Origin of the sequence: Deinococcus roseus, assembly GCF_014646895.1 — a bacterium.
Taxonomy (GTDB): Bacteria; Deinococcota; Deinococci; order Deinococcales; family Deinococcaceae; genus Deinococcus_C; species Deinococcus_C roseus.
Genome location: NZ_BMOD01000023.1, coordinates 1 through 57,671 on the forward strand (window position 1 = coordinate 1; position 57,671 = coordinate 57,671).

45 protein-coding genes are annotated in these 57,671 nt (G+C 55.3%); 29 read left to right on the forward strand and 16 right to left on the reverse strand.

Annotated features, from left to right (window positions below):
* The first annotated feature begins 172 nt into the window (after window positions 1–172).
* The 3 genes from IEY52_RS20815 (at window position 173) to IEY52_RS20825 (ending at window position 13,951) form a co-directional block, all read left to right on the forward strand.
* Complete coding sequence (locus IEY52_RS20815) at window positions 173–10,831, forward strand: DUF8616 domain-containing protein (RefSeq protein ID WP_189006360.1); 10,659 nt, start codon at window positions 173–175, stop codon at window positions 10,829–10,831.
* 9 nt (window positions 10,832–10,840) lie between these two features.
* Window positions 10,841–11,221 carry a hypothetical protein gene (locus IEY52_RS20820; RefSeq protein ID WP_189006363.1) on the forward strand — a complete coding sequence of 127 codons (381 nt, stop codon included), beginning with the start codon at window positions 10,841–10,843 and terminating at the stop codon, window positions 11,219–11,221.
* A 453-nt stretch (window positions 11,222–11,674) separates the two neighbouring features.
* The gene (locus IEY52_RS20825) at window positions 11,675–13,951 is read left to right on the forward strand and encodes a sialidase family protein (RefSeq protein ID WP_194510052.1); all 2,277 of its coding nucleotides are present in this window, start codon (window positions 11,675–11,677) and stop codon (window positions 13,949–13,951) included.
* A 53-nt stretch (window positions 13,952–14,004) separates the two neighbouring features.
* Here IEY52_RS20825 and IEY52_RS20830 read toward each other — a convergent pair whose 3' ends face one another.
* The gene (locus tag IEY52_RS20830; RefSeq protein WP_189006369.1) at window positions 14,005–14,946 is read right to left on the reverse strand and encodes a hypothetical protein; all 942 of its coding nucleotides are present in this window, start codon (window positions 14,944–14,946) and stop codon (window positions 14,005–14,007) included.
* A gap of 27 nt (window positions 14,947–14,973) precedes the next feature.
* Window positions 14,974–15,498 (reverse strand): DUF1697 domain-containing protein, encoded by a 525-nt coding sequence (locus IEY52_RS20835; RefSeq protein ID WP_189006372.1) that lies wholly within the window; start codon window positions 15,496–15,498, stop codon window positions 14,974–14,976.
* Window positions 15,499–15,610: 112 nt separating this feature from the next.
* Between IEY52_RS20835 and IEY52_RS20840 the strand changes: the two genes are divergently transcribed.
* On the forward strand, window positions 15,611–16,231 hold the full coding sequence (locus IEY52_RS20840; RefSeq protein ID WP_189006376.1) for a hypothetical protein: 621 nt from the start codon (window positions 15,611–15,613) through the stop codon (window positions 16,229–16,231).
* Window positions 16,232–16,263: 32 nt separating this feature from the next.
* Here IEY52_RS20840 and IEY52_RS20845 read toward each other — a convergent pair whose 3' ends face one another.
* The 6 genes from IEY52_RS20845 to IEY52_RS20870 form a co-directional block, all read right to left on the reverse strand.
* A complete protein-coding gene (locus tag IEY52_RS20845; RefSeq protein WP_189006379.1) occupies window positions 16,264–17,271 on the reverse strand; it encodes an ROK family transcriptional regulator in 1,008 nt (335 codons plus the stop codon).
* 189 nt (window positions 17,272–17,460) lie between these two features.
* Window positions 17,461–19,014, reverse strand: coding sequence for a beta-N-acetylhexosaminidase (locus IEY52_RS20850; protein ID WP_189006382.1), 1,554 nt, complete (start codon window positions 19,012–19,014; stop codon window positions 17,461–17,463).
* Window positions 19,015–19,020: 6 nt separating this feature from the next.
* Window positions 19,021–20,091 (reverse strand): carbohydrate ABC transporter permease, encoded by a 1,071-nt coding sequence (locus tag IEY52_RS20855; RefSeq protein WP_229684897.1) that lies wholly within the window; start codon window positions 20,089–20,091, stop codon window positions 19,021–19,023.
* Complete coding sequence (locus IEY52_RS20860) at window positions 20,091–20,981, reverse strand: carbohydrate ABC transporter permease (protein ID WP_189006385.1); 891 nt, start codon at window positions 20,979–20,981, stop codon at window positions 20,091–20,093. The genes IEY52_RS20855 and IEY52_RS20860 overlap by 1 nt, the downstream gene beginning before the upstream one ends.
* 11 nt (window positions 20,982–20,992) lie before the next feature.
* On the reverse strand, window positions 20,993–22,330 hold the full coding sequence (locus IEY52_RS20865; protein WP_189006388.1) for an ABC transporter substrate-binding protein: 1,338 nt from the start codon (window positions 22,328–22,330) through the stop codon (window positions 20,993–20,995).
* 238 nt (window positions 22,331–22,568) lie between these two features.
* Window positions 22,569–23,486, reverse strand: a complete 918-nt coding sequence (locus tag IEY52_RS20870) for a carbohydrate kinase family protein (protein ID WP_189006391.1) — start codon at window positions 23,484–23,486, stop codon at window positions 22,569–22,571.
* 99 nt (window positions 23,487–23,585) lie between these two features.
* Between IEY52_RS20870 and IEY52_RS20875 the strand changes: the two genes are divergently transcribed.
* Window positions 23,586–25,247 (forward strand): glycoside hydrolase family 9 protein, encoded by a 1,662-nt coding sequence (locus tag IEY52_RS20875; protein ID WP_189006394.1) that lies wholly within the window; start codon window positions 23,586–23,588, stop codon window positions 25,245–25,247.
* 16 nt (window positions 25,248–25,263) lie between these two features.
* Here the strand turns inward: IEY52_RS20875 and IEY52_RS20880 are convergent, their stop codons facing one another.
* Window positions 25,264–26,241: an alpha/beta fold hydrolase gene (locus IEY52_RS20880; RefSeq protein WP_189006398.1), complete on the reverse strand. Its 978-nt coding sequence runs from the start codon at window positions 26,239–26,241 to the stop codon at window positions 25,264–25,266.
* A gap of 131 nt (window positions 26,242–26,372) precedes the next feature.
* Here IEY52_RS20880 and IEY52_RS20885 point away from each other — a divergent pair, with 131 nt between their 5' ends.
* From IEY52_RS20885 to IEY52_RS20935, 11 genes are all read left to right on the forward strand, one after another.
* The gene (locus IEY52_RS20885) at window positions 26,373–27,407 is read left to right on the forward strand and encodes an alpha/beta hydrolase (protein WP_229684898.1); all 1,035 of its coding nucleotides are present in this window, start codon (window positions 26,373–26,375) and stop codon (window positions 27,405–27,407) included.
* The gene (locus IEY52_RS20890) at window positions 27,404–28,567 is read left to right on the forward strand and encodes an amino acid ABC transporter substrate-binding protein (protein WP_189006404.1); all 1,164 of its coding nucleotides are present in this window, start codon (window positions 27,404–27,406) and stop codon (window positions 28,565–28,567) included. Before IEY52_RS20885 ends, IEY52_RS20890 begins: the two co-directional genes overlap by 4 nt.
* Window positions 28,568–28,666: 99 nt before the next feature.
* Complete coding sequence (locus tag IEY52_RS20895) at window positions 28,667–29,527, forward strand: branched-chain amino acid ABC transporter permease (RefSeq protein WP_189006407.1); 861 nt, start codon at window positions 28,667–28,669, stop codon at window positions 29,525–29,527.
* On the forward strand, window positions 29,524–30,453 hold the full coding sequence (locus tag IEY52_RS20900; RefSeq protein WP_189006410.1) for a branched-chain amino acid ABC transporter permease: 930 nt from the start codon (window positions 29,524–29,526) through the stop codon (window positions 30,451–30,453). Before IEY52_RS20895 ends, IEY52_RS20900 begins: the two co-directional genes overlap by 4 nt.
* A complete protein-coding gene (locus IEY52_RS20905; protein WP_189006414.1) occupies window positions 30,450–31,172 on the forward strand; it encodes an ABC transporter ATP-binding protein in 723 nt (240 codons plus the stop codon). The genes IEY52_RS20900 and IEY52_RS20905 overlap by 4 nt, the downstream gene beginning before the upstream one ends.
* Window positions 31,169–31,879 carry an ABC transporter ATP-binding protein gene (locus tag IEY52_RS20910; protein WP_189006417.1) on the forward strand — a complete coding sequence of 237 codons (711 nt, stop codon included), beginning with the start codon at window positions 31,169–31,171 and terminating at the stop codon, window positions 31,877–31,879. Before IEY52_RS20905 ends, IEY52_RS20910 begins: the two co-directional genes overlap by 4 nt.
* A 259-nt stretch (window positions 31,880–32,138) precedes the next feature.
* On the forward strand, window positions 32,139–33,506 hold the full coding sequence (locus IEY52_RS20915; protein ID WP_189006420.1) for an Nramp family divalent metal transporter: 1,368 nt from the start codon (window positions 32,139–32,141) through the stop codon (window positions 33,504–33,506).
* 102 nt (window positions 33,507–33,608) lie between these two features.
* Entirely contained in the window at window positions 33,609–34,859 is a 1,251-nt protein-coding gene (locus IEY52_RS20920) for a hypothetical protein (protein WP_189006423.1), read from the forward strand.
* Window positions 34,860–35,127: 268 nt separating this feature from the next.
* Window positions 35,128–35,565: a response regulator gene (locus IEY52_RS20925; protein WP_189006427.1), complete on the forward strand. Its 438-nt coding sequence runs from the start codon at window positions 35,128–35,130 to the stop codon at window positions 35,563–35,565.
* Between the two features lie 140 nt (window positions 35,566–35,705).
* Window positions 35,706–37,049: a hemolysin family protein gene (locus tag IEY52_RS20930; protein WP_189006429.1), complete on the forward strand. Its 1,344-nt coding sequence runs from the start codon at window positions 35,706–35,708 to the stop codon at window positions 37,047–37,049.
* Window positions 37,049–38,128, forward strand: coding sequence for a hemolysin family protein (locus IEY52_RS20935; RefSeq protein WP_189006432.1), 1,080 nt, complete (start codon window positions 37,049–37,051; stop codon window positions 38,126–38,128). Before IEY52_RS20930 ends, IEY52_RS20935 begins: the two co-directional genes overlap by 1 nt.
* A gap of 173 nt (window positions 38,129–38,301) precedes the next feature.
* Here the strand turns inward: IEY52_RS20935 and IEY52_RS20940 are convergent, their stop codons facing one another.
* Window positions 38,302–39,504, reverse strand: a complete 1,203-nt coding sequence (locus IEY52_RS20940; RefSeq protein ID WP_189006435.1) for an NAD(P)/FAD-dependent oxidoreductase — start codon at window positions 39,502–39,504, stop codon at window positions 38,302–38,304.
* A 197-nt stretch (window positions 39,505–39,701) separates the two neighbouring features.
* Here IEY52_RS20940 and IEY52_RS20945 point away from each other — a divergent pair, with 197 nt between their 5' ends.
* Both IEY52_RS20945 and IEY52_RS20950 read left to right on the forward strand, forming a co-directional pair.
* Entirely contained in the window at window positions 39,702–40,166 is a 465-nt protein-coding gene (locus IEY52_RS20945) for a PA2169 family four-helix-bundle protein (protein ID WP_189006439.1), read from the forward strand.
* A 641-nt stretch (window positions 40,167–40,807) separates the two neighbouring features.
* Entirely contained in the window at window positions 40,808–41,674 is an 867-nt protein-coding gene (locus tag IEY52_RS20950; protein ID WP_189006442.1) for a carbohydrate ABC transporter permease, read from the forward strand.
* Window positions 41,675–41,735: 61 nt separating this feature from the next.
* Here the strand turns inward: IEY52_RS20950 and IEY52_RS20955 are convergent, their stop codons facing one another.
* The gene (locus tag IEY52_RS20955) at window positions 41,736–42,779 is read right to left on the reverse strand and encodes a zinc-binding alcohol dehydrogenase family protein (protein WP_229684899.1); all 1,044 of its coding nucleotides are present in this window, start codon (window positions 42,777–42,779) and stop codon (window positions 41,736–41,738) included.
* Between the two features lie 219 nt (window positions 42,780–42,998).
* Between IEY52_RS20955 and IEY52_RS20960 the strand changes: the two genes are divergently transcribed.
* Together IEY52_RS20960 and IEY52_RS20965 are read left to right on the forward strand one after the other, a co-directional pair.
* Complete coding sequence (locus IEY52_RS20960) at window positions 42,999–43,376, forward strand: winged helix-turn-helix transcriptional regulator (protein WP_189006445.1); 378 nt, start codon at window positions 42,999–43,001, stop codon at window positions 43,374–43,376.
* Between the two features lie 217 nt (window positions 43,377–43,593).
* Window positions 43,594–43,806 carry a hypothetical protein gene (locus tag IEY52_RS20965; protein WP_189006448.1) on the forward strand — a complete coding sequence of 71 codons (213 nt, stop codon included), beginning with the start codon at window positions 43,594–43,596 and terminating at the stop codon, window positions 43,804–43,806.
* 17 nt (window positions 43,807–43,823) lie between these two features.
* On the opposite strand, the gene IEY52_RS20970 is transcribed toward IEY52_RS20965, so the two are convergent.
* The gene (locus IEY52_RS20970; protein ID WP_189006451.1) at window positions 43,824–44,837 is read right to left on the reverse strand and encodes a LacI family DNA-binding transcriptional regulator; all 1,014 of its coding nucleotides are present in this window, start codon (window positions 44,835–44,837) and stop codon (window positions 43,824–43,826) included.
* Window positions 44,838–45,060: 223 nt separating this feature from the next.
* Between IEY52_RS20970 and IEY52_RS20975 the strand changes: the two genes are divergently transcribed.
* From IEY52_RS20975 to IEY52_RS21000, 6 genes are all read left to right on the forward strand, one after another.
* On the forward strand, window positions 45,061–46,395 hold the full coding sequence (locus tag IEY52_RS20975) for an ABC transporter substrate-binding protein (protein WP_189006453.1): 1,335 nt from the start codon (window positions 45,061–45,063) through the stop codon (window positions 46,393–46,395).
* A gap of 207 nt (window positions 46,396–46,602) precedes the next feature.
* Window positions 46,603–47,517 carry a carbohydrate ABC transporter permease gene (locus IEY52_RS20980; RefSeq protein ID WP_189006455.1) on the forward strand — a complete coding sequence of 305 codons (915 nt, stop codon included), beginning with the start codon at window positions 46,603–46,605 and terminating at the stop codon, window positions 47,515–47,517.
* Window positions 47,514–48,377 (forward strand): carbohydrate ABC transporter permease, encoded by an 864-nt coding sequence (locus IEY52_RS20985; RefSeq protein WP_189006457.1) that lies wholly within the window; start codon window positions 47,514–47,516, stop codon window positions 48,375–48,377. Before IEY52_RS20980 ends, IEY52_RS20985 begins: the two co-directional genes overlap by 4 nt.
* The gene (locus tag IEY52_RS20990) at window positions 48,374–49,420 is read left to right on the forward strand and encodes a zinc-dependent alcohol dehydrogenase family protein (protein WP_229684900.1); all 1,047 of its coding nucleotides are present in this window, start codon (window positions 48,374–48,376) and stop codon (window positions 49,418–49,420) included. The genes IEY52_RS20985 and IEY52_RS20990 overlap by 4 nt, the downstream gene beginning before the upstream one ends.
* Window positions 49,417–50,166, forward strand: coding sequence for an SDR family NAD(P)-dependent oxidoreductase (locus tag IEY52_RS20995; protein WP_189006459.1), 750 nt, complete (start codon window positions 49,417–49,419; stop codon window positions 50,164–50,166). The genes IEY52_RS20990 and IEY52_RS20995 overlap by 4 nt, the downstream gene beginning before the upstream one ends.
* Before the next feature lie 75 nt (window positions 50,167–50,241).
* Window positions 50,242–51,744: an FGGY-family carbohydrate kinase gene (locus tag IEY52_RS21000; protein ID WP_189006461.1), complete on the forward strand. Its 1,503-nt coding sequence runs from the start codon at window positions 50,242–50,244 to the stop codon at window positions 51,742–51,744.
* Window positions 51,745–52,008: 264 nt separating this feature from the next.
* Here the strand turns inward: IEY52_RS21000 and IEY52_RS21005 are convergent, their stop codons facing one another.
* Complete coding sequence (locus IEY52_RS21005) at window positions 52,009–52,437, reverse strand: MarR family winged helix-turn-helix transcriptional regulator (protein WP_189006463.1); 429 nt, start codon at window positions 52,435–52,437, stop codon at window positions 52,009–52,011.
* A gap of 109 nt (window positions 52,438–52,546) precedes the next feature.
* Here IEY52_RS21005 and IEY52_RS21010 point away from each other — a divergent pair, with 109 nt between their 5' ends.
* Window positions 52,547–53,350, forward strand: a complete 804-nt coding sequence (locus IEY52_RS21010) for an alpha/beta fold hydrolase (RefSeq protein ID WP_189006467.1) — start codon at window positions 52,547–52,549, stop codon at window positions 53,348–53,350.
* 138 nt (window positions 53,351–53,488) lie between these two features.
* On the opposite strand, the gene IEY52_RS21015 is transcribed toward IEY52_RS21010, so the two are convergent.
* The 3 genes from IEY52_RS21015 to IEY52_RS21025 all read right to left on the reverse strand — a co-directional run bounded on the left by IEY52_RS21015 (window position 53,489) and on the right by IEY52_RS21025 (window position 54,399).
* The gene (locus IEY52_RS21015) at window positions 53,489–53,653 is read right to left on the reverse strand and encodes a hypothetical protein (protein ID WP_189006470.1); all 165 of its coding nucleotides are present in this window, start codon (window positions 53,651–53,653) and stop codon (window positions 53,489–53,491) included.
* Window positions 53,654–53,857: 204 nt separating this feature from the next.
* Window positions 53,858–54,073 (reverse strand): hypothetical protein, encoded by a 216-nt coding sequence (locus tag IEY52_RS21020; RefSeq protein WP_189006474.1) that lies wholly within the window; start codon window positions 54,071–54,073, stop codon window positions 53,858–53,860.
* On the reverse strand, window positions 54,058–54,399 hold the full coding sequence (locus tag IEY52_RS21025; protein ID WP_189006478.1) for a hypothetical protein: 342 nt from the start codon (window positions 54,397–54,399) through the stop codon (window positions 54,058–54,060). The genes IEY52_RS21020 and IEY52_RS21025 overlap by 16 nt, the downstream gene beginning before the upstream one ends.
* A gap of 948 nt (window positions 54,400–55,347) precedes the next feature.
* On the opposite strand from IEY52_RS21025, the gene IEY52_RS26800 reads away from it, so the two are divergent.
* Complete coding sequence (locus IEY52_RS26800; protein WP_229684901.1) at window positions 55,348–56,145, forward strand: roadblock/LC7 domain-containing protein; 798 nt, start codon at window positions 55,348–55,350, stop codon at window positions 56,143–56,145.
* A gap of 156 nt (window positions 56,146–56,301) precedes the next feature.
* Entirely contained in the window at window positions 56,302–57,306 is a 1,005-nt protein-coding gene (locus IEY52_RS21035) for a tyrosine-type recombinase/integrase (RefSeq protein WP_189006481.1), read from the forward strand.
* The last annotated feature ends 365 nt before the right edge of the window (window positions 57,307–57,671 follow it).

Here is a 57,671-nt window from a genome sequence, read left to right on the forward strand (position 1 = left end):
CTTGATGCTGCAGGATCAGCTTTTCACCGACTCAGAACTGCATCCTTTTCCAAGGGCTGGATAGGTGCAAAATCTCAGTTAAGAAAAAGGGCACTCTAGATTGGACGAATTCTAAAAATCTTCTCATGCCTGTGATACCATTGTTCAAATTTTGTATCGAGAGGTTCAATGTATGAATCGATCCGCAGGTAATCGACCAGAAGACATGGGCAGTTACGGACAGTTTCGCAGGAAAATATCCCTGGGACTGGCCACTTTCTATCTTGCCAGCCAGTTTTTGCCGTTTGGGCAGGCCCTGGCTTCCCCGGACCTGATCTCCCGACCAGGAGCAGGTTCTTCGCGCATCCCCTTGCAGGTGATGTCTTTCAATGCACCTGGGTTTGGTGAAGTGGGAGATGCCGTCAACCTTGCCAACGGCAACCTGTTCATTGACACCGGGGAAGTCACCCGCAACACCACCACCACCGAGCAGGATGCCAAAACCGATCCCAGCAGCAAAATGATCGGCAACTGGACCACCAAGAGCCGCCTGAAACTGGTGAACAGCCAGAACACGGCTTTTGACCAGGCGTATGACCTCACCTCCAGTTTTTTTTCCAACCTTTCGGGGCAGAGTTATGAACTGTTCCTGGAAAATGGCGATGCCAGCAAATCCAGATTTGTGCGGGTCAACAAAAGTGAAGTGCCTGCAGATGCTCCAAGCTGGATCAAAGAACGCTACGAAAATTATCCGGGTTCTCAGGTGGCTTTCTATCGGCTGGCACCTGAAGTGGCCCTGCAAACCACCGATGAGTGGATTGTGTTTGTGCGTCCCAGCAGCGGTCAGGGCACCTATGCGCATTACTATGACCACTCGGGCAACCGCAGCACCTTCCACAAAGATGGACCCTACTTTGATTACCTGCAGACCCTGAACCAGCAATACCGGTCTGCCACAGCCAGCCCGGAAGATCCTGAAGGCGACCAGCTTGCGGGCTCTCCCAAAACAGAGATCCTCTACGACACCACCAACAAAGACCTGATCAAAGAAATCAAGGACGAGTGGGGCCGCAAAACCGTTTATTCCTGGAACACCGACAAAACCCTCAAAACTGTAGAGTACAAATACAACGGAACCACCACCAGCAAACAGGTGGACTTCCTTTACACCGATGCCTACGGCGCTGGAAATGTCATTTCCTCCATCACCTACAAAACCTGGAGCGGAAAAGGTGCAGCATTTGCCCTGGATTTCAGCCGCAAATTCACCTTTGCCTATGCCAAACAGGACATCAAAAATTCCAGTGGTGTGGTGGTGGGCAACCAGGCGGTGATCAGCAGCATCACCCACAACCTGCTGAAAACCACCAGCGCTGCAGGTGCAGTTCCGGTCAATGCAGCCATCGACAGCGTGACCTCTTACACCTACTCTTCTTTCAATGGCAATTCGCTGGCGGTCACGGGGGTCACCCAGACCGGCGAAGAAGACACCAGCTACAAATATGAAAATGGCAAGAGTGTGGTGGCAGGCGGAATGCTGGTCACGGTCACCCAGGGCAGCAGCGTCAGTGAATTCCATTATGACAAAGACAGCCGCATCCGCAGGCGGCGCATTCAGGACAACCAGACCAACAGCAACCTGACCCAGCTGACCCCCCAGGTCAACACCAACCGGGAATGGCGCTACGAGTATTACGCTTCTGGCCTGCTGGCCATTGAAGTGGATCCTGCTGGAAAAGTCACCCATTATGCTTACGACTCCCGGGGCAACCTGATCCGCAAGACCCTGCACAAGGACTCCACCAGTTTCGACCTGAATGCCAAACCCATCCAGGTGGACCTGACCTCCAACGCAGGGTCATTTAACACCGGTGCTTACGCGATTTTCAAGGGCACCGTTTCCAATGACACCAGCAATCAGGGTCTCAAGTACGACCTTTCCCTCTCCAAACCCTTGCTGACCATGCCCAGCAAGGAAATCTTTCTGGGGGGCAATTACTGGCGGATGTACACCCCTGCTTCAGGTTCCTCCACAGCAGATTCCTGGCTCAGCTCCACATCCGCTTTGCAAGAGCGTTACCTGTCGGACACCGATGGCCTCCCATACATCCGACTGAACAGCAATGAACAGTTGAAACGCCTCAACTCCTACCTGTCTCCGGGGATGTACAAACTCAGCTTCAAACTGCGTCCTCTGGGATCCAGCACCGACCCGGCAGGCAACCTGACCGTCAAGGTGGACAGCCACACCAAAAATGTTGCCTTCCCCAACACTTCATATGGCAACTGGCTGCCTCAGGAATTTGTTTTTCACAAGAAAGCCTGGAATGGAGAGCTGGCTTTCCTGACCAACCTGAAACTGGACCTCAAAGACATCACCCTCACCCCCATCTTTGACCTGGGCAACCAGGTGACCATCAGCGATGTGGGCCACACCGATGCTTTTGCCTGGTACCCTTACCTGGAGCTGGGAAAAACCTCCAGCACCACCAGCCCCAAAACCTTCCTGAGCAACACCGGGGTGGACCCTTACACCCGTCAGGGCGGAACCATCAATGTAGCTTCTTACGACTCTGGTCTGGCCACCAGCCCTGCTGTTTCTGGTCTGTACTACAACCAGGCTGCACCTTCTGGCAAATACCGCATTTCGTTTGAAGCCCAGCTGGACCCTGCAGATCCCAACCCTGCCACCAGCCTGGATGTGTATTACGGCGTGGGTCTGAAAAGCACCTGGGCCGAATACCAGAAAGCCACCCTGAGCAGCTCCTGGCAGAAGTTCGAGGCGGTGGTGTCCAGCACCTCCAACAGCAGCCCTTTTGGTCTTCTGGAAAACACCACTGGCAACCATGCCTGGCAGGTGCGCAACATCAAAGTGGAGTACCTGGATGGGGTCAACCTGTACTTGCCCTGGGGCACTTCAGGATATGAGGTGGGCGTCAAGGCCACCAGTGTGGCCGATCCCAGTGCCAGCGTGTCGATGAATTACTCGGTGAGCCCCAGGGTCATGTCCATCACCTCTTCGGTGACTGGTAGTGATACCCCATCCACCCTGTCAGCAGCAGCCATTCAATTTGCTCTGCCTGCGGCGGCCAACGGTTACCTGACGGCACCCAAATTCAATTTTCAGGCGGCCTTCTCCAGTACGCTGCCTGCGGGCACCAACAAGGATGTGGTGTGGGTCACCAATGCCACCCAGGATGGTGGGACTGTGGATTCCAGTGGGGTGTTCACTGCACCTGCCTGGACCAAAGAGCGTGCAGGCACCAGCCCCATTTACGATGTCACAGCCATTTCCATCGACAACCCGGATGTGACCTACACCCTGCCCGTGCAGGTCAAGTATTTCAACATCGAATTGATGTCCAACCCGGGAACGGTCCGGGCCAGCCGGATTGACCGCAACTGCAGCTGGTTCTTTGGCAACTGCATTTTCCACGGCTGGGTTGAGTACGAAACTTACTTTTACCAGTTCCGCTCCAAAATTGTGAACCTGCCCCCACCCAAAAATGGGGTGTGGTGGATGCCCACCCTCAACTGGACCTCCAGGCAATACGATGGCAATTCTCAGCCGATCAGCAAGAACGGTTGCTCCAGAATTCCGACCATCAACCAGTACGCCAACGGAGGCGACACAGGGCAATACAGCATTTCCATGGGCTCAGGAACGGGCATTGAGGACACCCGCACCATGTACTACCACCTGGGCAGCGAGTACGCTTACACAGCCTGTGATGCCCCCATGGATACCCCCGGCACCCACTATGGTGTGGAGTACATCGACAACAACGAAGTGATGGCTTCTGGCAAATGGCAATATGTGCTGCGAGACAGAAACACTTCTTACGCCGATTACAATTCTGGTTCTTTGCGCATCAAAAACAATTGTGCCCTGATCACAGATCCATTCGAAAAAATCATCTGTCAGGCGGGGAACAACGATACCAGTCCTCAGCCCTATTCTCAGATCGTTCAGACCAATGTCACTTTCAACATCACCTCCCAGAGCACCCTGGGCACCGATCAGGGCTCCATCCAGTTCTTTGACGATGCCGAGCGAGCAGGCTGGGTCAACAAAGAAGAATACAAATACAACAACGACAACCAGTTGCAACGCACCATTCACCACACCTCCAGTGCAGTGGGCACCGTCAATGGACTGACCCCCACCGCCGAGCAGGGCGTGTACAACGACCAGGTGACGGACCTCTCCTACACCCTGAGGACCCCCAAAGAAACCACCCTGAAGCAAAAATTCACGGATGTCAGCAGCGTTGTTCTGCAACTTTATGATCTGAAAGATGCCACCCTGAGCACGGCGACAACTGCAAGTGTGCGCAGCACCCTCACCACGGCATTTAACGCTCAGGGCCTGCTGGACTCTGAGACCCTGACTGCGGGCAGCACCACCAAAACCACCACCTACCAGTATCCCAGCAGTGCATCAGGCAGCCTGACCTACCGCAATGGCAGCACCCTGAGCCAGACCCGCAGTGTCAGCCAACTGTTTGACCGTCCTCAGAAAATCATTGTGACTTCAGGCAGCGACAGCATCACCAAAACCCTGATTTACGACGAGTTTGGGAATGTGGGCAGTGAACTGACCTGGAGTGGCGTGGTCAACGGCGTGACTGCTGCAGGTTCCATTACCGCCAGCAACCTGGAGAAACGCAGCCTGTACAACGGATTTGGCCAGCAGGTCTGGACCGGATCCCTGATTGCAGGGGCCAGCGATTACACCAGCGAAAGCTACAACAACTTCGACAGCAACGGTCAGATCATCAGTACATGGTCTGGACAGCCCTCCAACCAGACGGTTTACCACTACACCCTCAAAGGTGCACTGGATGCGGTTTCCCGTGGTGTGGCTGCCCCTGACGATTATCTTGCCACCAGCAGCCAGTTTGTGGCCCGTGAAACCACCCTGTACACCCTGGACAAGGTGGATTATGGGCGCGTCATCAAAGAGCGCCGCAACTGGTGGGGCAGCACCGAATTCATCACCCGTGTTTACGACAACCTGGACCGGGTGATCAAAGAAACCCGACCCGATGGCAGCGGATTTGAACGCCAGTACGATGCTTTCGGTACAGCCAGCGAAGTGACGCTGGGTGCTGGAGGCGTGGCCGAAATCAAACACACCTGGTTGCGCAACACCCTGGGTCAGGTCACCAGCGACAAACTGGAAGAACTGACCGGCGACAAACGCAGCAACACCACCTATTACCTGAACGACCTGGAAGGTCGGGTGCTGCAAACCAGCCAGAGCAACTCTCCTTACCACGCCACTGCTGCAGACAGCACCACCTTCACCCTGTACGACGTGTGGGGCAATGTGCTGTGGAGCCTGGGTTCCAAACTGAAAACCACAGGCACCCCACTGGACAGCAGCCGCAGAACCCTCACCACCTTCAAGTACGACAACCTGAACCGCAAAACCGAACAGACCCAGGTGCTGGAAGGCGAGAACCTGGGCAACAGCGGCCTGAATGCTGTGGTGGCCGGACTGGGCGCCGAGAAGAAAGCCACCACCACCTACCTGTACCAGGGGCTGGATCTGGTCAAAGATGTGATTGACCCCCTGGGTTACCACACCATCACCACCTCTGACCGCATGGGGAACGTGTACAAAACCAGCCGTGATTTGTGGCTGAGCACCGACCCTGCAGACCTGCAAGGCAAAACCACCGGAGACACCGTCACCACCATGGCCGCGTTTGATGCCGCTGGCCGTGTCACCATCAAACGTGACCCCAACGGCAAACTGGCCTACACCCGTTTTGACAAACTCGGGAATCCTGTGCTGCAAAGCGATTTCGCTGGAAATGTCATTGACGTGCGCACTTACACTGCAGATGGGCTGCTGAAAAGCGTCAAGGCTCCCAAGATTGGGGTTCTGAACTATCTCATCAGCAACTGGGATGTCACCGACATTCAGCAGATCCAGGCGCGGGACGACAAATTTGTCACCACCGAAGCCTACGAATACAGCGGATACGGCCTGAACCCCAGCAAAGTGGTCAAGGCCAACATGAACAGCCTTCCTGATGCCAGCAGTGGTTCTGCTGTGACAGGCGGGGTGGCCACCACCTACCAGTACAACTTCCAGGGCAAAGCCACCCTCACCACCCTGCCGGACACCCGTACAGCCCAGCAGAAATACGATGAAAACGGCAATGTGACCTATGCCAAATCCCCAGAGGGATTTGAGACCTACTTCAGCTACGATGCTTTCGGAAACCTGATCCGCAAGGAAGAGCGGGCCCGTGTGCTGTACAACACCGACGGCAGCGTCAAACTGGATGCCAGCGGCAAGCCCACTCCCGTCACCTCCACCGTCAAAGTGGACATTGATGCTGGACTGACCGCAGCATTGATCTCCAGCTACAAATACGACCTTGCGGGCAACATCACCCAGAAAACCGAACGTGGCATCACCACCGACTACGAGTACAACACCCTCGGCAAAGTGGTGCGTGAAAGCCGTGGGCACAAATCCAGCATGACCTCTGGATTTGCCTACAAACAGTACCGCTACCGTCTGGACGGCGAGAAGGTGCTGGAAACCAGTTACAGCTATGCCGCCAGCGTGACCCCGGGCTTCAACAACCCTGTGCTGTGCGCTGGCTTCAATGCCGCCAGTGGCAGCAGTGGCAACCAGCATGTCTGGCAGCTTGATGCCCTGGGTCAGGTGGTGCAAGAGTGCTCAAATGGCTGGGATTCTGCCGGGACTCCTTACCCCAGGAAGGAATTCACTGCCAGCTTCACCTACAACGGTGCAGGAGCCAGGGTCAAACGTGTCTTTGACGGTGACTCTGAAATTTACAGCAGTTACGACTTTGACACCACCCTGAACACCCTGATCTCTGCAGACAAGAGCAATGCCCGCAGCAAGTACAACACCTACTGGAAGTACGACAAGCGCGGCCTGCTGCTGGAAAGCTTTGACTACCTGACCGACCTGGAGGTCAACACCTCGCTGGACACCCGCAAGAAGTTCAATGTGTTCGGTTACACCTACAACGACAACGGTCAGGAAACCCTGGCCACCCGCAACGCCCAGGTGATCATCAAGGCTCCCCTGCGCCAGGATCCCAATGCAGCAGACAAGGACCAGTACAAGCCTGCCGCCGCATTGCTGGCTGCCAGTGTGGGCAGCATCGAAACGAAGTACAACGAACGCGGTCTGATTCTGGCCACCACCGTGCTGGACAGAAGCCCCAAAGTGGCCAAAGACAGCGACACCGACAGTGGTCTGGAAGCAGACGCTGTGGCACAAAACAGCGTGTACGACTACTACCAGAGCGGACAGGACTGGAAAGTGACCGTCAAACGCGGCACGCTGGCTGCGAATCAAACCGTTCCCACCTACCCCACTGCTGTGGGCACCAAGGAATACACGGTTTATGACAACCTGGGTCGGGTGACGGAAGCCAAAGACTCCAACGGAGCCAATTATTTCCCCACCGATCCTGACAATCAGGATTACAGGCCCACAAACCGCTTTGCTGGACCTGTGACCATTACCACTGCCTATGCTCCAGAAGGCGGAACCACCACCAAGGTGCAGCCAGGCAACACCTGCTCTTACACCGAAACCACTTCCACCACACTGGGTGGACTGGTCTATCAAACCAAAACTGTTCAGGTGGGTTGCAACGCTGCAGAGAAAAACCCTTCCAAAGATGAAACCAAGGTGGTCACCAACCGCTACAACAGCGAAGGTTTGCCCACCGGCAGTCTGGTGACTGTGAATGGCGCCCAGATCTCCATTTCCAGTTCTACATCCAAATCCACAGAAGCATGTGCAAGCGGAGCAAGTGGTTGCTACCAGACGAGAAGTGAGGCTTCTGTCAGCTGTACAGGGACTTTCTCTGGTTCAAATTGCTCCACCTACACCACCGGATCTGTGAGCAGCTACACAGACAATTACTGCTCGTCTTGCTACAGCCACATCAGCTGGTCACAGAATACCGACGGTTCCCCCACGGGCTCAGGCACCATGTACTCCTATGGTGCTGCATACAAAGTGATGGCACAGCCGCTTCTTGTTACCAACACACAGTCTTATTCCACCCAGATTGACACTGTGCTGGGCTATGACAACTACTTGAATCCCACAACACGCACCGAGAAGGTGACAGAAAGCTCCAGCTGGAATGTGGTGACGGCCAACAACGGAACCAAATACCAGACCACCATCGAAACAGGTCCCATCAATACAGCAGGTGGAGACCTGCAACCCAATGGAAGCCCAACATCGGGTTCCAGTGGCAAGGTGACCACCCGAACCCTCACCAGCGATTACAACACCACCGAAGGTTATCTGAAGGGTGAAAGCGGAACAGAAGTCAAAGACGAAACCGTCAACAACTGGATCACCAAAACCACCACCACCAAGGCCATTGGCAAGTCCTTCGTGCTGGACTCCAGGGGCAACCGCATCAAGTTCAACAGCACCCAGGATCAGGCTTACGAATTCAACAACTACAAGAAGCGTTACGACGCAGATGGCCGCATCAGTTCTTTCTTCCTGCGCAAGGACCTGCAGGATGTGTGGAACAACTTCATCTACGACTCCAAAGGCAACCAGATTCTTTCCAGCACGGGTGGCCTGTTTCAGCGCAAGGTGCCCACAGATCCCACTTTTACCGAAAGTTACGTCAAACGGAACTTCAGCTCCACTTACTTCTCTGGCAACCAGGTGCAGATGATCCGTCACCGCGAAGGGGATTTTGGCTTCAAGTACAACTACGTGAATGCCATCACCTTGCTGTGGTTCACCCTGAGGGCTGGTTACGGTGAGCTGAAGCCCAACAACACCTATGAAAAAGTGACGGATGCCCGTTACCAGCAAATCAAAGACAACACCTTCACGCTGGCAGACGGCATCAATGACCAGGTGGACTGGACCGGTGTGCAGGCAACCCCCTTCAGTGCAGAAGAGGAATCGGAACCCCAGGAACAGGCTGAAGTGCTGCCAGAAGCCATTCTCAATGGGGTCAGCACCCTGGATGTCAAATCTGTGGAACCCATTGCACCTGTGGATTCCCCTCTGGAAGTGAAGCCCGGCGAAAGCGAAAAGTCCCAGCCTGCAGACAAAAAAGCTGCAGACAAAAAAGAAGCTCCTGTCAAACAGAGCATCAGCAAAGAGCAGACGGTTTCCAGCCCTGAAATCACCACCTTCTCTCAGGGCATGGGCACCCAGCCCGTTGCTTCAGGGAAACCTGGACCTTCAGGCAAGGCAGAAGAAAAACAGGTGGGTTCTGCGCCTGCACCTGCCACCAGTGCTCAGAATCAGGCTGTTGTGCTGGTGCATGACACCACCATCAAAGGCCCGGCTCTGGAGGGTGAGGAAGCAGAAGTCATCCCTGAGGTGATTGGAGCATCCAGTTCTGGCATTTACGTGCTGGATGGCCAGATGGTGACCCCCATTCAGCAAATCGATCCTGGTGTGCTGAATGCTGCTGGCCCCATGGTGCCTGACATGGGCACCCAGCCCAGCGATGGACCTTCTAACGTGGTTCCCAGCTGGCAATTTGAACCAGAGGCTCCGGCTGTTCAAAAGACCCCAGGTCTGCAGCAACCCCACAAATCTCAGGTGGAGGATGTCAAGAAAGGGGTGACCACGTTTGAGCTGATTCAGGTGATCACTCAACCCGACCAAAATTATTTGAACTGGCTGGTTTCGGCAGCCAACAGCTTGAACATGGACTTCAGCAAAGAAAGGCTTGAAACGGAGCTCAAAGCCAACAATTTTACTTACTTGAATACCATACTTCTGGAAATCATCAAGGTAAAGATTGACCATGTTTATGGAGATAATTATCCTAAAGAGATGAAGCACCTTGATAATGTATTAAAGAGTGCCGAATATAATAATTCTACCTCTGCTGAGAAATTTCACCTATTATCGAGTATTGCATATGCTGCATTTATGTATCTTGGTGATGGAAGTATTAAACCCGATGAAAAATCTATGGAGAATTTCTCGAAAACAATTAATAATATTGATGATTTTATTAATAATCACGGCTTCACTATTTCTAAATTATTAACCAAACCTGGAACAATGCTAAAGATTGATTCTGTAATGTTGCAAGCTACTGCTGATGCATTGTACTGGTATGTGCATGCTGGAGGTGGTAAAAATGGTTGGGTTGAAGCGAGAGTAAATATTGCAAACAGTTATCCTTATATGGAAGCCATTACTGCAGAAGAATTTATGGATAATATTGATCCAGAGATTGGAATCAATGTATTCCTTGGTGGAGTTGCTCTGGTTGAAGGTGTATGGATGATCGTAGCTATCAGAGAAGGAGTAATGCTCTTGGTCCCTTATACCATGGCTGTTGCCCAGAGGTTTGGACCTGGTGCTCAACAGCGTATTCAGCAATGGATTTCAAGAGCAGCTAATAGCACTCAGCGAGATAACACCAATTCGCTCAACTTGTTTCATCCAGATGAGAATTTAAGAGTTAATTTTGATAAAGTCCCACGTGTTCCCGGAGCTCTAGATGTTGGAGTTCATGGAAGCCCTAATCGTATTAAGCTTGATTTCCCGGAAACAATAAGATTGACTCCAAAAGAACTCGCAAATTATCTTCGTGATAATTATGATCTTTCTCAGTTTTCCTGTATCAGGCTCATGGCTTGTAACACTGGATCATTGCCCAATGGCTTTGCAAGAAATCTTGCTAATGAATTGAAAATGGATGTGTGGGCTCCTGACAAATTGGGTTGGATTGGCAAGAAAGGAGACTTTAGTGTGGCAGGGGCTCTGTATTGGGATGATTACATGATGAAAAATCCCATGGATCCTGGAAGCATGGTTTTGTTTAAATATCCAAAGTAAGGAGGGTACATGTACTTTCATACCTGGAAGGAAAAATGGTTTGGCTTGTTCAAGAAAGATGTCCCTGGTCTTAGACTCACTGATTACATTGATCCTGATTGGGATTTGGAGCTGGTATATAGAGTAAGTGAATACTTAAAAAAAGGAATTATATACATAGAAGCAACTACTGAACAGAGGTTTATTTGTAGTATGTGTAAGAAGGATTTAGGATATAATGGAGTAATGATGACTGATGGTGTATTTGTATGGCCTCATGTTTTGAGTCATTATGTTGAATTTCATAAGGTGAGGATTCCTGATAATTTTTTAAAGCATATTCTTGAAGTGGATTTTAAGATGATAGAAGATTCTGATGATATTGATTTAGATAACTTACCATTTTCTTAAAAGGTGAAGCAGCAGGGCCATCGATATCGATGGCCCTGCTGCTTCACCTTTCTGGATTTTGAAAGATCAAAACTATTTCACTTGAAGTTTTCCCATTGCAATATTAAATTTGTGATCTATCCTCCAAACCCTTGACATTCGAATCGATTCGATATTAAGATGAAACCATCAACACCCCTCACCCTCAGGCAGGCATCCCTCAACCCGATGCCCTGACCTGCGTCTTCTCCCATGCACCAGAACAACAGCAGGGTAGACACTTGTGCCGCAAATACAACCGATTCTGGAGGCCCATTGACCTGATCTTTCCAGCCATATCCTTTTCAATCCAATAACACCCACCATCACCCAGCGGGTGAAGGGTTGTCGTGTTGATTGCTGAAACCTGTTCCCGAACCAGACCCAAAAAGTCCGATGCAGATGCCCTTTCTGTTGCTTTTTAAGGAGGCTTTTATGCTCAAAATGTCCAGAACTTTCAAACCTTCTGTTCTTGCCCTTGGCCTGCTGGTGGGTACCGTCAGTTGCGCCACCCTGCCCATCCCCAGGGTCACCACCCAGGCTTACAGCTGGAAAAACGTTGAGGTTGTGGGTGGAGGCTACGTCCCGGGCATCATTTTCAACCAGAAGGAAAAAGACCTGATTTACGCCCGCACAGACATCGGAGGCGCATACCGCTGGGACAAGACCACAGGCCGCTGGATTCAGCTCCTGAACTGGGTGGGGGCAGACGACTGGGGTTTATCAGGTGTGGACAGCCTTGCCACCGATCCCGTGGACCCCAACCGCGTTTACCTGCTGGCAGGCACCTACACCAACGACTGGGACCCCAACAATGGCGCTATTCTGCGGTCCACGGACAGAGGCAACACCTGGGCCAGAACCGATTTGCCTTTCAAATCTGGAGGCAACATGCCCGGACGTGGCATGGGAGAACGCCTCTCCATTGATCCCAACAAGAACAGCATCCTGTATCTGGGCACCAGAAGCGGCAATGGCCTGTGGAGAAGCACCGATTACGGAGTCAACTGGAGCAAAGTCACCGCCTTCACCAACCCCGGAGATTACGTGCAAACCCCAGGCGATGCCTACGCAGGAGACAAAGTGGGCGTGGTCTGGATCACCTTCGACAAATCCACGGGCACAGCAGGAAACGCCACCCAGACCCTTTATGTGGGCGTGGCAGACAAGGCCCACCCGCTGTATCAGAGCCTGGATGGAGGCACCACCTGGACCGAAGTCCCCGGACAGCCCACCGGATTTTTGCCGCACCATGGGGTGCTGGACGGCAAAGGCAACCTGTACATCACCTACAGCGATGGTGCAGGCCCCTACGATGGTCAGAAAGGGGACGTCTGGAAGTACGACACCATCAAAAAAGAATGGAGCAACATCAGCCCGGTTCCGTCCAGCAGTGGAGATGATTACTTTGGGTATGGTGGGCTGGCCGTGGATGCCCAGAACCCAGATACCCTGATGGTGGCCGCCCTCAACTCCTGGTGGCCGGACACGGTGCTGTTCCGCTCCACAGATGCAGGCAAAAGCTGGACCCGCATCTGGGACTGGGACGCATGGCCCAGCCTGAAAAAACGCTACACCCTGGACAGCAGTGGTGCCCCCTGGCTGAACTTCGGCAACACCACCCCCAGAGACCCTGAACCCCTGGTCAAAGTGGGCTGGATGGTGGATGACCTCGAAATTGACCCCTTCGATTCCAACCGCATGCTGTATGGCACCGGAGCCACGGTGTTTGGGACCAGCAACCTGACCGAATGGGACAGCGACAACAAAATCGATCTGAAGGTGATGGCCCAGGGCATTGAGGAAACCGCCGTTCTGGACCTGATCAGCCCTCCGGTTGGCGCAAATTTGCACAGTGCTCTGGGAGACATTGCGGGTTTCAAGCACACGGACCTCACCAAAGTGCCTGCAAAAATGGCCGCTCAGCCCAATGGAGGCAGCCAGACCAGTCTGGATTACGCTGAACTGAAACCCGAAATCCTGGTGCGGGTGGGCAACGGAGACGCCACCCACAGCTTCGCCCTCAGCACCGATGGGGGAGACACCTGGACCAACGGCACCAGTCCAGCAGGCACCAGTGGTGGAGGCAGTGTCTACATTTCTGCAAAAGGCACCACCATCCTCTGGTCTCCTCAGGGAGCAAAAGTGTCTTTCTCTGCAGATCAGGGCGCAAAATGGACCCCCTCTGCTGGCCTGCCTGAAGGCCCTGCAAAAATTGTGTCTGACCGCGTGAATGACAGCATCTTCTATGCTTTCTCTGGCAATGCCCTGTACGTCAGTCTGGATGGAGGCAAGAATTTTGTTGCCAGACGTGCTGCTGGCCTGCCCGCCGTTGTAGAATCCGCCTGGATTCAGAGCGTTCCTGGCACCGAGGGTGATTTGTGGCTCGCTGCAGGCAAAAGTGGCCTCTACCACTCCACAGATGGAGGCATAAAGTTCCAGAAACTGGATCTGGTGGACACTGCCAATGTGGTGGGTTTTGGGAAAGCTGCTCCTGGCAAGAAATACGTGGCCATTTACATCACCGGAAAAGTGGAAGGCAAACAGGGTTTCTACCGCTCAGACGATGCAGGCCAGACCTGGGTTCGCATCAACGACAATCAGCACCAGTACGGATCCACCAACTCTGCCATCACCGGAGACCCCAGGGTGTACGGACGGGTGTACATCGGGACCAACGGTTATGGAATCGTGTACGGAGACATCAAGTAAGCTGCATTCCAGACGAGAGGGAGGGCATCAAAGCCCTCTCTTTGCTTTGCTGGTTAGTCTGCCTGCAACCCCACCACCCGATCTCCTCCCAGACCGCTGATCAACATGCGTTCCTTGCGGTTGCTGAGGAACTTCTGACTCCAGTTCACCTCGCCCCCATCGGCCAGACAGAGGATTTCCTGGTCTGTGGGCAGAGCATAAAGATGAAAACACAGCCCTGAGTAGTAATTCTGTCCGTGGGTGCGCTCAGGGTCATGCTGACAGTCCAGATCAGGAAATTGTTGTTGCAAGGCCTGAAAAACCCTGTCCTCAATTTGTTGGTTTCGGTTTTTCCCAGGGAAGTCACTGACCGTGAGTTTCAGAGGGATGGCCTGGGTCCAGAAATTCTGCAAAGCAGTCAGCAACGTGTTCAGATGCAGCACCAGACTCTCAAATTCAAAATCTGAATTCCCCTGATCTGCTCCTGCACTGACCATGCAGAACAGATTGAAATGCGGGATCTGGTTGGAGTTCTGGTAAAACTGCGGCCTGAGCATGCGGTGGCTGCAGGCCAGATGCACCCTTTCTCTGGATTTGGGGTTCTGCTTTAAAAGGGTCTTGCGTCTGGAACTGGCTTCCAGGGCCAGCACATTGGTGGCGTCCGAAACCACTTCCAGCCCCCGGACTGCAGCCACAGACCAGTTCTGGTCCACCCCTGCCACCACCGAACAGCTTCCCAGAGGAGCCACCGGAGAGAGCACCAGGGCTTCAATCTGTTCTGGCAGAGCAGACATGACAGCCATTTCCCATTTCAGCATCTCCAGAGGATGAACCCTGGCAGGACGCACAAACCGGCTTTGCTGGTGTTCCTGAAGCACCTGTGCAGGAGTGCGCCGGGCAGCTTTCTGGCGGTAGACTTCCAGCAGCAAAGTGGTCAGGTCAGGCAAAGACAGCTTTTCTGACAGCAAAGACACCTTCAGTTCGCGTTCAATGCGCTGCAGCACAGGATCATTCATTTTCAGAGTTTAAACCCACAGGGTTTTTCAGGCATCCAGCATCTGACCTACTGCCAGCACCGTGCGCCAGTTCCTGACCGTGGCAGAAACCTTCAGCTTTTTCTCTAGCAGCACATGGGTTAGTTTTGCATTGGCTGTGCCCTCTGGGTATTGCAAATAGATGTTCTCTCCTTGAAGCTCCCAGCGGTCTGAACCCACCTCCAATTCTTTCAGGGTGGCCAGATTTCTTTCTTCTGGGACACCTCCCAGAAAAGCCACATGCAGATGGTCGGTCTGGTCTGGGAACGGATTCTGGGCAATCACCTGTTGCCACTCCTGGGCTGTTCGCAAAACCACCGTGACCACAAACCCGAACCTGATCACCAGCAATTGCTGGATGGAATCCAGAAGATCTGGCCTCTGCAGGTCACTTTGCAAGACGACATTGCCGCTCTGGATGTAGGTTTTCACGCCTGTGATACCTGTAGCTTCCAGGGCAGCTTTCAGGTCTTTCATGGGGACTTTGCGGTTTCCGCCCACATTGATTCCTCTGAGCAACACAATCCAGGTCATGAGGGCAGTTTAATGGAAAGCGTGTGGATTACAATGAAATGGTATGTGGGGCTCATGGATCAAATGTTTGTTGATTCAAATCCAGTTGCACGCTTCACCATTCGGGAGGTTTATGTTCACCATTCGAAAAAGCATCGTGTTTTGTTTCATGCTGGCAGGATCTGCTGTTGCGCAATCCATCACCTTTCAGGGCCAGATTGCTCTGTGGCCTGTAGGCAAAACAGGTGTGTTGAAAGTCATGCCTGTTCCAGCGCAGTATGTTCCTTCATTGCTTCCAGACCCCCTTGCATCTGCTCCCATCAATGCCAGAGGGGAATTCAAAGTCACCATCAAAGGTCCTTTTCCTGAGAAATATTTATTGCCTGACCAAAACAGCAATGCGCCCTGCAAGGGAGAAATCAAGCCCAGGAATCCACGCTCAGGTATGCCTTCTTTCTGGGTTTACAACAAACAGGGACAGGCCATCACCATGCTGGATCTGAAAAGCCAGCGGTATGTGGAAAAGGACACCAAGAGCATGATGGTCGTTGGACCAATCTATGTTCCCGTGACAACTTCCTTCAAATTCAAGTGCACTGTTGAAGGAACTTCACTTGACACCAACATGGTTTTACAGCCTGGATGGAACATCATGGAAGCCATTTCCAGTAGGAAGAGCATTCAGATGCGCAAAGTCACAAGTGTGTCCAGCAAAGTGTACTGGTGGCCATGGGCAGATCTGAATGGCCTCTAGAGAGTGAGTGAAGAGGAAAGTTCAATAAGGCATCAGAACTCAGGCAACGCCAGAAGTCGTTCCTGAAACAACTCTGCCCCCTGCACCAGAGCCCCCTGCACCACCGAATTCTGCCCCAGGCTGCTGTGCACGATGCGCAAATCTGGCGTGACCAGACCCTGCAGTTTCTCCATCAGTTTGCCGGGTTCGGGGGCCAGATCCTGGTGCACCACCACAGCACTGAGGTCCAGCGTCAGTGCCAGACCTGCCACCATGTAAGCCAGTGCGGTTTCCTGGGCATTCCCAGTCAATTCCTCGATGGGGATGGCTTTTTTGTTGCTGGGCCAGCGCACCAGGGCCAGTTCTCCGGCCAGTCCACGCTGTCCCCGGTAAGGCTGACCATCCAGATACAACCCCAGACCAATTCCGGTGGGCCGTTCCAGCAGGAAAGCAAAATGCTGCTCGTCTTTGACAGCCCCCAGATGGTGTTCGGCCCTGGCCCCCAGATTTGCGTCGTTGTCCACACGCAGGTCCATGCTGTGTTTTGCACAGAAGGCAGCAATGGCAGGCAAATCCAGTTCTGGCAGGCTGTTGGGAGACCCCATTTCCCCTGCAGCATTGACCGGAGCAGGCACCGCCAGACACAAATGCCGCACAGGGCCACTTTCTGGAGGCGCAGTCACCAGATTCTCCAGCACTTCAAGCATCGCACCCGTGACCTCTGAGGCAGAGGAGACCTCCTGAACCTGATGCACTACCGCATCCCGTCTGGCATTGGTGACCCCATACAGCACGCGGTTTCGCTGCAAATCCATGCCCACAATGCTGCCCCCTCTGGGGTTGAGGTCCACCTTCTGGGCGGGCCTCCCACTGCTCCCCTCGGTGCGGCCCATCTCGCTGAGGATGCCCTCCTCCAGCAGGTCGTTCACGATGTAAGTCACGGTCACGCTGGAAATCTCGGTGCGTTCCGCAAGCTCGCTGCGGGACAGCGCACCTTCACGCAGAATCCGTTTCAGGATCTGGGCCCGGTTGATGGCTCTCAGTGCAGCAGGACGTCCCATGTCACCTCTTTCGGGATTGATTGTATCTCAGGAAAGGAACGCCGAGGGCCGAGAGCACAGGGCCGAGGGCTGTCCAGAAAGCTTTTGCTCGAGCTTTTTTACAGCTTGACAGCCAGCTTTCATTTCCGCATATTATGCTCGGCTCTCGGCTCTCGGCTCTCGGCTCTCGGCCCTGTGCCCTTGGCTTCTTCAATCCCCCACTTCCACCCCAACATCCAGCGGCCTGTACTTCACCCCCAGCACATCCAGGCGTTTCAGGTGGTCTTTGAGCCTGACCATGAAATCATCGAAGTTGTGCAACGCTGGATCGGTCCAGGCCATTTCTGAAAGAGCACACAACCTGGGAAACATCATGTACTGGGCGTGTTCTGGGGTTTTGACGTATTCGGTCCACAGGTTGGCCTGGGTGCCCAGCACAAAGCTGGTTTCTGTTTCGGTCTGGGTCCAGCCAATGGGGTTGTAACGGTAGATTTTTTCCAGGGTATTGCAGCCCCCGATGGCGAGGGGTTCTGCAGATTTGTTTTCGCTCTGGTAATGGTCGAGGTACAAATAAGTTTGCGGAACCATGATCACATCGTGTCCCAGTCGGGCTGCCTGGATGCCGCCTTCTTCACCGCGCCAGGAGAGCACGGTGGCGTGGGGGGCCAGGCCGCCTTCCAGAATTTCATCCCAGCCCAGCAGTTTGCGGCCTTTTTCATGCAAAAAGGTGTCCATGTGCCCGATGATGTGGCTTTGCAGTTCTTCCTCGCTGTTCAGACCGAGGTCCTGCATGCGTTTCTGGGCTGCAGGGCTGTTTTTCCATTCGGTTTTTTCGCATTCATCGCCCCCAATGCAGATGTATTCGGAGGGGAAAAGCCCGATCACTTCGGTCAGCACGTCTTCCAGAAAAGTCAGGGTGGCTTCACTGGGGTTCAGCACGTGTTCGATGATGCCCCAGAAGTTGCACACCTCCAGTTGCTGCCCGGTGTTGCCCAGTTCGGGGTAGGCGGCAATGGCGGCCTGCATGTGTCCGGGCAAATCAATTTCGGGGATGATGGTGATGCCGCGTTTGGTTGCATATTCCACCACCTCTCTGATTTCAGCCTGGGTGTAGAAGCCTCCGTGTGGCACATCGTCAAACACTTTTGGGCTGTCGTGTCCGTGCCCAATCAGGGTGTTTTTGCGCCATGCCCCAACTTCGGTGAGCCTGGGGTATTTCTGGATTTCGATGCGCCAGCCCTGGTCATCGGTGAGGTGCCAGTGGAAGGTGTTGAATTTGTGCAGCAAGAGCAGATCCAGCACTTTTTTGATGAAGCCCACAGGCATGAAGTGCCGGGACACATCCAGCATGAATCCCCTCCACTTAAAACGGGGCCAGTCTTCCGCATGCAGGGCTGGAATTTCCCACACGGCCTCCTGCACTTCGCTGGCAAAAACTTCTGGGGGGAAGAGTTGCAGCAGGCTGACGACAGCGTACAGCAATCCCCGATGGTCGGCGGCTTTCAGGACCATCTGGTTTTCCAGCACGATCAGTTCAAAGCTTTCTGGTGCGAACTGCTCTGAATCGGCCTGCTCAAACAGGATCACCTTGCTCTGGGTGTGTTCGGTGATCGGGAGGGGAAACCCGGTGCTGCCTCGCAGGGTTTCGGCCAGAAAAGTGGCGGCCTGAAGGGAGAAGGGGTCGGCCTGAATGGCGGTGCTGGAATCCAGCGTGAAAGACAGGTCATTGAAGGTGATGCGCTGGGGAAGGGGCAAAAAGGTCATGTGAAATCATTTCTCCAGTGAGGTGACCACCACGCCCCGCATGAACACACGCTGGGCCAGGAAGAAAACCACCAGGGGCAGCACGGTGGCCATGATCGAGGCTGCCTGGGTGAGTTGCGACTGGTTGGGTCCGTGCACTGTACTGAAGCTTGCCAGACCGATGGGAAGCGTTGCAAGGTCAGGTTTGCCGGTGAGGTACAGAAACGGTGCAAAAAAATCATTCCAGGCGTAGAAGAAGTGAAAGAGCGCTGTGGCGGTGAGGGCTGGCCAGGATTGCGGCACGATGATGGACACCAGAATCCTGAAAGGGCTGGCTCCGTCCATCATGGCGGCCTCGTCCACATCGCGGGGGATGCTCATGAAGAACTGTCTGAGCAGGAACACATTGTAGGCATTGGCGAAGAACAGAGGGGCCAGCAGTGGCAGCCACGTTCCCACCCACCCGAGCTTGTAATACACCGTGTAGAGCGGAATCAGGGTCACCTCTCCGGGCAGGATGATGGTGCCCATCAGCACCAGAAACAAAATGGGTTTGCCAGGAATGTCAAACCGCGAGAACCCGTAAGCCACCACCGTGGAGGAAGCCACCGTTGCGATCATCCCGATGAACGCGATCAGGAAGGAATTCAGAAACAGCTTCCCGAAGTGGATGGCCTGCCATGCTGCAGGGTAATTCTGCCACTGGGGGTCAAAGGAGGTGGCACGGGTCAGTTTGCGCCAGTTGCCCTGCCAGCGGATTTTTGTTTCAGGATGCGCCGGGTCAATGAAGGTGCTGAAGGCCCGTCTTTTTTCTGCAAGGGCCAGGGTGCGGGTTTTTCCAGCAATGGGCACCTCGTACAGCTCATAAGTTTCTCCTTGCACGGTCACGCTCTGGGCGGAGGTCGGAACGAACATCGAATCCAGGTTGCTGACCGGGCCTTTTAAAGATGCCGAAAAGCTGTACAGCAGGGGCATCAGGTACACCATCAGCAGGATTGTGGCGAACAGGGTCAGGGTGCCAGCGGCCATCAGTTTGCGCATCTGGCGGGTCAGCAGAGAACCGGAAGTTTGTCTGGGGGTTGCAGCAGATTTCAACATCACTCGCCTCCGGCGTAATACACCCAGCGTTTAGAGGTCCCGAACAGCACGGCGGTCACCACCATGCACAGCACGAACATCCCCCAGGCCAACGTTGAGGCGTACCCCATGTTGAAGAACACGAAGCCCTCTTTGTACAAATTCAGCATGTAGAACAGCGCCGAGTTTTCAGGTCCACCCTGGCCCTCATAAAGCAGGTAGGCGGTGGTGAAGTACTGGAAAGACCCGATCACCGAGAGCACCAGGTTGTAGAAAATCACCGGGGAAATCATGGGCACAGAGATGCGCCAGAAGGAAATCCAGCCGTTGGCCCCGTCAATTGTGGCAGATTCATAGAGTTCTCTGGGCACAGATTGCAGGCCAGAAAGCATCAGGATCATGGTGTTCCCAACCCCTGCAAGGCCCACAATGGTCAAAGCAGGCATCACCAGCCTGCTGTCCGAGAACCAGTCCAGCGTTCCGATCCCGATGCCATTCAGAAAAGCATTGATGGGACCCTGCGGGTTGAACATCGCAGTGTAAATCAGGGCAGCTGCTACCCCAGGGATCATCTGGGGAGCGTAAAACAGCGTTCTGAACAGGGCTTTGCCCATCAGGTGCTCGGAGTGCAGCAGCACCGCCAGACCCAGCGGAAACACCAGACCGATGGGCACCGACCACAGCAGAAACTTCAGGGTCACCAGCAAAGACTGGCCCACCAGCGGATCCGTGAGCATGTGGCCCCAGTTGGCCAGGCCAATGAACTGCACCTGCTCGGGTTTCGCCAGGTTGTAGTCTGTGAGCGAAAACCACAGGGAGGTCACCATCGGGCCAGCGGTGAACAGCAGAAACCCCAGAATCCAGGGGGACAGAAAAAGCAGGCCCCAGAAGCGGTCATGGTTTTTCAGCATGGATGTTCACCTCACTTCTTCTCGTTGAAGATGCCCTGCAGTTGCTTGCGCAGGGTTTCGGCTTCCTGCTTGATGTTGAGGCCTGACTTGGTCATCAGTTTGAGCGTGAAGGCATTCACGGCGTCCAGGGCCTTGTTGTGGTTGGGCAGTCCTGCTTCATGGGAGGGGATGTCCACGTAATTGAGCGAGTCCATGGCCACCTGCCAGTTGATCTTCAGGGGGGTGTACTTGTCCTGCAGGATCTTCAGGAATTTGGGTTGCAGGCGGGTGTCTGCCGGGAAAGCCCCATAGGTTTCCAGCAGTTCAGGCTGTTCCCGCAGGTACAGCATCACCTGAAAGGCCTCCTCTTTGTGTCTGGACCCTTTCATGATGCGGAAGGTGTCGGCGTTTAATTTGGCGGTGTATTTGCCGTTGTAGGCAGGAACCACGGCCAGATCCCAGTTCTTGACCTTGCCGCCATCTTTCGCGGTGTCCAGACAGCAGGTGTACCACAGGTGCGAGTACCCGATGGCCAGCTTTCCAGAGTTGAACACGTTGTCCTTGCCAAAAGCGTCGCTTTTCTGCACGGCATCGGTGGGAATGAAGTGGTCTTTCCACATGCCGTCGTAGAACCACTGCCAGGCCGGAATCCACTGGGGCGGAATCTGGGCGGTTTTGCCCTTCGCAAAAATCCCTGCCCCGAACATCGAACCCAGTGATTGCGGCTCGATGGTGTACTGGGGGAAATACCCGTACTGAACAATGTTTTTGCTGTCAAAGTCTGACATGGAGGCGTCCATGCCCTCCTTATCCACGGTCAGTTGCATGGCGATGTTGCGCAGGGCAGCAAAATCCCAGGCTTTGCTCTGGTACTTCTCGCCGTATTTCTGGGGAGGATAGGGCAGACCAGCCTCGTCAAACAAATCCTTGTTGATGAACAGGAAAGACGGATAGATGGCGTAAGGAATGCCATTGGGATCCTGCGATTTGTAGAAGTCCACCACCTTCTTGTTCACGTGCGAGAGGTCCACTTTGTATTTCTTGATCAGGGGTTGCAAATCCAGCCACTGCTCCTGAAAACTGGCGGCCCCCAGAATCCCCACCGGACCCACCAGATCGGGCACGTTGCCTGCGGCAATGCGGGTGGCAAGCTGGTCCCGTGCGTTGTTGTAATTCACGTACTCGGGAACCAGTTCAATCCTGTTCTGACTCTTGTTGAAACGCTCCACCACCTTCCTGGTGGCGGGTTGCTGCTGGGCATCTGATCCAGTGCCCAGCCCGATGTACCAGTGGATCTGCACTTTCTTCTGGGCAGAGGCACTGGAAAAGAGGGCCAGGGTGAGCAGCAGACCAGCATTCAGGGTTTTCATGTTTTTCCTCCTGCGACAAATTGTTTCTGGGTTTTTGGACAGTGGGTTTTGCGGCAGGAAGAAGGGAAGGGGGGCCGCTTTGGGTTTGAAAGGCCGGGAAGGGATTGCTGAGGGCCAAAGGCAGAAGGCAGAAGGCAGAAGGCAGAAATTCAAATGCTCTGGTTTTGCTGATGGAAGGGGTCTTTCTGCTTGCTGTGAACTGATGACTGTGAACTGAAAACTGTGAACTGTCTACTTCTTAAAGCACCGTTTTCTGCCTCCCCCTGGCCTGATACACCCTTGGGTAAGTGGAGATGGCTGCACTGGCGCATTCCACCCCCTGTTCCAGACAGGAAAGCAGAGGATCACCCTGGCTTCGGGCCAGCAGGTAAGCGGCGTTGAACGTGTCTCCTGCCCCTACGGTGTCAATGACCTGAACCTGGGGGGCTGGAACGGTGTAATCCTGATGGGAGAAACGGGCTTTCACGCCCTGGGAACCGCATTTGACCACCAGGGTGCTGCCTGGAAGTTGTTCCGAGAGCAGACGCATGGCTTCGGGCAGGTTTGGGGTTTCAGCCAGTTGCATGGCTTCAATTTCATTGATCAGGATGTCGTTGCAGAGGGAGAACCACTGCAGGGCCTGCTCCCTCAGAAAAGGGGTGAACCCTTCCGGGGGCCAGCCTGGATCAATGGCGATGTGTGCCCCACGGGCTTTCAGCCACTGGATCAGGTGCAACTGTTCGGCTTGCAGCAGGGGGGTCTGGTAGGCTCCGCTGAGCAGCACTGTGTCTCCGGGAAGCACGCTGTCCAGGCCGTCTAAAGCTTGCTCAAGATTGAAAGTGCCCAGATGACCCAGATGGGAGAAAAAGGTGCGTTCTCCGTCCGGGTGGGTGATGCCCACGGTGAGGGCGGTGGGTGCTGGGCTGCTGGCCCAGGTTCTGGAGAGGAGGCCAAATTCCTGTCTCAGCCACTGGCCCAGTGCGTCCTGGCCGCAACTGGCAACCATCCTGACCGGGGCCTGCAAAGCCTGCAGAGCCAGAGCGGTGTTGCCCGCAGAGCCTCCTGCCCGCATGTCCCGGTGGGACACCTGCACTTCTGTTCCGGGGGTGGGCCAGGGGGCCTGGGGTCCCAGAATCACATCGATGTTGACATTGCCCACCACATGGAGGGTGACCATTCGTGTACCGCCTTTGGAGAATGAGGGAAGATGGAATTGCTGTGCATTTACATTAACAAACTTTATTAATGAATTCAAGAGATGTGCTATATTGAATTCATGAACATCCTGATCAACCACGTGGGCAACGTGCCCGACGGTAAAAAACATTTTCTGGTTCAGGCAGATGCCGCACGGCCTGATGTCCTCTGGACCTTCCAGGTTCTGGACCGAAAACAGCAGGTGGTCCATCAGGGCATCCTGAAACAGGCCGGAACTGTGGCAGGATGGCAGCACCGCCACTTCTGGGAAGGGGACTTCTCTTCGCTGCGAAAAGAAGGGTTTTACCGCATCATTGTGCAGTCAGACCCGCATGCCCTGATCAGCCATGAATTTGAAATTGCCTTCCACCTTTACCAGGACCGCATGCGCTCGGACATCCTGCATTACTTCAAATCCCAGCGCAACACCGGAATTCAGGAAAAACGGGACCGCAACATCCCCATCCATGGCAGCGAAAAAACCATGGACGCATCTGGCGGCTGGTACGACGCTTCGGGAGATGTCAGCAAATACCTCTCCCACCTGAGTTACGCCAATTTTTTAAACCCCCAGCAAACCCCCATGGTGGTCTGGAATTTTCTGGAGGCGTTTGACCGTCTGGGAGATGCACAATCCATTGTTTTCAGGGAACGCCTCACAGACGAGATCTTGCATGGAGCAGACTTTCTGGTGCGCATGCAGTCTGAAGAGGGCTTTTTTTACCAGACCGTCTTTGACCGCTGGTCCAAAAACCCAGAAGAACGCACCGTCTGTGAATACAGCACCCAGCAGGGCATCAAAAGCGACCGGTATCAGGCGGCTTACCGTCAGGGTGGAGGAATGGCGATTGCTGCACTGGCAAGGGCTTCCACCCTCAAACAGGATGGGGCATTTTTTTCACAGCAATACCTTGAAACAGCCATCAGAGGATTTCTGCATCTGCAAGAAAACAACCTGAAATACCTCCCAGATGGTCAGGAAAACATCATCGACGATTACTGCGCCTTGCTGGCTGCCACAGAGCTTTATGCTGCAACAGGCCAGGACCTTTATGCACAGGCAGCCCACAAGCGGGCTGAAAACCTCAGAAACCGCCTGACAGATGCCGGATGGTGGCGTGCAGATGAAAACGGCAAAAGGTCCTTCTGGCACGCTGCAGAGGCAGGCTTGCCCGTGGTGGCCCTGCTCAGGCACCTCACGGTTTTTCCCGATTCAGACGCAAAACAGCAAACACTACAAACTGTACGAGGGTCTCTAGAGCACCAGTTGCAGATCAATCAGAACGTGAACAATCCTTTTCTGTATCCCAGACAGTACATTCTGGGTCCAGAGGTTGATCAGACCCGGTTTTTCATTCCGCACCAGAACGACTCCGGCTACTGGTGGCAGGGTGAAAATGCGCGGCTGGCCTCTCTGGCTGCGGCTGCACGCTGGGCAGCGGAATTCCTGCCAGAGCTGGACCTGCACCCCCTCACCCAGGCACCGCTGGACTGGATTCTGGGCTTCAACCCCTTTGATGCCTGCATGCTGCACGGTTACGGACACAACAATCCCCACTATGAACCCGGTCACGACAATGCTGCTGGAGGCATCTGCAACGGAATCACCTCTGGGCTTCAAGATGAGCAGGACATCGCCTTTCTGCAATCCCCGGATGTTCCCCCAGAGCATTCCTGGCGCTGGGGGGAACAGTGGATCCCCCATGCGGCATGGTTCTTTCTGGCCATCTGCATGAAGTGAGTCCTGTGCTGTCAGGTTATTCCAGCAACTTCTGAATTGCCCCTTCAAACAGCTGTGTTTCAAACACGCACCCCAGGTGTCCCAGTTTGCACTGGATTTCCATGTGGGTGTGCGCAATTCCCGACTGCTGCATCTGGCAGGCAAAATCCTTCATGGGCTGGCTGGGAAAGAACTGGTCTGAGAGGATGTTCACACTGAGGATTTTCAGGCCCGCACGCTGCCAGTTTGCTGTGATCTGCTCCAGGGGGCAATGCCTGAAAATGTCGTGCCTGCTCACGGTTTCACCCACAGAAAGGATGTGTTTCAGGCTGGCAAAATGCCGTCTGCTGCCCAGGTAGGCATCAAAATCCTGATCCTGAAACTGCAGTTCCATCCCATCCGAACCCATCCCGCAAAAGGTGATCAGGCGCAGGGCCTCATGCAGACCGTCTGCGGTCTGTCCCAGGTGTCGCAAAGTTGGGGTGAAAAAGTGCTTCAGGGCCACCGCGGCCTGAGGTGCACCCGCAACCACACCCAGCCTTTGAACGTGACCAGAATAAAGGGCTCCCCACATCAGGGTCTGCATGGCCCCATAACTGGGACCCATCACGGCGTGCCATTTCTGGATGCCCAGTTGCTGCATCAGCTCAAACTGCAAACGGGTGATGTCCTTGAGGTCCACCTCTGGAAAATCAGGAATCGATTCTGGACCAGAAGAAACCATCCGGGGATCTATCACCTGCACATTGGCTGGAGCATTCATGCAGACCACAAAGAACTTCCGGGTGTCGATGGCTTTTCCATCTCCAATCAAATTGTCCCACCACCCCACCAGCCCATCTTCCGGGTAGGTGCCCGCCGCATGCATGGTTCCAGTGTAATAATGGCACACCAGAACGGCATTGCTGCCGTCTGGCTGGAGTTCACCGTACGTCTCGTACCCCAGCTCCAGAGGCAATGTCTGTCCTGCCTCAAAGGTGTGCAGCACCCTGAGGACACCCTGTCCTGTTCGCATGGAATCAGCTTAGGGAGGAGGCATTACAGCGCTGTAACAGCGGTGCGCCCTCGGCACTCGGCAGCTTGCTGTAACACCACCGTGATGCCCACCCCGTATCTTAAAAGCACCAAAAAATGGAAAGGAGCCGTATGCCAGAATTTGCGGTTCAGACTTCAAGACTCCAGCAGTGGGTCAGACAACAAGGAGAGGGAACGCCGGTTTTGTTCATTCACGGCAATGCCAGCGATTCGGTGTACTGGGAGGAGGTCATGGCAGCCCTGCCTGCCGGCTTCCGGGCCATTGCACCAGACCTGAGGGGTTATGGTCAGACCGAGGACCTCCTGATCGATGCCACCAGAGGGGTCATGGACTGGGTGGATGACCTCCTCGCCCTGCTGGAAGCCCTGAACATTGACCGCTACCATGTGGTTGGGCACAGCCTGGGAGGGGCAGTGATCTGGGGCTTGCTGGCGCAAGATGCCCCCAGAATCCTCAGTGTGACGCTGGCTGCTCCGGGTTCTCCTTTTGGTTTCGGAGGCACCCGTGATGCAGAAGGCAACCCCACCACCCCGGACTTTGCAGGTTCAGGGGGAGGCACCGTCAACCCGGACTTTCCTGCTCGCATTGCCCGCCATGACACCAGCGGTGAAGCGGGATCTCCTCGTGACATCATCAACCGCTTTTACTGGCATCCCCCTTTCCGGTCTGACCGCGAAGAGGCTTTGCTGGAAGGTCTGCTCAGGGAAAAAACCGGTCCTGAGCGTTACCCTGGTGATTTTACGGCCTCTGAGCACTGGCCTGGCATGGCTCCGGGGGTGCATGGTCCCATCAATGCCCTCTCGCCAAAATATGTGGGGAACACTGTGGAACGTTTGCTGGCCCAGACCCACAAACCTCCCGTACTGTGGGTGCGTGGAGACAGCGACCAGATTGTCTCCGACCAGAGCCTCTTTGAACTGGGGATGCTGGGGTTGCTGGGAGCCGTTCCCGGTTATCCCGGTCAGGACGCTTATCCTCCCCAGCCGATGGTTTCCCAGACCCGGCATGTGCTGGAAAAATACGGCCCCTACAGAGAAGTGGTTTTTGAAGGTGTGGGGCACACCCCTTACATCGAGAAACCCGAAGCTTTCATGCAGGAATTCACCGCCCACCTTGAACGCGCGACCCAGGAGGTCTCCTTATGAAAAAAACCGCAATGCTCATCCTGCTGGCCCTGATGTCCTCTGCCAGTGCTGTCAAAGTTGGAGCCCTGATTCCCCTCTCTGGCGCTTCCAGTGTGTCCGGTCAGGCCGAGAAGAACGGTCTGCTGCTGGCCGTGGATGAAATCAACAAAAATGGTGGCGTGCTGGGCGAACCTTTAGAGCTCATCATTGAAGACGACCAGAGCAACCCTGCCAAAGCTGTTCCTGCTTTCACCAAGCTGGTGACGGTGGACAAAGTGGACTTCATGGTGGGCGGTCTGGGATCAAGCACCACCCTGGCCATCACCGGGGCCGCCAAACAGTACAACACCTTCATGGCCTGGGCAGGCGCAGCTTCCCCCCTGGTGGAAGATGCCATGAAAGATTACCCCTACTTCTTCCACTACCACCCCTGGGCCTACTACAACTTTGAGGCGATCCTGTCTTTCTTCAAGAACCTCAAAGGCAACAAGAAAGCCAAGAACATCGCCATTGCCTACGAAGACGGTCCTTTCGGGTCTTCTGGCATTCAGGACACCGTGGCTGCATTCAAAAAAGCGGGCTTCAATGTGGTCCTCACCGAAGCTTTCAAGGCCGGAAGTGGCAACTTCGCCCCCATCATCAACAAGGCCAAAACCCAGAAAGTGGACATCTTCTACTGGATCGGCTACGACGTGGATGCCCTGCCCCTGGTGCAGCAGATGAAAGAATCCAACCTGGATGTGGGTCTGGTGTACGGCGCACCCCCAAGCTGGCCCATTGGCTTTGAGAAGAACAAGCTGTCCCAGGGTGTGGCCAGCCTGACCATGTGGACCCCCGAGCTTCCCTCCACCGCATCCAAAAACTTCGTGAAAGCTTACAAGGCCAAATATGGCAACATCACCGACGAATACTTTGCTCCTCTGGCCTACCTGAACCTCAAAACCCTGGCCGAAGCCATCAACAAAGCAGGCAGCACCAACAAAGACAAAGTGGCAGATGTGATGGCAAAAACCACCTTCGACACCCCACTGGGCAAACTGGCTTTCACCCCCAGCCAGAAAATCAAATACCAGGGCTTCAAGGGCTCCAACTGGGTCACCTTCCAGTTCCGGGATGAAAAACGCCTGCCGGTGTTCCCCCTGAAGGTGGCGAAGAAGACCGTGCTGTATCCGATGCCCTGACCTCTCCGCACGCTTCGCGTGGTCCTCTCCTCACAGGAGAGGATTTTCCTTCCAAGGACCACCCACTGAACCTCACTCAATTGACCTGGAGAACCCACCTTGAACCTCTTTCTGGAAACTTTTCTTGCAGGACTGCTGCAAAGCGGAATTTATGCGTTGGTGGCTTCGGGGCTGGCGCTCTCGGTGGGGGTGATTCACATTGTGAATTTTGCCCACGGGGAATTCCTGATGGTGGGGGCTTTCCTGTCCTGGGGGCTTTTTGCCTGGCTGGGCATGGACCCTTTGCTGTCTGCCCTGGTGGCGGCCCTGGCAATGTTTGCGGGAGGTGCCCTGACTTACCGCACCACCATCCGGCATGTGCTGCTGGCCCCGGAACTCAACCAGATGCTGCTGACTTTTGGGATCAGCATCATTTTGCAGAACCTTGCCCTGCTGATTTTTGGCGGCAACACCCGTCTGGTGAACACCCCTTACCAGGGTCAGGCCGTGATGGTGTTTGGCCTGTCTGTGGGCCTGACCAAACTGCTGGCTTTTGGGCTGGCCCTGGTGCTGCTCATCGGGCTCTACCTGATGCTGTACCGTTCCAAACTGGGGCGCAGCATGCGGGCGGTGGCCCAGAACCGACTGGGGGCGCAGATCATCGGGCTGGATGTGCACCGGATTTACCTGATTGCGTTTGGCATTGCCTCTTCTCTGGCAGGTGTGGCCGGGGTGCTGGTCAGTGTGCTGCTGTTTGCCAGTCCCACGGTGGGTCTGGTCTACACCCTCAAGGCGTTTGCCATCATTGTGATGGCGGGTCTGGGGAACATGACCGGGGTGCTGTGGGCCAGTGTGCTGCTGGCGCTCTCGGAGGCGTTTGTGCAGACCTATGTGCCTGGAGGGGGCCGCCTGAGTGAAGCGGTGTTCTTCCTGCTGATTTTTGTCACGTTGGTGTTCAGGGCTTCGCGGGGTGCGAAATGATCCGCCCATCCCCGATCAGCACGGTGCTTTCGGTGGTGCTGGGGGTGCTGGCCCTTACTTTTCCGTTTCTGCCTCTGGGAGACCAGGCCGCGTTCATGCTGCAGATTGCCAATTTCACGGTGATCACGGCGGTGCTTTCACTCAGCTGGGACATCCTGGCCCGCACAGGCCAGCTTTCCCTGGCCCACGCTGCGTTTTATGGGATTGGGGCTTACAGTTACACCATCCTGATGGCCCATGCTGCTCCCTGGTGGCTTGCAGTGTTGCTGTCTGGTCTGATTGCGGGTCTGCTCAGCCTGATTCTGGGTGCGGTGACGCTCCGCTTGCAGGGCATGTATTTTGCCATTGCCACCCTGGCTTTCACGGAGGTGATCAAGACCGTGATCCAGAACCTGCCAGACACGTTTGCAGGGGGGGCCACCGGGATGCTGGTGCCTGCCCTGTTTGGAGGTCAGCCCAACTTGCAGTATTACGCTGCAGTGGTGCTGCTGGCCCTGACTTTGCTGGTGAGCATCTGGGTCAGGAACAGCAAATTGCATTATGCGTTCACAGCCATCCGGCAAGGTGAGCAGGTGGCGAAAGTGCTGGGGGTGTCTGCCAGCAGGTACAAGTTGCTGGCGTTCTTCATCAGCAGTGTGCTGGCCGGGTTTGCGGGGGTGTTGTATGCCAGCAAGACCTTCTTCATCATTCCAGCAGAGACCTTCAGCCTTTCGGTCAGCGTCAGCAGCCTGACCACTGCCATTTTCGGTGGCCTTTACACCACCCTGGGTCCCGTGATTGGCTCAGTGGTTCTGACCGTGCTGGAAGAGTTGTTGCGCCTCAAGATTCCCAATGGTTACCTGGTGGTGTATGGGGTGATGCTGGTCCTGACCATCCTGTACCTGCCCAGAGGCATCATGGGTTTGCTGGAAAGGAAAAAAGCATGATCCTGCAAGTCCAGAACCTGCACAAATCTTTCGGGGGATTGATGGCCGTGAAAGACATGGGTCTGCACCTCGATCAGGGGGAAATCCTGGCGGTGATCGGTCCCAACGGGGCAGGGAAGACCACCTTGCTGAATTTGCTTTCTGGGCTGTTTTTGCCAGACCGGGGCCAGATCCTCCTTTCAGGCCATGACATCACCCGTGCCAGCCCGGAGAAGCGCTGCCATCTGGGGCTGGGAAGGGCTTTTCAGGTGGTGCGTCCTTTCCTGGAAATGACCGTTTTTGAGAACGTGATGGTGGGGGCGATGTTCGGGAAATCCGGGATCTCCCAGAAAGAGGCCCATCGCCATACAGAACAGGTGCTGACCCTGACCGGCCTGGAACCCCATGCCCATAAAAATGCCCACGACCTGACCCTGATGCAGGACAAGCGTCTGGAGGTGGCCAGGGCCCTGGCCACCCGTCCCAGTGTGCTGCTGCTGGATGAGGTGATGGCTGGCCTGAGGCCCAATGAAGCGCAAGATGCTGTGCAGCTGGTCAAAAAGGTCCGGGACAGTGGGGTCAGTGTGCTGTTCATCGAGCACGTGATGCCCGTCGTGCGCGATCTGGCAGACCGGGTGGTGGTGATGGAATACGGATCCAGACTGGCCGAAGGCCCCTACCAGAGTGTGGTGCGGGACCCGAAAGTCATTGCGGCCTATCTGGGGGAGGAGGTCTCATGAAGCTGGAACTCAGATCCCTTCAGGCGGCTTACGGCAAGGTGCAGGTGCTGTGGGATGTCTCCCTGAGCGTGGAGGAGGGGCAATTTGTGGCCCTGATTGGAGCCAATGGTGCAGGCAAAACCACCACCTTGAGGGCGGTCAGTGGCCTGATGCCCCTCAAAGGCGGAAGGATCCTGCTGCAGGGACAGGACATCTCCAGAATGCCCAGTGCCCAGCGGGTGCAGCAGGGTCTGGGGCACGTTCCAGAAGGCCGTCAGCTGTTTCCAGGCATGACCGTGCTGGAAAACCTGGAACTCGGGGCACAGGTGCGTACCGCCTCCTGGCAGGTCAAGGACCAGACCCTGGGGACTGTGTTTGACCTGTTCCCCAGGCTGGCAGAGCGTCAGGGTCAGCTTTCGGGCACCCTCTCGGGTGGAGAGCAGCAGATGGTGGCGATTGGCCGCGCCATGATGGCCCTGCCAAGAGTCCTGCTGGTGGATGAGCCCTCTCTGGGTCTCAGCCCCCTGCTGACGGGTGTGGTGTTCAAAGCCCTCAAGGAAATCAACAAACAGGGGGTGGGGGTGCTGCTGGTAGAACAGAATGTGCGACAGAGTCTGCAACTGGCAGATCAGGCCTATGTGCTGGAAAACGGTCAGGTGGTGCGGGAAGGTTCGGGTCAGGCCCTGCTGGAGGATCCTGAGGTGCAGCGGGCTTACCTGGCCTTCTGAACCAGAAGGGATTTTGGTTTTTCTGAACACTTGACCTTTTGACACGGAAAGCCCTTCCCCAGAAGCCGATAATTGCTTCTCAGCAGGGGCTTTCAGTTTGCCTGCGCATTCTGTTCGCTGGACGAAAACCAGGCGCACCTGTGGCCCTGAGTTTATGGCCTATTGAAATAATTTTAGGTGCGCCTAATAATAGCTTTATGGAATTTTGAACCATGAGAAAGTTTCAAGGGACTTTCCGGTTCAGGAATTGAGGCATCCCATGAGCACCACATCCAACCCCAACCCACAACAGCCAGATTCAGGCTGGAAACAGGAAAACACCACCCAGTCCCTCTCAGAAGTGCACGGCACCATTCCAGTGCACGACAACCGCCCACCCTGGCGCAAATTCCTGGCCTATGTGGGTCCCGGTGCGCTGGTCGCGGTGGGCTACATGGACCCCGGAAACTGGGCCACCAACCTTGCCGGGGGCTCCAAATTTGCCTTTGCCCTGCTCAGTGTGATCCTGATTTCCAACCTGATGGCCATTTTGCTGCAGACCTTATCCGTGCGTCTGGGCATTGCCACCGGAAGGGATCTGGCCCAGGCCTGCCGCGATCACTATTCCAGACCCGTTTCCATTTTCCTGTGGATCCTGGCAGAAATTGCCATTGCTGCCACCGACCTTGCAGAACTGATCGGGGCTGCAGTGGCCCTCAATTTGCTGTTTGGCATTCCCCTGATGTGGGGCCTGATCCTTACCGCCTTCGATGTGCTGCTCTTGCTGGCCCTGCAAAACAAGGGCTTCAGGTGGCTGGAAGCTTTCGTGATCACCCTGATGGTCACCATCTTCCTGTGCTTTGGTGTGGAGATGTTCCTGGCCAAACCCGAATGGGCACAGGTTTTGAAAGGCTACATTCCCACCGCCCAGGTGCTCACCAACCCAGAAATGCTCTACATCGCCATCGGGATTCTGGGGGCCACCGTGATGCCCCACAACCTGTACCTGCATTCCAGTCTGGTGCAAACCCGCGCTTTCAAACGCACCGAGGCAGGCAAGAGAGAAGCCATCAAATATTCCACCCTGGACACCGTGATCTCCCTGATGCTGGCCCTGCTGGTCAACTCCGCCATGCTGATTCTGGCCGCCAGTGTGTTTTACAAGAGCGGTCAAACCGAGGTGGCCGAAATCACCGAAGTCTACAAACTGCTCTCTCCCATGCTGGGCACTGCGCTTGCCAGCACCCTGTTCGGGGTGGCCCTGCTGGCCTGTGGTCAGAATGCCACCATCACGGGCACCTTAAGCGGCCAGATTGTGATGGAAGGCTTCCTGAACTTCAAAATCAAACCCTGGATCAGAAGGCTGATCACCCGCCTGATCGCCGTGATTCCCGCCGTGATCGTGACCTACCTGTATGGGGCCAAAGGCACCACGGATTTGCTGGTGCTCTCCCAGGTGATCCTGAGCCTGCAGCTTTCTTTCGCCGTGTTTCCCCTCCTGATCTTCACCTCAGACAGACGCAAAATGGGCGTTTTCGTGAACCCCACCTGGCTGAAAGTGCTGGGCTGGACCTCTGGAGTGATCATCGCTGGTCTGAACATCTACCTGCTGCTGGTGACTTTTGGACTGGTCAAAAGCGTGGTCTGAGGTTTCTATTCACCTTCAATCCTCCTGTGAGAGCAGGAGGATTTTCATTTGGAGATCTTTTACACTGAAAGCAGCTTTGTTTTTCTTTCAGGAGGATTTGACATGCATAAGGGTATTGTTTCGAGGATTTGCTTTGTGTTGTTCTTTGCTGCTGCAGTTGTGGCCCGAGCACAACCCCTGGAAATGCCAGGAGGGTTTCAATACCTGGTGAAAAACCACCAGCTTTACCTCTGGGACCGGATCAATGCAGAAGCATACCAGTACCACCCAAAAAAGCAAACCGTCGAGGTGATCTCACACAGAGACTGGGACCTGGCGCACTCTGGAGGGAAGCACTTCTTTGAGATGACCGCTCAGGGTTCCAATACCCTGGTGATGCAAAAGAATGCAGCAGGTCAGGTGTTGAACAGCTGGACCCTGCTGAACCTGCCGTGCAACAGGCTGTCCCGAAAACTGGTGTGCTGGAATGGAAGGCAGGGCAAGATTTACGATCTGGACCACAACATGGCTGCAGTTTCCCTGACAGGGAATTTTGAACATGTCACCCGGGTGTTTGAAAACCTGGATGGGGCAACCTTCACCACGCTTTCAGACAGTGGAGCCTGCCCCGGCTGTGACGGCAGGTCCACCCACGACCTGAACACGGGAAAGCTGCTGGCCGCTTACAGGCATGAGGAGGTTTATTTGCAGGGCAACCACTTTGTGCTGACCTCCCAACGGGCCGCCAGCGGCATTCAGGATGGCATGCTGCAGGAAGATGACCTGGACGACCTCAACCAGATTCTGGAACTCAAAGTGCTGGACCGCAAGACCGGAAGAATCCTCAGTGAAGATCATTTTGCAGCCCAGCCTTATGACCGCTGCCGTGAAAAACACCCGGTTTACCAGTTCAGGGATCTGGGACAGAGCTGGATGGTGGAGGTGACGGACCACCTCTGTCCAGAAGTGCACTTCATTGCCACGTTTCAGAAGAACGCCACCCGCTACACCCTCGAGCAGATTCATGCGGATGCAGTGGCAAAACATCTGGACACCCATCCCCTGAACCTCGGACCGGTGGTGATCCACCGTTTTCCATTGAGCAGGCAGGAATGGATGACCCTGTATGGAAAAACCCCACTGGAAGCGGCTTACCTGATCCAGCACCCCGATGCCAATGTGAAACAGCTGGGCCAGCAATGCCTGGCATACTCGGGTCCACAGGCCTCTGGCTTGATCCATCAGGGCAAAATCAAAGTGCTGTTCAGTGGGCAGGGAAAATCTGTCCTGGACCGGGCAGATGGGTTTCTGATTTTTCGGGGGGAACAGTTCAGGGCCTATGAAGTGAATCCTGCCACCTGCCAGACCCTTTAAAGGGCTTCGCAGCTGAATTTCAGCCAGATGGGAGCTGAAGTCAGACTTGTGGAAGATGAAGTACGGTTTTTGTAATCCAGCACAGACTACACTGAAAAAACATCGACAAATTGCAGGTTTTTCCTCTCTCTGCTCCTTGCGCTGTCTGTTGTGGTCTGGATGGTCTTGTTTTTTCTCATCTGGGCTGCAGGTTTCTGTGAAGTGGTTTTTGTCCGGGCGTCACCTGTTTGCAGCCCTCACCTGAAAAGATGAAACCAAGGAGCCCGCCATGACAGCCATGAAGAGCAATTCACAACTTGATTCACACCTTGATTCACACCGGGATGCCCAGCGCATCCTGATGTTTCAGCATGAAGCCATTCAGGCCATGATGCTCAGGCGTTTTGTGAACCAGCTGGGCTATCTGGTGCATGAAGTTCGGGATGCTGCTGAAATCCAGACGGTGCTGGAACAGGAAGGCACCTTCGATGTGATCCTGTTGGATGTGGGCACCTCTCTGCAGCAGGCTTTTGAAGTGCTCAGTGCTTGCCGTGAGCGCCATCCTGCCACCCCGGTGATTGTGGTCTCGGGCATTGGTGAAGAAGAACTTCAGGAGTGGATCCACCGGTATGAAGTGCAGGATGTGATCCAGCGTCCCCGTTCATTGCGTGAACTGCTGGTGCGTGTGGAATCCGACCTGGAGAAATACGCCCCCATCGCTTCCTGAGGGGTGTGGGTGCTGGATTGCAGCCCGCAGGCGAATTCCCTATACTTGTTGATCATGCGAAGCTGGCCTGAGCGGACAGATGAGAACCCCTGGTGTTCTGATCTGCCTTTTGTCATGAACGTTGTCATGCAGGCTGGAACATGGAAGGGGTGGTCTGCATAAACACCCTGCTGGTGTTGCTGGTGGTGTTCCTGATGGTCTTTCTGAACGCCCTGTATGTGGCAGCAGAATTCGGTCTGGTGTCCAGCCGCAGAAGCCGACTGGTGGAAATGGTGCACGATGGGCACCGCCCGGCCTCCAGGCTGCTGGATGTCCTCAACAGCCCACCAGACATGGACCGTTATGTGGCAGCCAGTCAGATTGGCATCACCCTGTCCAGCCTGATTGTGGGCGCTTACGGGCAGGCCCAGCTGACCCCGGTGCTGCTTCCTGTGTTCGCCCAGTTTGGACAGCTCAAAGCAGCGCTTGCTGGCACCCTGTCCATCCTGATTGTGCTGGTGTTCCTGACCGCATTGCAGGTGATTCTGGGGGAACTGCTTCCCAAAACCATTGCCATTCGGTATCCAGAACGCCTGGCCCTCCTCACCCTGAAAGCCATGCAGGTTTCGGTGTGGTTGTTCACGCCTCTGATTCGGCTGTTTAACGGTTCGGCCACCCTGATTTTGCGCAGGATGGGCATCCAGCAGGTGTCCGAACACGGGCATGTGCATTCCCCAGAAGAACTGGAGATTCTTTTTCAGGAAAGCGCCAGAGGCGGCCTGATCAACCAGGATGAGCAGGAACTGCTGAGTGGGGTGTTCAGCCTGGAAGACAAGAGTGTGCGGGAAGTGATGGTTCCCAGGGTGCGCATGACCGCCCTGGAAGTGAACCGCTCCACCCCGGAAGTGATGGCCGAAGTGGTCAAGACCCCCTTCACCCGCTTCCCGGTTTTTGAAGGCAACATCGACCAGATCATTGGCATCCTGAATGTGCGGGACCTCTTTCTGGATGTGCAAAAAGGACCCCGTGACTCCATCCATCACCTGCTGCAACCCGTGTATTTTGTGCCAGATGTGCTGAACGTGCGGGATGCCTGGGACCAGCTGCGAGAGCAGCGCAAAAACCTGGCCATCCTCACCGATGAATTCGGAGGCATCAGTGGCATGCTGACCCTGGAAGACATCTTCGAGGAGGTCTTTGGAGAGCTGCAGGACGAGTTTGACGCAGAAGTGATGCACATCCGCAGGCAGGGCAATGACTTTCTGGTGCGTGGCGATGTCTCCATCCACACCGTCAACAGCCAGCTGGAAATGAACCTTCCTGATGAGGACGCTTACACCATCAGTGGTCTGGTGTGGTCGGAACTGGAGCAGACCCCGGAAGTGGGCACCGTGGTGCATTTCACTGGGTTGAGGCTGCGTGTGGAAGCCATGCAGGGCAAACAGGTCACCCTGGTGCGTCTGGTGCTGGACGGCTCCCAGGAATCCAGAGGGGAAGAAGCCTGATGTCCATTTTGCTGCCCATCCTGATCATTGTGGGTCTGGTGTTGCTGAACGGCGTTTTTGTGGCAGCAGAATTTGCCATTGTGTCCAGCAAATCTCCCAGGGTGCAGCAGCACGCAGAGCAGGGCAACCGCACCGCCCGCAGGATCCTGAACCTGCTGCGTTCTGCAGGCGGCAAAGACCAGTACATCGCCATCTGTCAGCTTGGGATCACCCTGGCCAGCATTGGGCTGGGGATGTACGGAGAACAGACCATCGCCTCATGGCTGTTTGGGCCTCTGGAACATGCGGCCCACCTGGGACACGCCCTCGCCCACACCTTTGCCACCCTGATTTCTCTGGCCCTGATCACCTGCCTGCACGTGGTGCTGGGGGAGATGGTGCCCAAAGGTCTGGCCCTCTCCCGCCCGGAAGGCACCGTTTACAGCGTGGATCTGCTGGTTCGGGCCTTTGGTTTTGTGTTCCGACCTGTGGTGCTGCTGTTAAACACCTCTGCACTGGCTTTGCTGCGGGCACTGCGCATCAAGGACCCCGGATCAGGAGACCGCCTGTACACCTCCGACGAACTGGAATACCTGGTGGAAGAAAGCACAGAGGGCGGCCAGTTTGACCGCCAGGACCAGCAATTCATCGAGAGCATCTTTGACTTCGGGGAACGCCAGGTCTGCGAGGTGATGACCCCCAGAACCCAGATCCGGGCACTCAAAATGCGCACCACAGCAGAAGAGCTGAACAACCTGATTCAGGAGGGCAGCTACTCCCGGTATCTGGTGGTGGATCTGTACCTGGACCAGCCGCTGGGTTACCTGCACATCAAAGATGTGATCCGGACGTTTTCGCTGTCGCCCCAGGAGGTGCGGGTTTCCCACCTGCTGCGCCCGGTGATTGTGTTCCCCGAAACCACCCGCCTCAGTGACGCTCTGGTGCTGATGAAAAAACGCAAGACCCATCTGGCCGTGGTGGAAGACGAACTGGGAGGCACAGCGGGAATCATCACACTGCAGGACATCATTGAGGAAGTGCTGGCACCGCAACAGGCTGCAGGAGATGCCCAGGGGTCAGAGCCAGACGCGCAGAGCTGAGGGCCGAGCGCTAAAAACAGAGGGAAAATCAGAGCTTGAGATGGTGTGACTTTACATTCCAGAATGCACGCTTTTTGCCCCCCAGCTTTGCTGGTTCATGCTCTATGCCCGCATTTGTATGATGCCCTTGACTCTCAGCACTGGGCCCTCTGCCCTCGGCATGTCTCATCAAATCACCGATCAAACCTGAACACCTCCCAGTCTGGATGGTGTCCCTTGACCATCCTGTCCCGGATCATCTGGGCGGCCAGCAGGCTGTAAGTGATGCCGTTGCCTCCGTATCCCAGGGCAAAATAGGCCTGTGGGAAATCCGGGTGCTCCCCGATGTAAGCAAGACCGTCGCGGGTTTCGCCGAAAGTGCCTGCCCAGGAGAAAGCCGTTTCCAGGGGGATGTCTGGAAAGAGTTCCCTGAATTTGTTTTCCAGCCTGGCCTGCTTAAACGGAATCCGACGTTCCCGGAAAGGCAGGGTTCTGAAGGTTTCATCTTCACCCCCGATCAGGATGCGGTTGTCGGTGGTGGTGCGGGCGTACAGGTAAGGGCGGGCGGTTTCCCAGAGCAGGGCTTTTTCGTACCAGCCCGTGAAGTCCTGCAGGGGTTCACTGACCAGCGCGTAAGAATTGCGCAGCCGGACCACTTTCTGCCTCAGCATGCTCTGGGCTTCGTATCCAGTGGCGAAGACCATTTTTCTGGCCCTGATGCTGAAATTCCGGTCTGTCTGGACGGTCACTCCAGTGTCATCCATGTCCCAGGAAAGGGCCTCTGTGCGGTCAAAGACCTGCACCCCTTGCCGGGTGCCTGAGTGCAGCAAAGCATGGCACAGGCGGTAAGGGTCCACTTCTGCAGCCTCCTGGGAGTACAGGGCCGCACTTTTGCGAAAAGGAAAGTGCTGGGCGATTGTGGTTTCATCCCACAGCTCCACTTCGATGCCGTATTTGCGGCGCAGGGCATGTTCTTTTTGCAGTCCCCTTGCATCCTGAGGGCGGGAAGCCAGGTACAGGCTGTGTTTTTTCTGAAAGCCCACATCGGTTTCCAGCACCTGAGAGATCTGCTCCAGGTCCCGAATGGCCTGCAGGCACATCAGGTAGGACCGGGAGGCGTGCTGTTCCCCCAGCATTTTGCTGAGCTGCACCAGTGGGGTGTCAATTTCGTATTGCAGCATGGCGGTGGAGGCACTCGTGCTGCCAGAAGCCACATCCCGCCGGTCCAGCACCACACAGGATGCGCCCGCCTGGATCAGGTGCCAGGACACCAGGGCTCCGGTGATTCCTCCTCCCAGCACCACCACATCGGTTTGCAGGTCCTGGTCCAGTGGGGGATAGCTCTGAATGAGGCCGTTTTGGATGGGCCAGAATGCTTTGCCAGATCTGAGGTCCATAGGCCCTCATTATGACCACAGGCTGCTTTCATGAAATGCAATGAGAATTGATTTTCGTTTGTGTGCTGGGACTTTGCATTCTCATGCTTGGCTTTTCTGGCTGGATTTTTCTTAAGAATGTGTCAAATCCACCTTCCTGAAAGCCCGAAAATCCATAGCCTACAGGAAGAAAGCACCAAACCTCAGGAGGTTTAAACATGCTCAACAATGAAGAAACCCTGGACAAATTGCAATGCATTCTGGGCACCCTCAAAGACGGCGAAAAAGGCTACCGCGAATCTGCGGATGAAGTCAAAAATGCGCAGTACAAGCAGCTTTTCAATGAATTTGCTGCCCAGCGTTCCCAGTTGATCGGTGAGATCGAGCAGGCCATCAGCCGTCTGGGAGACAAACCCCGCGAGCACAGCAGCGTGGGCGCTGCCCTGCACCGCGTGTGGATCAACGTGCGGGACCTGATCTCTGGCAAAGACGATTATGCCGTGATTGCCGAGGCCGAGCGTGGCGAGGATGTGGCTGTGCAGAACTATCAGGATGTGCTGAAAGAAGAACTTCCCAGCGACATCCGTTCCCTGATCGAGAAGCAGTACAGCCAGGTCAAAGCCGCCCACGACCGGGTGCGCGACCTCAAACATTCGCTGGAAGCTTCCCGCGCTTCAGATTGAAGCTCAGCAGCATCTTGCATCCAATTGTACCGGGGTCAACTGACTCCGGTTTCGATTTTTCAAGAGGGAAAACCCCTGATTTTGCATCAGAAAGCAGGCAAATTCCTGCCAGATCTGAGCGTTTCTCTGGAACTCAAACAGGCCAGAACCCTGTAAACGTTTCATTGCCAGATTTGACCGAAAATTTCATCTGGACAAAAGACCCGAAATATGGTTTACTATGAGCACGAGGTCAAAACAGTCCAGAACGGCATAAACCTGCGTACGCCTGAAATGTGTCGCACTGGCTGGCTCGTTGCTTTGCCCCCGCACACCCTTCTTTTCCCCCACCGTCCAGCAGCGCGCCTACTGGAGGGGATGCTCCTTTCCCCTCCCATTCTGTCAGGATCCATCTTCGTGAAGCCTGCGATTTCTTCGACCTGATCCGTCTGCTCCTGCGACTTCTTCTCTTTCTTGCCACTTCCCTCTGCCGAAGAGCCACCCACGTGATGACATCGCTGGCTGGCTCTTTTTTCTGGTTTTTCAGACACCAGAGGCCATGCAGAAGGAAGGAAAACCATGTTCAGTCCTGCCATCACCTCCACACCAGCTTTCAGGATTTGCCAGAACTTTTTGCAGCACAGCAGAAGGGGAAGCCTCTCATGAGTCAGGTTCGCAATGTCCCGGTTCACCTGCCCGAAGAGAAACAGCGGTACCGGCGGGTCCGCATCCAGAACAACCTGCTGACCACCCTCACTTACCTGATCCTGTTTCTCTTTCTGTTTCCGGTGCTCTGGATGGTGTTGACCGCTTTCAAAACCGAATCCCAGGCTTTCGCTGATCCTCCAGTGTTTTTTTTCTGGCCCACCTTGCAGCATTTTCAGCAGGTCCTGCCACAGTACAGCGCTTTTCTGGGACATTCTCTGGTGGTGGTCACATGCTCCACCTTGCTGGCCTTCCTGCTGGGGGTTCCTGCAGGTTTTGCCATGGCCCTGTATGCCGGAGCCAGAACCAAGAGCACGCTCTTGTGGATGCTCTCCACCAAGATGATGCCCCCCGTTGGAGTGATCGTTCCCCTGTTCCTGATCTTCCGGGATGCCCACCTCCTGGACACGCACTTCGGACTGATTTTGATGTTCACCACCATCAATTTGCCCCTGGTGGTCTGGATGGTTCACTCCTACATCAGTGAAATTCCCTTCGGCATCTTTGAAGCTGCCAGAGCAGACGGAGCCAGTGTGCTGCAGGAGCTTTTCCGGGTGGCGTTGCCTCTGGCCCTTCCAGGTCTGGTTTCCACGGCCTTCCTGTGCATGATTTTTTCCTGGAACGAGGTGTTCTTCGCCCTGAACCTGACCTCTTCAGACGCTTCACCGCTCTCGGTGTTCATCAGTTCGTTCAAGACCTCTGAGGGCCTCTTCTGGGCTAGAATGTCTGCAGCAGCCACCCTCACCCTTGCTCCCGTGATGGTTTTTGGCTGGTTTGCCCAGCGCCAACTGGTCAGGGGACTGACTTTTGGTGCACTCGGTTGAGCAAGGCCAAAAGAAAAGACCTGCTGCAGCAAGCAGGTCCTGGTCTGGGCGAGGCTGGCTTTTACCAGCCGCTGAGCACCACTTTGCCGATGGTGCGGCCCGATTGCAGCTGGGTGTGGGCTTTTTTCAGGTTCCCGGCGTTGATGGGTCCCAGGTCTGCCGTGAAGGTGTTCTTGAACACGCCCGTGTCAATCAGTTCGGCCACACGGGTCAGCAGGTGGTGCTGCTCGAGGATGTCTTGCGTCTGGTAACTGCTGCGGGTGAACATCATCTCCCAGTGGAAGCTGACACTCTTGCCCATCAGTTCCCCCAGAGGCAGCCTTTCAGCGGTGCCGTTGATGGAGACGATGCTGCCCTGGGCTTTGATCACCCGCACGGTGGTGTCCCAGTAACGCACGGTGTCCACGGTGTTGTAAATGAAATCCACCTCGGGAATGCCAATGGCGGCCAGTTCTTCATGCAGGGGCTTGCTGTGGTCAATCACCACATCTGCCCCCATCTCTTTCACCCAGGCCAAGGTTTCCGGGCGGGAAGCAGTGGCAATCACTTTCAGGCCAGCCAGCTTTGCGATCTGAATCAGGATGGAACCCACCCCCCCTGCTCCACCAATCACCAGCAGGGTTTTGCCTTTCTCCTTCTCACCGATGCGCAGGCGGTCATGGATGCCCTCCCAGGCGGTGATGGCGGTCAGGGGCAGTGCTGCCGCCTCTGCAAAATTCAGGCTTCTGGGCTTCAGGGCCACAATGCGCTGGTCCACCAGTTGAAATTCGGCGTTGGAGCCAGGTCGAATGATGGACCCGGCCCAGTACACCTCGTCTCCCTCTTTGAACAGGGTGACGTCTGGCCCCACTTTCACCACCACACCTGCACCATCCCACCCGAGGATTTTGGGCTCGGAGAGCTCACCAGGGGTTCTGGAGTGCACCTTGAAGTCCACCGGATTGACCGAAACGGCTTTCACCGCAATCAAGACATCCTGCCCGGTGGGTTCAGGGGTGGGCAGTTCAAGGTCAACGAAGCTGTCTTTGTTCTTGACGGAAACAACTTTCATGGTGCTTTTCCATAGGGGATTCTGGGTCTGGGATTGGGTTTCAGAAATGGTCATGGCGTCCCTCCTTGTGGGATCTGGATCAAAGGGCTTTCTTGCAGATTGAGTTGCAGGCTGAATTGCAGATTGGAAGAAGATCTGGGGGGCTGCACTTGTGCCCCTGCCTGTCTTGCAGTATCTTGCATTCATGCACCCTGAGCAAGTACGTACAAACTTGAAACGTAGACACAAAAATGTAACCATTGCGTCCAGCAAGGCATTCGGAAAAGGAGCCAGATGAACAAGTCCTTTTCTGACCTGGACAAAAGGTGGGATTGCAACCTGGGCTGCCCGGTGGAACTCACCCTGACCGTGATCGGAGGCCGCTGGAAAGGGGTGATCATGTACCACCTCACCAAGGGCACTTTGCGTTTTGGACAACTCAAGCGCCTGATTCCAGTCATCACCCAGCGCATGTTGACCCTGCAACTGCGGGAACTTGAGGCCGATGGTCTGGTGTCCCGCACCGTTTACCCGGAAGTGCCCCCCAGGGTGGACTACGCCCTCACTGAAGCAGGGAAGAGCCTGCAGCCCATCATCCACGCCATGCTGGAGTGGGGAGAACAGCATCAGGATTATGTGTATGCGCTCAGGGGAAAAACCGAAGCGGGTTGATTGGGGTTGCGGGTTGAAACATCTTAAAAATGGACTGAATCCAGGCAAGGCTCCGCCTTCACCAGAGCCCCTTGGCAAAGTCCTGGATATAAATTAAACTGGTTCAATAAAAGCAGTACTTTCCAGAAGCAGCCCTTCCCCCAGTCTGCTGAAAACCTGCCTCCTCAGTTCCCTGTCTTTTCCCCTGCACCCTGAGATGCCCTGCTCAAGGAGAACCATGCCCCGTTCACGATTGGATGCTGGACTGTTGCCCCATTACCCCGAGATGGATCAGGTGCCTGTTCATCTGGCCACCCCCAGGCAATTGAAGATGCTGGGGTTGTGTTGTGACAACCTGCAAGCCGTGGCCACCGTGACCTGCAAGGGGCTGGAGATGCCCCTGTTCGCCATTGCCAGCGCCTCAAGGGAACTGGCCCATCAGGTGGCCTGAGGGGTTTCCAGACGGAATCAGGATTCGGCAGAAGCCATGCCGCAACTGCCTCGCACAATCAATTTTCCGGGAAGCAGCAACTGCATGGGCGTTCTGGGACCGTCGATGTTTTTCAGGACCTGCTGCACCAGCAGTTCGCCCATCTGTTTGATGGGCTGTTCGATCACATCGATGCCAGGACTCACCATGTGGGTCCAGGGCAGGTTGTCAAATGCCAGCAGTGAAACGTCTTCTGCAATGCGCAGTCCTGCATCCTGAATGGCCCGGTAAGCTCCGATGGCCTCGGTGCCGTTGAAAGCAAAGAGGGCCGTGGGGCGCTCTGGTAGGTTCAGCAGGTAACGGGTGAACTCGTAAGCGTCCTGCTCGTTGTACCGGATGATTTCCCGGTAAGCAGACAGCACCGGATGCCCATGTTCGCGCATGATGTGGTCAAAATGGTGGGCACGCCATTCAGGATAAAGTTCAGCGTCGTAGGTGCCCAGACCGGCAATGCGGGTGTGCCCCAGCGACCACAAATGCTCCAGTCCAGCCCGCACGCTCTGCTCGTGGTCCAGCATCAGGAAGTCAAAAGGGCTGTCGGGCATGTGGTGGTCGATTTCAATGATGTAGGTGCCTTTGTCCTGCATCTTGAGCAAATACTCCCGGTTGCCTGGACCATAAGACGGACGCATGATCAGTGCGCTGACCCGCTGGCCTGCCAGGTGCCGCAGGTTGTGCAGCTCGATTTCGCTCTGGTATTCGTTGTCGGCCAGCAAGAGGCCGTAATTGGAGCTTCTGAGGCGCACACTGACTTCACGGGCCAGTTCGGCAAAGAACGGTTCCACGATGTCTGCAACCAGGAGGCCCACGGTCATGTTGCGTCCACGCCGCAGCGCCCCTGCGGTGAGGTCTGGTTCATAATCCAGTTCGCGGATGGCCCACTGGACTTTTTCCAGCGTGTGCGGTTGCAGCTTGTGTGGCTCGTTGAGGGCCCGTTTGGCGGTGGTGGGGGAGACTCCGGCAAGTTTTGCGACATCGTTGATGGTGGCCACGTTCTTCTCCTGCGGGTTTCATTTTGCAGCCTGACGGTGGCACACATCAAGTGTGCCGGGTTCAATTTTTGCAGCTTGATGGACCCACTAGACAATCCTAACACTTTGTGCTTAACTATGGACACGAGACCATAAGCATACAGCACAGAATATTCGTCGACAGAACAATGTCTTTGTTCTGCCTGTATGCTGCCTGTCTCGCCAAGAGGATCGGGAGGAAAACATGAAGAAATTTGCCGCATTAAGCCTGATGCTGGGCTTAGGTTCATCCGCTTTTGCCGCCACCACCATCACCATTGCCACCGTCAACAACCCTGACATGGTGACCATGCAGAAGCTGACCCCAGAGTTTGAGAAAGCCTACCCGGACATCAAGGTCAAATGGGTGGTCCTCCCTGAAAACGAACTGCGCCAGAAAATCACCCTGGACGTGGCTTCCGGAGCAGGCACTTTCGACATCGCCACCGTGGGTGCCTACGAAGTGCCCATCTGGTCCAAGAACGGCTGGCTGGAAGACCTCAGTGCGCTCTTCAGCAAAAACGCTGACATCGCCAAAGACTACGAGCTCAGCGACGTGCTGGAACCCGTGCGCAAAGGCCTATCCTACAACGGGAAACTGCATGCGCTGCCCTTCTACGCCGAATCCAGCATGACCTTCTACCGCAAGGACCTGTTCCAGGCTGCCGGACTGAAGATGCCCGTGAAGCCCACCTGGACCCAGATCGAGCGTTTCGCCAAGGCCCTGCACAAACCCGAAAAAGGCCAGTACGGCATTTGCCTTCGCGGTCTGCCCGGCTGGGGTGAAAACATGGCTGTCTTCGGCACCGTGATGAACACCTACGGCGCACGCTGGTTTGACATGAACTGGAACCCCCAGCTCAACAGCCCTGCCATGAAGCGCGCCCTGACCTTCTACTCCGGTCTGATCAAGAAGTACGGCCCTCCCGGAGTCACCTCCAACGGTTTCACCGAGAACCTGACCCTGTTCTCCCAGGGCAAATGCGGAATGTGGATCGACGCCACTGTGGCCGCAGGCTTCGTGACCGACCCCGCACAAAGCAAAGTGGTGAACTCTGTGGGCTTCGCCAACAGCCCCACTGGCCCTGGCACCCCCAAAGGCAGCAACTGGCTGTGGATCTGGTCCCTGGCCATCCCCAAATCCACCACCCACGAAAACGAAGCCTTCAAGTTCATCACCTGGGCCACCAGCAAAGATTACATCGCACTGGTCGCCAAGGAGAAAGGCAACTGGGGCGCTGTGCCTCCAGGAACCCGCAACAGCACCTACGCCAACGCCAACTACCAGAAAGCAGCAGGTGCATTTGCCAACATCGTTCTGGACAGCATCAAGCGTGCTGACCCCACCAATGCCACCAAAGACCCCGTGCCCTACACCGGCGTGCAGTTCGTGGGCATCCCCGAGTTCCAGGCGCTGGGCACCCAGGTCGGTCAGTACCTGGCAGGCGTCCTGAGCGGTCAGATGACCGTCGATCAGGCCCTCAAACAGAGCCAGGCTGCCGCAGAAAAAGTCTCCAAAGACGGCGGCTACCAGAAGTAATTCCACTGGCTGACCTGCTGCATCCCATCGGACCATGACCCCACGGGTGGAGGAACAATCCTCCACCCCCACTTGCCCCTCCGCCGTGATCACACTCCATTTTTCCAGTGCAGGTCAGCCCTTTGTTTTTCGCCTTCTCTTTTTGGTGCGGGTCCAGACCCACCTTCCTCCACACCGTGGCCCGCATCCCCACAGAAAAGAGCCTTCATGCTGAGCAAATCTGTATCCACAACACAAGAAACCAAAAAGAAACCCATCAACATTGCAGCGACTTTGCTGGTGTTGCCTGCGCTGGTCTACCTGATTGTTTCCACCCAGGCCCCCTTCCTGATGACGGTGTACTACAGCTTCTTCAAGTGGAACCTCACCATCCCGGATGACCGCCCCTTCATCGGGCTGAGCAATTACCTCTCGCTGTTCACCGACACCCAGAACCTGCACGTGATGCTGAACACCCTGGTCCTGATGCTCAGCGTGGTGGTGCTCACCATCCTGATCGGTGGGGGAGTGGCCCTCTTGCTGAACCGTCCTTTCCTGGGCCGTCCGGTGGTCAGAACCCTGTTCATCAGCTCTTTCCTGGTGATGCCCGTGGTGACCGCTGTGGTCTGGAAGAACATGCTGATGAACCCCGTGTTCGGCTTTTTCGCCTGGGTTTCACAGCAACTCGGTCTTCCTGCAGTGGATTACCTCTCCCAGTACCCCATGGCCAGCATCGTGGCAATGGTGACCTGGGAATGGACCCCTTTTGCTGCCCTGATTCTCTTGACCGGTCTGCAATCCATGCCTGAAGAGCAACTGGAAGCCGCCCGTCTGGACGGCTGCACCCCCTTGCAGGAATTCTGGTACATGCTGCTGCCCCACCTGTCCAAATCCCTGGAAGTGGTTGTTTTGCTGGAAACCATCTTCCTGATGCAGGTGTACGGGGAGATTTACACCGCAACTTCTGGCGGTCCTGGCATCTCCACCACCACCATCCCTTACTTCATCTACCAGAAAGCCTTTGCCGAGTACAACATCGGTCTGGCCTCCGCTGCCGGGGTGCTGGCCGTGCTGTTCACCAACCTGGTCTCCTCGGTGATCCTGCGCATGATTGGCCGCAACATTCAGGGAGTGAAAGCATGAGCACCCTTCGTGAAACCACCGTTCGCCAGAGCGACAACGGCAAGAAAACCGCTGCCATGGTGCAAGGTTCCCTGCTGACCGTCCTCACCTACCTGGTGCTGTTCCTGTTCCTGTTCCCCCTGATCTGGATGATTGCTGCAGGCTTCAAAACCGAAGCGCAGGCGTTCGCCAGCCCACCCATCTTCTTCTTCACCCCCACCCTGGAGAACTTTTCCAGAGCGCTGGAAACCTACGGCCCCTTTCTGAAGAATTCCATCCTGATTGTGGGCGGATCCACGCTGCTGGCTTTCATTCTGGGTGTGCCCGCAGGATTTGCCATGGCCCTGTACCCTGGAGCCAGAACCAAGAGCACGTTGTTGTGGATGCTGTCCACCAAAATGATGCCTCCCGTCGGGGTGATTGTTCCCCTGTTCCTGATCTTCCGGGATGCCAAACTGCTGGACACCCACTTTGGATTGATCTTGATGTTCACCACCATCAATTTGCCCCTGGTGGTCTGGATGGTTCACTCCTACATCAGTGAAATTCCCTTCGGCATTTTTGAAGCTGCCAAGGTGGACGGGGCCAGCATGTTCCAGGAGTTCTTCCAGGTCGCGATGCCTCTGGCCCTGCCCGGCATTGCCTCCACTGCCCTGCTCTGTGTGATCTTCGCCTGGAACGAAGTGTTCTTTGCACTCAACCTGACCTCTTCAGACGCTTCACCGCTTTCGGTGTACATCAGTTCCTTCAAGACCTCTGAAGGCCTGTTCTGGGCACAGATGTCTGCCGCAGCCACACTCACCATTGCCCCCGTGATGATTTTTGGCTGGTTTGCCCAGAAACAGCTGATTCGCGGTCTGACCTTCGGAGCTGTGAAATGACCAACATGCACGCTGCCCTGATCACTGCCCCCCACACCATCGAATATCAGGAAGTGCCCCTGCCCGAAGTGGGCCCAGCCGATGTGCTGATCAAAGTTGAACTTGCTGGCGTGTGCGGCACCGACGCCCACCTTTTAGAAGGCCACTTCAACGCCAAACTCCCCCTCATCCCCGGCCACGAAATCGTGGGCCGGGTGGTGGCCCTCGGCAAAGACGTGCGGGGATTTTACGAGGGACAGCGGGTGGTGCTGGACCCGGACCTGAACTGTGGAACCTGCATGATGTGCCAGAAAGGCATGCGCCACCAGTGCCTGCATTACGAGGCCATTGGCGTGACCCGAGCAGGGGGATTTGCAGAATACGTTCTGGCCCCCGCCAGTGTGGTCTACGACGCCAACGACCTGGAGCCTGAAGTTGCCGTGTTTGCAGAGCCACTGGGCTGTGTGGCCTGGGGCATCACCCGCCTGAAGCCCGAACCCGGTTCCACTGCACTGTTGTACGGAGCCGGAGGGATTGGGCTCCTTTTGATGCAGGCCCTCCTGGCCTCCGGGGTGAGTGAAATTGCCGTGGTGGACACCCAGCCTGCCCGCCTCAAGCTGGCCCAGGAGCTTGGAGCCACCCATGCTTTCCAGGCTTCCGAAAGCACCAACCAGCAGCTCAAAGATTTGTTCCCCCATGGGTTCGATGTGGTCACCGAAGCCACCGGGGTGCCGAGGGTGCAGCAGGCCATGATTGATCAGGCGATTGCAGGCGGGAAAATCCTCATTTTCGGGGTGGCCCCGGAGGACGCGAAAATCGAAGTGAGCCCCTACGAGATCTTCCGCAAGGATTTGACCGTGCTGGGCAGCTTTTCTTTGAACAGCACCATCCCGCTGGCTTTGCGCTGGATGCGCTCGGGGCAAGTGAAAGTCAAAGAGCTCATCACCGACACCCTGCCATTGGGTAAACTGCATGAAGCCATCGGGCAAAAAATCACGGCTTCCGCTGGATCCATCAAATCCATCGTCTCGCCCAGCGAGGTGCTGTCGGGGGTGTTGAAATGAGTGCTTTCGATCTGCAAGGCAAAGTCTGCATCGTCACCGGAGGGGCCCAGGGCATCGGGTACGCCATCAGCCAGGACCTCGTTCAGCATGGGGCCACCGTCTACATTGTGGACCTCAACCATGAAGTCGGAGAAAAAGCCGCAAGCGCTCTGGGGGCACACTTCAAGACCCTCAACGTCACCGATTCAGACCAGGTGAATGCAGTGTTCCAGCAGATCATCCAGGAAGCCGGACAGGTGGATGTGCTGGTCAACAATGCAGGAATCGTGCGGAACACCCCGGCAGAAAGCACCTCTGACAACGAATGGAACCTGATCATGAAGGTCAACCTGGATGGGGTGTTTGCCTGCTGCAGGGCCATCTCCCACCACATGCTCTCCCGCGGTTCGGGCAGCATCATCAACATCGCCAGCATGAGCGGCATCATCTCCAACCACCCGCAACCCCAGGCCGCTTACAACACCAGCAAAGCTGCCGTGATCATGCTCACCAAATCACTGGCCGGAGAATGGGCTGCCAGAGGGGTGCGCGTCAACGCCATTGCCCCTGGTTATGTGGCCACCCCCCTCACCAAAAAAGGCATGGAAACCGAAGAATGGCGCAAGGTGTGGCTGGACACCATCCCCATGGGCCGCCTCGCAGAACCCGAAGAAATCGGGCCTTCCGTGGTGTACCTTGCCTCAAAAGCCAGCAGTTACGTGACTGGCAGTGTGCTCACCGTGGATGGTGGCTACACCATATGGTGAGCCTGCTCCATCAGGCTTTCTCTTTCAATGCTCCCCCCGTTGCAGGGTGGGGGCTTTCTTTTCTGGGAGGGTATCATGCCTGAACTTCTGCTGGGAATCGATGTGGGCACCGGAAGCACCAAAGGCGTTTTGACTGACCTGCAAGGCAACATTATGAAGACCCATGTGATTGAACACGGGGTCAGCACACCCCATCCGGGCTGGGCTGAGCAGGACGCGGACCAGATCTGGTGGGGAGACGTGGTGCAGGTGTGCCGCCATTTGCTGGACGGCGCTCCTCACCAGGGAGCAGATGTGGTGGCGGTGGCTGTGAGTGCCATTGGCCCCTGTTTGTTGCCCTTAGATGAACAGGGGAGACCCCTGCGTCCGGGCATCCTGTACGGCGTGGACACCCGTGCCACTGCGGAAATTGAAGAACTGAATGCCCTGCTGGGCGAGGAGAACATCTTTCGGTTCAGCCAGATGCAGTTCACCTCGCAGGCCATCGGTCCCAAAATCCGCTGGTTGCAAAAGCACGAACCGGAAGTCTGGAAAGCAACCCGCACCCTCACCACCGCCAGCAGTTATCTGGTGTTCCAGCTGACCGGAAAGCACGTGATGGACCGCCACACCGCCAGCCATTACATGCCCCTGATGGACAGCCAGACGTTGCAATGGAGTGACACTTACGCAGAGCACATCTGCCCGCTGTCCATGCTTCCAGAGCTGGGCTGGAGCGATGAACTCGCTGGAGCAGTCACCCCTGCTGCCGCCGAAATCACGGGTCTGAAAGCCGGAACCCCCGTCACGGTGGGTGCAGTGGATGCCCTCAGTGAGGGCCTCAGTGTAGGTGTGTCAGAGCCCGGCGACCTGATGGTGATGTATGGGAGCACCACTTTTTTCATTCTGGTGCAGGACACCCCAACCCCTGACCCCAGGGTGTGGACGGTGGGGGGCGCTTTTGCAGGGCAACACAATCTGGCCGCAGGCATGGCCACCACTGGAGCGTTGACGGGCTGGTTCAAGCATCAACTGGCAGGGGACAGAAGCTTTTCTGAATTGTTTCAGGAAGCGACCACCATTCAGGCAGGATCAGAAGGACTGCTGGTGCTCCCGTACTTCAGCGGCGAGCGCACTCCCGTCAATGACCCACGGGCCAGTGGTATTTTTGCGGGACTGACGCTCTTGCACACCCGCGCTCACCTGTTCCGGGCCATACTGGAAGGGGTGGCTTTTGGCATCCGGCACAACCTGGAAGCCTTTTCAGACCTGGGTGCAAGCATCAAACGCATTGTGGCAGTGGGAGGAGGTGCACAAAGCACCTTCTGGCCCCAGATGGTCAGCGACGTGTGCGGGGTGGAGCAGATCCTGCCCAGAACCACGGTGGGAGCCAGTTACGGAAATGCTTTCCTGGCGGGCCTTGCCACTGGACGCTTGCAAAAAGCAGATTTGCAGCACTGGGCACAGGCCAGAGAGGTGCTGCGACCAGACAGAAGCAATCATGCCATCTACAGCGAACTGTATCCGCAGTATCTGGCCCTGTACCAGAACAACCGTGAAGTGATGCACCAGTTGCATGCTTTTCGGGACAGGCATTGATTTTCACGAACCTCAAGGGTGTTGCCGTTGAGAAAAGAAGCGTGAGAGGAGGATGGAGTCAACCCTCCTGCTTCTTAGATTTAAATAGACAATAAATTCACAAGCTTAATCCAGCCTTCTGGGCAGCTCAGGATCAGCATGTGGAGCTGCCTTTCTGCATTGCCTTTACCCCCCATGAACGATGGATGCTGAAGTGTAGTTTCATGATCCGCTGTGACAATAAAGTGTTGACTTTTTGCCAGAACTCGCATGTTGTCCTTCCTTTCACTTCAGAGGGTTGTTTTCATTTTCCAGCATGCGTTGCAGCAGGGAATAGAGCACTTCACGTTCCTGTTCGTTCAGAGGTGCAAAAGAAGCTTGCAGCACAGGCATCACCACATGGTATCCAGCCTGCAACAGGGCTTCTCCAGCAGCGGTCAGGCGGTGTCGGATGGCCCGTCCTGGTCCTGCGGTGCGGGTGATCAGGCCCTGGGCCAGCAGCCTTGAAGACAACTCTCCAAAAGCCTGATCGGTCTGGAAGGTCAGCTGGGCCAGCTTGCGGGCCGGAGCATCCGGGTTGTTGCCGATGGCCCTCAAAGCATCCCACTGGGAGAGGGTGGTGTGGATGGTTTTCAGTTGCTGGTCCAGCAACCGGTGGTGCCGGTATTGAACCTGTTTGATGCTGCGACCAAGGTCCTGCAGGGTGGGTGTCATGCTGACATCTTAAACGATCAGTGTGTAAGGTTGATTATATAAGGAACCTGATATAGAATGTTGGCATCAAACCACTGAACCTTGCGGGTGTTCAGGAAAAGGATTCATCATGACTGCAAATTCAACCCAAAACATCAGCACCCAGAACATTGCCTCCGGACTTCAGATTCTTCAACTTTCTGCAGGGCTCACCCTGACAGTGCAAATTCTTGGACAGGGAAGCCCTGTGTTGCTCCTGCATGGTGGTGGCGGTCCTCAGGTGCTGCAGGTTTTTGCCCAGCGCCTGGCCCAGCGGCACCAGGTGTTCATTCCCATTCATCCGGGTTTTTCAGGAACCCACCGCCCTGAACAACACAACACCATCAAAGATCTGGCTGCCACTTACGCGACTTTTCTGCAACACCTGAACCTGCAAGAGGTGGTGGTGATGGGATTTTCCATGGGCGGCTGGATTGCCAGTGAACTGGTGCTGCACGATTCCTCCAGAATCGGCAAACTGGTGCTGGTCAATGCCGTGGGCATCGAGGTGCCCGGTCACCCGGTGACCGATGTGTTCAACGTGACCCCCGCAGAACTGGCCCGCCTGAGTTTCCACCGCCCGGAAGCCGTTCAGCAGGTGCCCCTCACCCCGGAATTGATGGCTTTGCGGGCTGCCAATTTCGCCACCCTGGCCCTCTACGACCAGAACCTGAAAATGGCCGATCCCAACCTGCATCCCAGACTGTCTGAAGTGCAGGTTCCCGTGCTGGTGACCTGGGGCGAAAGCGACGGCATTGTGGATCTCACCTATGGACAGGCTTATGCTGCAGCTTTCCCACAGGCCCAATTTGTGACCATTCCTGAAGCTGGCCACCAGCCCCAGGTGGAGCAGCCCGACCGTTTGCTGACTGCCCTGCAAAGCTTCTTGCAATAAAAATAAATCGCAACCAGCAGACTGCTGATTCTCCTGAGTTCCCAGGCGATCACAAGGCCCCAGAGGTGTATTTTCTGGGGCCTTGTGATCAAAAGCATCAACAACAGAAATTTATTTTTTGCGTTCCGGCTGTTCCAGCTATTTTTTGCGCTCCACCATGGAAATGCCTGCAAAACCCACAATCACCAGGACGGGTCCTATGGCTTGCAACCATTTCAGCTCAAACAGGCTGCCAAACAGGGAAGAGGCCAGACCCAGCATGATCACATAGGTCATGAAATCGATGGTCGAGGTGCGTTGCATTTGAACTCCTTGCAGCCAGCGGGCAAAGGACTGGCCTGATTGGGGTCAGTATAGCATTTTGTGTCCATCAAAAAGCTTCACATCTGTATTTAAATATAATTTTCACAAATAAAAACAATTGATTTTTGATTCACAATCCACACATCAGGACATGCCCAGGATTTTGGAACATATGTTTGCAAGAATCAATGGATTGGCCATCCCTCAGTCTGCCAGCACCTTTGCGGACCAGTTTTCAATTTTGCTGCGCCACTCAGGATGGAGTTCCAGAAACAACATCAGCCAGGCCTGGTAAGAGGTGTTCAATTGCCAGGGAAGTGCAGAGCCATCAATCGGTTGGCCATGCAACAGCACATCGTAAACGGTGGCCACTTCGCGGGTCAGGGCGTTACGTTGGGTGCGTTTCAGCAGGTCCTGCAACTACTTTCGACAGCGTCGGTTTTTCTGTACGCTTCGGTGCGGGCCCGCCGTTGCACTTTGTATTGCAATGCTGTTCTCAGTGGGGCAGTCTGATCGTCATAATGCATGGTGTTGTCTTTGCGGTCGATGCTGTCGATTTCGGCATAATCTTGAGCCCCGTCATTGGCCTGCAGGGCCTGGCGGGTTCTGCGGCGGTGGCTGCGGCTGGTCCCATGCTTTTTCTTGCGCCGGGCCTTGACGTACAGGTGCGGATATTGAGCCACGATCACCCGCTGGTGCTGGTAGTCGCGTTCTTTTTCGGCACGGGGGTCTTTCAGCCTGGCCATGGTTCCAGCTTAGGGACTTGTGGTCAGAAGTGCATGCTCAGGGTGGCTTAGGGTCCTGCGCCAAAAGCCTTACAACACTTTTGGCAAACCTCAATCACAACTTGGTGTTTGCCTTGAACCCAGTAAACCAGTGGCATCCATTTGACAGAAGGAGCATGGGGTCAAAGAAGCTGAAAAAAGCCTCCCTTTCTGGTTTTTAGGGGTGGGTTCTTTGGATCGGAAAACTTTACATCTCTCTTACAAAACCATTTTTTGTCTAGACATCTGTTGATTGCTCTGAATCAATTTTTGGAACATTTCCAACAATCTGTTTCGGTGTTGTTCAACGTTTGATAAATGTTAATGGAATGGGTGATGCAGGTTTTTTTCTTGCAGAAAGATGTTTCCTGGAAAAATACAGTGGAAAAAAGGTTGTTCAGATGTCTGGCTCAACAGATGGAGATTCAGGGCAATTTTTTTGGGTGATGCAAAGCGAAAAAATTCTGTTCTGATCGTGCTTTTCTTCCAGAGTGTCCGATCTGTTTCATGGGGACCATCAAAATGCAGGGCATGAACAACCCAAAAAGCTCAGTCTTTCTTTGTTGTGTCAGTGAATAAAAAACGCATGAAATAAAGATGTGAATAACATGATAGATTTTGGGATCGCACAACTTTAGAACCCCAAAAATCGAAAAAAGTCTGTACAATTGATTATGAAAGTGTTATAACGATAACGTAGCACCTCACATGCAAAACAAAGAAGGAGACAGGATGGTTGATGGTGTATCCCTGAACCGGCCACGCTCTTTGATGGTGGTTTCCCCCTGAGGGGATGAATCGCCCTGAGGTTTTACGTCCCCACATGCCACCCCACATGCCAGCGGCCCCTGACACTGCTTGCATGTGCAAGGTCTTCATGTCCCATGTAAGCACACCCAGACCCCACTCAGCATCCCACTGGAGGACAAGGTGTTCTTTCGAAAACCCAAACCCAAAATTCAAGAGCATCCAGACGAACCCGTTCGGGTCCAGCATCAGCCGCACGATCCCCACAACGAACTGTTGCGCAACCTGATGCATGGATCACCTGCCAGCCTGCGGCTTTCCCTGGCAGAGCCTTCAGGGGTTCCTGCGCCCCCTTTGCCCGTCCCTGTGGGCAGCCCTTCAGTGACACCACTGTCTCTCGGAAGGCCTGGTGCACTGGATGTACCTGAACCCCTGGTGGCTGAAGCTCCACCTTCAACGCCCTTGCAGACCACTGCCCCCATGACCGACCCTGCGCCCACAACAGCAGGGGTTCAGGCTGAGTTTCACCCCAACATCACCGCTCTTCCTGCTCAGCCTGAAACTGAGGAGGTTCAACCCGTCGCCCTTGCTCCCCAAGTTTCAGAAAGAGAGGCACTGGACATGTCCAACATTCAAGCCACCCTGGATTCCGCACTCAGCACCATTGATGGCGCCACTGCAGCAGCACTCGTTGACTACCAGAGTGGCATGGCCCTGGGCATGAAGGGTTCAGGACTCAACCTGGAACTGGCCGCTGCAGGCAACACCGATGTGGTGCGGGCCAAGATGCGCACCATGGACTCTCTGGGCATCAAGGGCGGCATTGAGGACATCCTGATCACCCTGGACACCCAGTACCACATCATCTACACCGTGCCCAACTCGACGCTCTTCATGTATCTGGTGTTGCAGAAAGACCGGGCCAATCTGGCCCTGGCCCGCTACAAACTCAAAGCCCTGGGGGCATCGGTTCAGGTCTGAGCCTTTTCTGAACTTCTGAATTTTGCACACGGGACCTGAGACATCCAGAAGCATTGGATGTCTCAGGTTTTTGAGGTTGCTGTGGTTTCTTCCTGTTCTCTCTACGATAAGTGAAATTATCGTAGAATTTATCTGCTCCTTCTGCTATGCTGGGGCATGGCACTGGAACTCGATCTGTACCGGGGGCAACTCGAGCAGGCAAGGCACCTCAGCAACCTCACCGACGAAGACAAACGCAAGAAAGCAGTAAAGGCCTGCGCCGAAAAAAACTTTGATGTGCTCTGGGAAATCGTGCTGGGTTACCTGACCCTGTATGCCCAGAACAAGATTCTGACCAGCACCCACACCATCCGCAGTTACCATACCGGCATCCGGCAATTCGTGGAGTACGCCGACCACAACGCCTGGAACCTGCTCAACCCCAAACGGGACGATCCCCAGATCTGGGTGAACACCTTGCTGGTCACGCCTGCCGTGAACCCCAAAGCCTCCCGCCCACCCAAAAAACCCAAAACACTCAGCATCGATACGGTGCGTTCCCGGGTGGCGGCGGTCCGAACGCTGTACAAAGCCCTGCGCTGGGCCGGAGCCACCGAAGCAGATCCGTTGCAGGACGTGCGTTTGCCCAAAGACAACACCCACAGCCTGGAAAAGAATGCGCCTTATGGAGACGATGAGGTGGATGCTTTTCTGGAGCACGCCGAGGTCTCCATGAAAGTGCTGATTTACCTGCTGTCTCACGGGGGGTTGCGCATCAGCGAGGCCCTGGCGGTGGAATGGGAGGACCTGGATGAGTCCCGCAAGCGCCTGAGGGTCAACCAGGGCAAAGGCCGCAAGGCCCGCACCATTGCCATTTCTTCTTCCCTGCTGCAGGTTTTGCGCGAATACCGCCGTGAACTGGGAGGCCGGCCCGAAGGGCAACTGTTTTCTTTTGGCACCCGTGAAACCGCCCATTACCACATGGACCGGGTGGCTTTGCAGGCCGGGGTGCGCTTCCGGGGGTTTCACGCTTTTCGCAAGTACGCGGGCACCCGCCTGATGGAGCAGGTCAAGGACCTCTCCCGGGTGGCCAACCACCTGGGGCATGCTTCTGTGGACACCACCCGCAAATATGCCAGGCCTGCTGCAGATGACCTGAAAGATGAACTTTCTGGCTGGTGAAGTCGAAAGCATGAAAGGGCCTGACCATTTTTCCAGGTCTTCTGGTATCTGATTTGAAATGGAGGGGCCTTAAAAGCGATTTTAGAAGGTGGTTTGTTCAAGCACTTGCAGCAAAGCATTTTCAGAAGGGGTTCACAAGGTGACCTGCTGTGAATGCAATGTGAAACCCAGATCATCAAGTTTGGGTCTGGAAATCATGAAAAATGGGCAAGCAAACAGATCCGAAATCATGCAAGCCCGAAATCATGCAAGGTTGTGAAGTGGACCAGGCCGCAGCCAACTGTAAGCCAAAACACAGAGACTGAACAGAGACCGTTGCGCTGGTTCTGGAAGATCTGAAGAACCGGTTCCCAGCCTGCAGCAGA

Bases quoted from the DNA above. Each gene is read 5' to 3' on its own strand.
- IEY52_RS20855 (WP_229684897.1), bottom strand. From the start codon at position 20,091: ATGTTGAAATCTGCTGCAACCCCCAGACAAACTTCCGGTTCTCTGCTG.
- IEY52_RS20920 (WP_189006423.1), top strand. From the start codon at position 33,609: ATGCATAAGGGTATTGTTTCGAGGATTTGCTTTGTGTTGTTCTTTGCT.
- IEY52_RS20955 (WP_229684899.1), bottom strand. From the start codon at position 42,779: ATGACCATTTCTGAAACCCAATCCCAGACCCAGAATCCCCTATGGAAA.
- IEY52_RS20910 (WP_189006417.1), top strand. From the start codon at position 31,169: ATGAAGCTGGAACTCAGATCCCTTCAGGCGGCTTACGGCAAGGTGCAG.
- IEY52_RS21015 (WP_189006470.1), bottom strand. From the start codon at position 53,653: ATGCAACGCACCTCGACCATCGATTTCATGACCTATGTGATCATGCTG.
- IEY52_RS20815 (WP_189006360.1), top strand. From the start codon at position 173: ATGAATCGATCCGCAGGTAATCGACCAGAAGACATGGGCAGTTACGGA.
- IEY52_RS20850 (WP_189006382.1), bottom strand. From the start codon at position 19,014: ATGACCTTTTTGCCCCTTCCCCAGCGCATCACCTTCAATGACCTGTCT.
- IEY52_RS20865 (WP_189006388.1), bottom strand. From the start codon at position 22,330: ATGAAAACCCTGAATGCTGGTCTGCTGCTCACCCTGGCCCTCTTTTCC.
- IEY52_RS20945 (WP_189006439.1), top strand. From the start codon at position 39,702: ATGCTCAACAATGAAGAAACCCTGGACAAATTGCAATGCATTCTGGGC.
- IEY52_RS20870 (WP_189006391.1), bottom strand. From the start codon at position 23,486: ATGGTCACCCTCCATGTGGTGGGCAATGTCAACATCGATGTGATTCTG.
- IEY52_RS20925 (WP_189006427.1), top strand. From the start codon at position 35,128: ATGACAGCCATGAAGAGCAATTCACAACTTGATTCACACCTTGATTCA.
- IEY52_RS20845 (WP_189006379.1), bottom strand. From the start codon at position 17,271: ATGGGACGTCCTGCTGCACTGAGAGCCATCAACCGGGCCCAGATCCTG.
- IEY52_RS20915 (WP_189006420.1), top strand. From the start codon at position 32,139: ATGAGCACCACATCCAACCCCAACCCACAACAGCCAGATTCAGGCTGG.
- IEY52_RS20940 (WP_189006435.1), bottom strand. From the start codon at position 39,504: ATGGACCTCAGATCTGGCAAAGCATTCTGGCCCATCCAAAACGGCCTC.
- IEY52_RS20875 (WP_189006394.1), top strand. From the start codon at position 23,586: ATGAACATCCTGATCAACCACGTGGGCAACGTGCCCGACGGTAAAAAA.
- IEY52_RS20960 (WP_189006445.1), top strand. From the start codon at position 42,999: ATGAACAAGTCCTTTTCTGACCTGGACAAAAGGTGGGATTGCAACCTG.
- IEY52_RS20980 (WP_189006455.1), top strand. From the start codon at position 46,603: ATGCTGAGCAAATCTGTATCCACAACACAAGAAACCAAAAAGAAACCC.
- IEY52_RS20890 (WP_189006404.1), top strand. From the start codon at position 27,404: ATGAAAAAAACCGCAATGCTCATCCTGCTGGCCCTGATGTCCTCTGCC.
- IEY52_RS20820 (WP_189006363.1), top strand. From the start codon at position 10,841: ATGTACTTTCATACCTGGAAGGAAAAATGGTTTGGCTTGTTCAAGAAA.
- IEY52_RS21025 (WP_189006478.1), bottom strand. From the start codon at position 54,399: ATGGCCAGGCTGAAAGACCCCCGTGCCGAAAAAGAACGCGACTACCAG.
- IEY52_RS20900 (WP_189006410.1), top strand. From the start codon at position 29,524: ATGATCCGCCCATCCCCGATCAGCACGGTGCTTTCGGTGGTGCTGGGG.
- IEY52_RS21005 (WP_189006463.1), bottom strand. From the start codon at position 52,437: ATGACACCCACCCTGCAGGACCTTGGTCGCAGCATCAAACAGGTTCAA.
- IEY52_RS20985 (WP_189006457.1), top strand. From the start codon at position 47,514: ATGAGCACCCTTCGTGAAACCACCGTTCGCCAGAGCGACAACGGCAAG.
- IEY52_RS20905 (WP_189006414.1), top strand. From the start codon at position 30,450: ATGATCCTGCAAGTCCAGAACCTGCACAAATCTTTCGGGGGATTGATG.
- IEY52_RS20880 (WP_189006398.1), bottom strand. From the start codon at position 26,241: ATGCGAACAGGACAGGGTGTCCTCAGGGTGCTGCACACCTTTGAGGCA.
- IEY52_RS20930 (WP_189006429.1), top strand. From the start codon at position 35,706: ATGGAAGGGGTGGTCTGCATAAACACCCTGCTGGTGTTGCTGGTGGTG.
- IEY52_RS20835 (WP_189006372.1), bottom strand. From the start codon at position 15,498: ATGACCTGGATTGTGTTGCTCAGAGGAATCAATGTGGGCGGAAACCGC.
- IEY52_RS20830 (WP_189006369.1), bottom strand. From the start codon at position 14,946: ATGAATGATCCTGTGCTGCAGCGCATTGAACGCGAACTGAAGGTGTCT.
- IEY52_RS20860 (WP_189006385.1), bottom strand. From the start codon at position 20,981: ATGCTGAAAAACCATGACCGCTTCTGGGGCCTGCTTTTTCTGTCCCCC.
- IEY52_RS20995 (WP_189006459.1), top strand. From the start codon at position 49,417: ATGAGTGCTTTCGATCTGCAAGGCAAAGTCTGCATCGTCACCGGAGGG.
- IEY52_RS20990 (WP_229684900.1), top strand. From the start codon at position 48,374: ATGACCAACATGCACGCTGCCCTGATCACTGCCCCCCACACCATCGAA.
- IEY52_RS20885 (WP_229684898.1), top strand. From the start codon at position 26,373: ATGCCAGAATTTGCGGTTCAGACTTCAAGACTCCAGCAGTGGGTCAGA.
- IEY52_RS20825 (WP_194510052.1), top strand. From the start codon at position 11,675: ATGCTCAAAATGTCCAGAACTTTCAAACCTTCTGTTCTTGCCCTTGGC.
- IEY52_RS20975 (WP_189006453.1), top strand. From the start codon at position 45,061: ATGAAGAAATTTGCCGCATTAAGCCTGATGCTGGGCTTAGGTTCATCC.
- IEY52_RS20840 (WP_189006376.1), top strand. From the start codon at position 15,611: ATGTTCACCATTCGAAAAAGCATCGTGTTTTGTTTCATGCTGGCAGGA.
- IEY52_RS20950 (WP_189006442.1), top strand. From the start codon at position 40,808: ATGAGTCAGGTTCGCAATGTCCCGGTTCACCTGCCCGAAGAGAAACAG.
- IEY52_RS21010 (WP_189006467.1), top strand. From the start codon at position 52,547: ATGACTGCAAATTCAACCCAAAACATCAGCACCCAGAACATTGCCTCC.
- IEY52_RS20935 (WP_189006432.1), top strand. From the start codon at position 37,049: ATGTCCATTTTGCTGCCCATCCTGATCATTGTGGGTCTGGTGTTGCTG.
- IEY52_RS20965 (WP_189006448.1), top strand. From the start codon at position 43,594: ATGCCCCGTTCACGATTGGATGCTGGACTGTTGCCCCATTACCCCGAG.
- IEY52_RS21000 (WP_189006461.1), top strand. From the start codon at position 50,242: ATGCCTGAACTTCTGCTGGGAATCGATGTGGGCACCGGAAGCACCAAA.
- IEY52_RS21035 (WP_189006481.1), top strand. From the start codon at position 56,302: ATGGCACTGGAACTCGATCTGTACCGGGGGCAACTCGAGCAGGCAAGG.